This window comes from Paraburkholderia sp. 22099 (assembly GCF_052045835.1).
Taxonomy (GTDB): Bacteria; Pseudomonadota; Gammaproteobacteria; order Burkholderiales; family Burkholderiaceae; genus Paraburkholderia; species Paraburkholderia terricola.
Genome location: NZ_JBQEPU010000002.1, coordinates 112,714 through 170,148, shown reverse-complemented (window position 1 = coordinate 170,148; position 57,435 = coordinate 112,714). Strand labels below are relative to the sequence as shown.

At 65.2% G+C, this 57,435-nt stretch carries 49 protein-coding genes (2 of these 49 cut by a window edge); 35 read left to right on the top strand and 14 right to left on the bottom strand.

Going from position 1 to position 57,435, the window contains the following annotated elements:
• Positions 1–271, bottom strand: partial view of a branched-chain amino acid transaminase gene (locus ACTJLC_RS03010; RefSeq protein ID WP_083083235.1) — the beginning only. The gene continues 653 nt to the left of window position 1, outside the view; 271 of the gene's 924 nt are visible here — the first part of the coding sequence; its start codon is at positions 269–271; its stop codon lies off the left edge, out of view.
• A gap of 290 nt (positions 272–561) precedes the next feature.
• On the opposite strand from ACTJLC_RS03010, the gene ACTJLC_RS03005 reads away from it, so the two are divergent.
• From ACTJLC_RS03005 to ACTJLC_RS02965, 9 genes are all read left to right on the top strand, one after another.
• A complete protein-coding gene (locus ACTJLC_RS03005; RefSeq protein WP_083084193.1) occupies positions 562–1,311 on the top strand; it encodes an AzlC family ABC transporter permease in 750 nt (249 codons plus the stop codon).
• Positions 1,308–1,631 (top strand): AzlD domain-containing protein, encoded by a 324-nt coding sequence (locus ACTJLC_RS03000; protein ID WP_073429034.1) that lies wholly within the window; start codon positions 1,308–1,310, stop codon positions 1,629–1,631. Before ACTJLC_RS03005 ends, ACTJLC_RS03000 begins: the two co-directional genes overlap by 4 nt.
• A 281-nt stretch (positions 1,632–1,912) precedes the next feature.
• Positions 1,913–3,106: a phosphoglycerate kinase gene (locus ACTJLC_RS02995; RefSeq protein WP_154873479.1), complete on the top strand. Its 1,194-nt coding sequence runs from the start codon at positions 1,913–1,915 to the stop codon at positions 3,104–3,106.
• 316 nt (positions 3,107–3,422) lie between these two features.
• Entirely contained in the window at positions 3,423–4,859 is a 1,437-nt protein-coding gene (pyk, locus tag ACTJLC_RS02990; RefSeq protein ID WP_073429032.1) for a pyruvate kinase, read from the top strand.
• Between the two features lie 248 nt (positions 4,860–5,107).
• Positions 5,108–6,172, top strand: a complete 1,065-nt coding sequence (gene fba, locus ACTJLC_RS02985; RefSeq protein ID WP_073429031.1) for a class II fructose-bisphosphate aldolase — start codon at positions 5,108–5,110, stop codon at positions 6,170–6,172.
• Between the two features lie 144 nt (positions 6,173–6,316).
• The gene (locus ACTJLC_RS02980) at positions 6,317–7,207 is read left to right on the top strand and encodes a phosphoribosylaminoimidazolesuccinocarboxamide synthase (RefSeq protein WP_073429030.1); all 891 of its coding nucleotides are present in this window, start codon (positions 6,317–6,319) and stop codon (positions 7,205–7,207) included.
• Positions 7,208–7,346: 139 nt separating this feature from the next.
• On the top strand, positions 7,347–7,865 hold the full coding sequence (purE, locus tag ACTJLC_RS02975; protein WP_073429029.1) for a 5-(carboxyamino)imidazole ribonucleotide mutase: 519 nt from the start codon (positions 7,347–7,349) through the stop codon (positions 7,863–7,865).
• Between the two features lie 92 nt (positions 7,866–7,957).
• Complete coding sequence (locus ACTJLC_RS02970; RefSeq protein ID WP_073429028.1) at positions 7,958–9,154, top strand: 5-(carboxyamino)imidazole ribonucleotide synthase; 1,197 nt, start codon at positions 7,958–7,960, stop codon at positions 9,152–9,154.
• Positions 9,155–9,162: 8 nt separating this feature from the next.
• The gene (locus ACTJLC_RS02965; protein WP_083083239.1) at positions 9,163–10,221 is read left to right on the top strand and encodes an L-threonylcarbamoyladenylate synthase; all 1,059 of its coding nucleotides are present in this window, start codon (positions 9,163–9,165) and stop codon (positions 10,219–10,221) included.
• A 106-nt stretch (positions 10,222–10,327) separates the two neighbouring features.
• Here the strand turns inward: ACTJLC_RS02965 and ACTJLC_RS02960 are convergent, their stop codons facing one another.
• The 3 genes from ACTJLC_RS02960 to dacB form a co-directional block, all read right to left on the bottom strand.
• Complete coding sequence (locus tag ACTJLC_RS02960; protein WP_440843246.1) at positions 10,328–11,488, bottom strand: SGNH/GDSL hydrolase family protein; 1,161 nt, start codon at positions 11,486–11,488, stop codon at positions 10,328–10,330.
• Between the two features lie 93 nt (positions 11,489–11,581).
• Positions 11,582–12,532: a sterol desaturase family protein gene (locus ACTJLC_RS02955; protein ID WP_440843245.1), complete on the bottom strand. Its 951-nt coding sequence runs from the start codon at positions 12,530–12,532 to the stop codon at positions 11,582–11,584.
• 194 nt (positions 12,533–12,726) lie between these two features.
• The gene (gene dacB, locus ACTJLC_RS02950) at positions 12,727–14,403 is read right to left on the bottom strand and encodes a D-alanyl-D-alanine carboxypeptidase/D-alanyl-D-alanine endopeptidase (RefSeq protein ID WP_440843244.1); all 1,677 of its coding nucleotides are present in this window, start codon (positions 14,401–14,403) and stop codon (positions 12,727–12,729) included.
• A gap of 321 nt (positions 14,404–14,724) precedes the next feature.
• On the opposite strand from dacB, the gene ACTJLC_RS02945 reads away from it, so the two are divergent.
• The 6 genes from ACTJLC_RS02945 (at position 14,725) to ACTJLC_RS02920 (ending at position 20,544) form a co-directional block, all read left to right on the top strand.
• Positions 14,725–15,387, top strand: a complete 663-nt coding sequence (locus ACTJLC_RS02945; RefSeq protein ID WP_073429023.1) for a response regulator — start codon at positions 14,725–14,727, stop codon at positions 15,385–15,387.
• Positions 15,388–15,391: 4 nt separating this feature from the next.
• Positions 15,392–16,693 carry an ATP-binding protein gene (locus ACTJLC_RS02940; RefSeq protein ID WP_440843243.1) on the top strand — a complete coding sequence of 434 codons (1,302 nt, stop codon included), beginning with the start codon at positions 15,392–15,394 and terminating at the stop codon, positions 16,691–16,693.
• 156 nt (positions 16,694–16,849) lie between these two features.
• Complete coding sequence (locus ACTJLC_RS02935) at positions 16,850–18,352, top strand: DegQ family serine endoprotease (protein ID WP_073429021.1); 1,503 nt, start codon at positions 16,850–16,852, stop codon at positions 18,350–18,352.
• A gap of 300 nt (positions 18,353–18,652) precedes the next feature.
• Positions 18,653–19,150 (top strand): carboxypeptidase regulatory-like domain-containing protein, encoded by a 498-nt coding sequence (locus tag ACTJLC_RS02930; protein WP_440843242.1) that lies wholly within the window; start codon positions 18,653–18,655, stop codon positions 19,148–19,150.
• Positions 19,151–19,356: 206 nt separating this feature from the next.
• A complete protein-coding gene (locus ACTJLC_RS02925; protein WP_440843241.1) occupies positions 19,357–19,749 on the top strand; it encodes a DUF427 domain-containing protein in 393 nt (130 codons plus the stop codon).
• A 33-nt stretch (positions 19,750–19,782) separates the two neighbouring features.
• On the top strand, positions 19,783–20,544 hold the full coding sequence (locus ACTJLC_RS02920; protein WP_073429018.1) for a CoxG family protein: 762 nt from the start codon (positions 19,783–19,785) through the stop codon (positions 20,542–20,544).
• 277 nt (positions 20,545–20,821) lie between these two features.
• Here ACTJLC_RS02920 and ACTJLC_RS02915 read toward each other — a convergent pair whose 3' ends face one another.
• Positions 20,822–21,817, bottom strand: a complete 996-nt coding sequence (locus ACTJLC_RS02915; protein WP_114163149.1) for a helix-turn-helix domain-containing protein — start codon at positions 21,815–21,817, stop codon at positions 20,822–20,824.
• Between the two features lie 198 nt (positions 21,818–22,015).
• Between ACTJLC_RS02915 and ACTJLC_RS02910 the strand changes: the two genes are divergently transcribed.
• The gene (locus tag ACTJLC_RS02910; protein ID WP_440843240.1) at positions 22,016–22,648 is read left to right on the top strand and encodes a cysteine hydrolase family protein; all 633 of its coding nucleotides are present in this window, start codon (positions 22,016–22,018) and stop codon (positions 22,646–22,648) included.
• A gap of 13 nt (positions 22,649–22,661) precedes the next feature.
• Here ACTJLC_RS02910 and ACTJLC_RS02905 read toward each other — a convergent pair whose 3' ends face one another.
• Positions 22,662–23,330: a TetR family transcriptional regulator gene (locus ACTJLC_RS02905; RefSeq protein ID WP_083083246.1), complete on the bottom strand. Its 669-nt coding sequence runs from the start codon at positions 23,328–23,330 to the stop codon at positions 22,662–22,664.
• A gap of 427 nt (positions 23,331–23,757) precedes the next feature.
• Here ACTJLC_RS02905 and ACTJLC_RS02900 point away from each other — a divergent pair, with 427 nt between their 5' ends.
• Genes ACTJLC_RS02900 through ACTJLC_RS02890 form a run of 3 tightly spaced genes read left to right on the top strand, consistent with a single transcriptional unit; the run spans position 23,758 to position 29,761 of the window.
• Positions 23,758–24,990: an efflux RND transporter periplasmic adaptor subunit gene (locus ACTJLC_RS02900; protein ID WP_440843239.1), complete on the top strand. Its 1,233-nt coding sequence runs from the start codon at positions 23,758–23,760 to the stop codon at positions 24,988–24,990.
• An 18-nt stretch (positions 24,991–25,008) separates the two neighbouring features.
• Positions 25,009–28,209 (top strand): efflux RND transporter permease subunit, encoded by a 3,201-nt coding sequence (locus ACTJLC_RS02895; protein WP_154873470.1) that lies wholly within the window; start codon positions 25,009–25,011, stop codon positions 28,207–28,209.
• A gap of 1 nt (position 28,210) precedes the next feature.
• Positions 28,211–29,761: an efflux transporter outer membrane subunit gene (locus ACTJLC_RS02890; RefSeq protein ID WP_440843238.1), complete on the top strand. Its 1,551-nt coding sequence runs from the start codon at positions 28,211–28,213 to the stop codon at positions 29,759–29,761.
• 204 nt (positions 29,762–29,965) lie between these two features.
• On the opposite strand, the gene ACTJLC_RS02885 is transcribed toward ACTJLC_RS02890, so the two are convergent.
• Positions 29,966–31,375: a nucleobase:cation symporter-2 family protein gene (locus ACTJLC_RS02885; protein ID WP_440843237.1), complete on the bottom strand. Its 1,410-nt coding sequence runs from the start codon at positions 31,373–31,375 to the stop codon at positions 29,966–29,968.
• Between the two features lie 427 nt (positions 31,376–31,802).
• On the opposite strand from ACTJLC_RS02885, the gene ACTJLC_RS02880 reads away from it, so the two are divergent.
• The 3 genes from ACTJLC_RS02880 to fghA all read left to right on the top strand — a co-directional run bounded on the left by ACTJLC_RS02880 (position 31,803) and on the right by fghA (position 35,454).
• Entirely contained in the window at positions 31,803–33,248 is a 1,446-nt protein-coding gene (locus ACTJLC_RS02880; protein WP_440843236.1) for a xylulokinase, read from the top strand.
• A 224-nt stretch (positions 33,249–33,472) separates the two neighbouring features.
• Positions 33,473–34,579, top strand: a complete 1,107-nt coding sequence (locus ACTJLC_RS02875; protein ID WP_114163143.1) for an S-(hydroxymethyl)glutathione dehydrogenase/class III alcohol dehydrogenase — start codon at positions 33,473–33,475, stop codon at positions 34,577–34,579.
• Between the two features lie 23 nt (positions 34,580–34,602).
• On the top strand, positions 34,603–35,454 hold the full coding sequence (gene fghA / locus ACTJLC_RS02870) for an S-formylglutathione hydrolase (protein ID WP_154873465.1): 852 nt from the start codon (positions 34,603–34,605) through the stop codon (positions 35,452–35,454).
• A 54-nt stretch (positions 35,455–35,508) separates the two neighbouring features.
• On the opposite strand, the gene ACTJLC_RS02865 is transcribed toward fghA, so the two are convergent.
• The 4 genes from ACTJLC_RS02865 to ACTJLC_RS02850 all read right to left on the bottom strand — a co-directional run bounded on the left by ACTJLC_RS02865 (position 35,509) and on the right by ACTJLC_RS02850 (position 38,761).
• Positions 35,509–36,291, bottom strand: a complete 783-nt coding sequence (locus ACTJLC_RS02865; protein ID WP_073426954.1) for a metal ABC transporter permease — start codon at positions 36,289–36,291, stop codon at positions 35,509–35,511.
• Entirely contained in the window at positions 36,284–37,207 is a 924-nt protein-coding gene (locus ACTJLC_RS02860; protein WP_073426955.1) for an ABC transporter ATP-binding protein, read from the bottom strand. Before ACTJLC_RS02860 ends, ACTJLC_RS02865 begins: the two co-directional genes overlap by 8 nt.
• Positions 37,204–38,184, bottom strand: a complete 981-nt coding sequence (locus ACTJLC_RS02855) for a metal ABC transporter solute-binding protein (protein WP_440843235.1) — start codon at positions 38,182–38,184, stop codon at positions 37,204–37,206. The genes ACTJLC_RS02860 and ACTJLC_RS02855 overlap by 4 nt, the downstream gene beginning before the upstream one ends.
• A gap of 100 nt (positions 38,185–38,284) precedes the next feature.
• On the bottom strand, positions 38,285–38,761 hold the full coding sequence (locus ACTJLC_RS02850) for a Fur family transcriptional regulator (protein WP_073426957.1): 477 nt from the start codon (positions 38,759–38,761) through the stop codon (positions 38,285–38,287).
• A 331-nt stretch (positions 38,762–39,092) separates the two neighbouring features.
• Here ACTJLC_RS02850 and ACTJLC_RS02845 point away from each other — a divergent pair, with 331 nt between their 5' ends.
• The 6 genes from ACTJLC_RS02845 (at position 39,093) to ACTJLC_RS02820 (ending at position 45,122) form a co-directional block, all read left to right on the top strand.
• Positions 39,093–39,875 (top strand): L-iditol 2-dehydrogenase, encoded by a 783-nt coding sequence (locus ACTJLC_RS02845; protein WP_083083254.1) that lies wholly within the window; start codon positions 39,093–39,095, stop codon positions 39,873–39,875.
• Between the two features lie 83 nt (positions 39,876–39,958).
• Positions 39,959–41,281, top strand: a complete 1,323-nt coding sequence (locus ACTJLC_RS02840) for an ABC transporter substrate-binding protein (RefSeq protein ID WP_073426959.1) — start codon at positions 39,959–39,961, stop codon at positions 41,279–41,281.
• 186 nt (positions 41,282–41,467) lie between these two features.
• The gene (locus ACTJLC_RS02835; protein WP_073426960.1) at positions 41,468–42,403 is read left to right on the top strand and encodes a carbohydrate ABC transporter permease; all 936 of its coding nucleotides are present in this window, start codon (positions 41,468–41,470) and stop codon (positions 42,401–42,403) included.
• Positions 42,404–42,441: 38 nt separating this feature from the next.
• The gene (locus ACTJLC_RS02830; protein ID WP_227470792.1) at positions 42,442–43,275 is read left to right on the top strand and encodes a carbohydrate ABC transporter permease; all 834 of its coding nucleotides are present in this window, start codon (positions 42,442–42,444) and stop codon (positions 43,273–43,275) included.
• Complete coding sequence (locus ACTJLC_RS02825; protein WP_310129954.1) at positions 43,272–43,961, top strand: HAD family hydrolase; 690 nt, start codon at positions 43,272–43,274, stop codon at positions 43,959–43,961. Before ACTJLC_RS02830 ends, ACTJLC_RS02825 begins: the two co-directional genes overlap by 4 nt.
• A 51-nt stretch (positions 43,962–44,012) precedes the next feature.
• Positions 44,013–45,122: an ABC transporter ATP-binding protein gene (locus tag ACTJLC_RS02820; RefSeq protein WP_073426963.1), complete on the top strand. Its 1,110-nt coding sequence runs from the start codon at positions 44,013–44,015 to the stop codon at positions 45,120–45,122.
• 58 nt (positions 45,123–45,180) lie between these two features.
• Here ACTJLC_RS02820 and ACTJLC_RS02815 read toward each other — a convergent pair whose 3' ends face one another.
• The 3 genes from ACTJLC_RS02815 to dalD form a co-directional block, all read right to left on the bottom strand.
• Positions 45,181–46,128 carry a sugar-binding transcriptional regulator gene (locus tag ACTJLC_RS02815; RefSeq protein WP_073426964.1) on the bottom strand — a complete coding sequence of 316 codons (948 nt, stop codon included), beginning with the start codon at positions 46,126–46,128 and terminating at the stop codon, positions 45,181–45,183.
• Between the two features lie 90 nt (positions 46,129–46,218).
• Entirely contained in the window at positions 46,219–47,700 is a 1,482-nt protein-coding gene (gene xylB / locus ACTJLC_RS02810; protein WP_310129956.1) for a xylulokinase, read from the bottom strand.
• Positions 47,701–47,814: 114 nt separating this feature from the next.
• A complete protein-coding gene (dalD, locus tag ACTJLC_RS02805; protein ID WP_310129958.1) occupies positions 47,815–49,224 on the bottom strand; it encodes a D-arabinitol 4-dehydrogenase in 1,410 nt (469 codons plus the stop codon).
• A 382-nt stretch (positions 49,225–49,606) separates the two neighbouring features.
• On the opposite strand from dalD, the gene ACTJLC_RS02800 reads away from it, so the two are divergent.
• The 7 genes from ACTJLC_RS02800 to ACTJLC_RS02770 form a co-directional block, all read left to right on the top strand.
• The gene (locus ACTJLC_RS02800; protein ID WP_310129960.1) at positions 49,607–50,602 is read left to right on the top strand and encodes an AraC family transcriptional regulator; all 996 of its coding nucleotides are present in this window, start codon (positions 49,607–49,609) and stop codon (positions 50,600–50,602) included.
• A gap of 109 nt (positions 50,603–50,711) precedes the next feature.
• Positions 50,712–51,665: a substrate-binding domain-containing protein gene (locus ACTJLC_RS02795; RefSeq protein WP_073426968.1), complete on the top strand. Its 954-nt coding sequence runs from the start codon at positions 50,712–50,714 to the stop codon at positions 51,663–51,665.
• A gap of 64 nt (positions 51,666–51,729) precedes the next feature.
• A complete protein-coding gene (locus tag ACTJLC_RS02790; RefSeq protein WP_310129962.1) occupies positions 51,730–53,250 on the top strand; it encodes a sugar ABC transporter ATP-binding protein in 1,521 nt (506 codons plus the stop codon).
• Complete coding sequence (locus ACTJLC_RS02785) at positions 53,237–54,244, top strand: ABC transporter permease (protein ID WP_073426970.1); 1,008 nt, start codon at positions 53,237–53,239, stop codon at positions 54,242–54,244. Before ACTJLC_RS02790 ends, ACTJLC_RS02785 begins: the two co-directional genes overlap by 14 nt.
• Positions 54,245–54,281: 37 nt before the next feature.
• Positions 54,282–55,376: an alcohol dehydrogenase catalytic domain-containing protein gene (locus tag ACTJLC_RS02780; protein ID WP_310129964.1), complete on the top strand. Its 1,095-nt coding sequence runs from the start codon at positions 54,282–54,284 to the stop codon at positions 55,374–55,376.
• A 48-nt stretch (positions 55,377–55,424) separates the two neighbouring features.
• Positions 55,425–56,969 (top strand): FGGY-family carbohydrate kinase, encoded by a 1,545-nt coding sequence (locus tag ACTJLC_RS02775; protein WP_310129966.1) that lies wholly within the window; start codon positions 55,425–55,427, stop codon positions 56,967–56,969.
• Positions 56,966–57,435 carry the 5' portion of an SDR family oxidoreductase gene (locus ACTJLC_RS02770; protein ID WP_440843234.1) on the top strand. The gene runs 268 nt beyond the window's last position, so 470 of the gene's 738 nt are visible here — the first part of the coding sequence; its start codon is at positions 56,966–56,968; its stop codon lies off the right edge, out of view. The genes ACTJLC_RS02775 and ACTJLC_RS02770 overlap by 4 nt, the downstream gene beginning before the upstream one ends.

The following is a 57,435-nucleotide window of genomic DNA, read 5'->3' as shown; positions in this document are numbered from 1 at the left end:
CGCGGACCACTTCGCGCTGCGCCGCGGCGAGCGTTTCGTGGTCGAAGGGCACGTCCATCTGGAAGATCTTGGCCGAGTTGAGTAGCCGCTTGGTGTGTTCCTGCAGACGGAAAATCGCGGTGCCGCCGTCGGCCGTCTTATAGGCGCGCACGCCCTCGAAAACGCCCATGCCGTAGTGCAGCGTGTGGGTGAGCACGTGGATCTTGGCATCGCGCCACTCGATGAGCTTGCCATCCATCCAGATCTTGCCGTCGCGGTCGGCCATTGACATACGATTCTCCAGCAGGTGCGGTTGTGCGTTTGTGAGTGCCCTCGAACCCGGCGCCTTGCGCGAGGCCGCGGGGGACAAGAAAACCTGGGGCTGCCCGGCGTTTTCTCGTGGGGTCATGCGAGGAGCGTTATTTTAGCGTCTTTTGCACACCAAACGGGCATTTGGCCGCACTTCGGGCGCTATAATTCGGCGCACGCATAATTCACATCCGGATGCGCCAGCGGGTGCTTGACGACCTGGCGCCGACTTCCCCTTCGTTGCGGCGCCGCCTCGCGTCCGCGTTTCGCCTCATGCTCGCTCGTCTGTCCGATACCGATCGTCGCGCCTTTATCGAGGGCGCGCGCGCGTATTCGCCCACGCTCATGGCGATTTTCTCGTGGGGCCTCGTCACCGGTATCGCGATGAGCAAGTCGGTGCTCACGGTGCCGCAGGCGCTCGCCATGTCGCTGCTGTGCTACGCGGGTTCGTCGCAACTGGCGGTGCTGCCGCTGCTCGCCGCCAAGCTGCCGATCTGGACCGTGCTGCTCACGGCCGCGATGGTCAATACGCGTTTTGTGATCTTCAGCGTCGGCCTCGCGCCGCACTTCTCCTATCTGTCGATGTGGCGGCGCATCGTGCTCGGCTACTTCAACGGCGATGTGATCTATCTGCTGTTCCAGAAGAAGAGCTTTCCGACCGGCTACGTGCCGGGCAAGGAGGCGTACTTCTGGGGCATGGCGCTGTGCAGCTGGCTGTCGTGGCAAGTGTCGTCGGTCGCCGGCATCTTGCTGGCGAGCATGATTCCCGACAACTGGGGCCTCGGCCTCGCCGGCACGCTGGCGCTGCTGCCCATCATGGTGGCGGCGATCGCGACGCGCTCCACGCTGGTCGCGGTCAGCGTCGCGGGCGTGGTGTCGCTGCTCGCCTTCGATCTGCCGTACCGGCTCGGGCTGCCGCTCGCGGTGATCGCCGCGATCGTGGCCGGCAGCGCCGCCGATCTGATGGTCGAGCGCGCCGATCTGCGCCGCATCCGTAGCAACAGCGCCGGAGATTCCCGATGACATCCACGCAAATCTGGCTGGCCATTTTCGGCATGACGCTGGTCACCGCCGTGACACGCGCGATGTTTCTAATCGGTGGTGAGCGCACGGTGTTGCCGGAGCGCGTGCAGCGGATGCTGCGTTATGCGCCGGCGGCCGCGTTGGCCGCCGTCGTGCTCCCCGACGTGCTGGCGACACCCGAAGGTCTTTCGTTCGCGCCGTCCAACCACGAGTTTTATGCGACGCTAGCCGGTCTCGGGTGGTTTTTGTGGCGGCGCACCATGCTCGGCACGATCGTCGTGGGGATGCTCGTGTTCACCGTCCTGCGCCTCGTCGTGTGAGTTTGGGGGCGTGGATCGGGCGGTAAATGCTGCGTCGCGACACGGGCCGGGCGGCTGGCAAATACGGGGCATACGCCCCGCCGCGGGTCAGAAGGCCGTAAGGATCAGTTAAAATGGCCGTTTCCGGGATAACCGCGCCGCTGCATCGCGCGAGCCGCGGCCCCGCCGCCGGCACCCGATTCAGTGGAGCCGCCGCCGTGCCGAAGCGCTGAAGCTTGTCGCGCCTCGCCCGCCGCGCGTCGTCCGCCACCGCCTTCTCATCAACTCGCACACAAACGCCCATGAACAAGGTATTGCGTCTCTCCGATCTGATCGCCGAAGGCAAGCTATCCGGCAAGCGCGTGTTCATCCGCGCCGATTTGAACGTGCCGCAGGACGATCAAGGCAACATCACCGAAGACACCCGCATCCGCGCCTCCGTGCCGGCGATCAAGGCCGCGCTCGACGCCGGCGCGGCCGTGATGGTCACGTCGCACCTGGGCCGTCCGACCGAAGGCGACTTCAAGCCGGAAGATTCGCTTGCGCCGGTCGCCAAACGCCTCGCCGATCTGCTCGGCCGGGACGTGCCGCTGGTCTCCAACTGGGTTGAGAACGGCGTGAACGTGGCGCCGGGCTCGGTCGTGCTGCTGGAAAACTGCCGCGTCAACAAGGGCGAAAAGAAGGATTCCGACGAACTCGCGCAGAAAATGGCGAAGCTCTGCGACATCTACGTGAACGACGCATTCGGCACCGCGCACCGCGCCGAGGCCACCACGCACGGCATCGCGAAGTACGCGCCCGTCGCGTGCGCGGGGCCGCTACTGGCCGCCGAGCTCGAAGCGCTCGGCAAGGCGCTGGGCGCGCCGAAGCGCCCGCTGGTGGCGATCGTCGCCGGCTCGAAGGTGTCCACCAAGCTGACCATTCTGAAGTCGCTCGCCGACAAGGTCGACCAGTTGATCGTCGGCGGCGGCATCGCCAATACGTTCATGCTGGCCGCGGGTCTGAAGATCGGCAAGTCGCTCGCCGAAGCCGATCTGGTGAACGAGGCCAAGGCCATCATCGAGGCCGCGAAAGCCCGCGGCGCCTCGGTGCCGATCCCGACCGACGTGGTCACGGCCAAGGAGTTCGCGCCCACCGCCAAGGCCGAAGTCAAGGCCGTCGCCGACGTACAGGACGACGACCTGATCCTCGACATCGGACCGGAAACCGCCAAGGCGCTGGCCGCTCAACTGGAAAAAGCCGGCACGATCGTGTGGAACGGCCCGGTCGGCGTGTTCGAATTCGACCAGTTCGGCAACGGCACGAAGACGCTGGCCGAGGCGATCGCCAAATCGCCGGCGTTCTCGATCGCAGGCGGCGGCGACACGCTCGCGGCGATCGCCAAGTACGGCATTCACGACAAGGTCAGCTACATTTCGACGGGCGGCGGCGCCTTCCTCGAATTCCTCGAGGGCAAGAAGCTGCCGGCGGTCGAAATCCTCGAATCGCGGGCCTGACGTGGCGACGCGCTCCCCCACGGTCAAGTCCGCCAAGGCGCGCGGCGGCAAGTCGCCGCGCAACACCGCGGCAGCATCGGCAGGGGAGCGCCCGGCGCGCTCCGCCGCCGCCCCGATAGCGGCGCGGACTCTCGGCGAAACGGCCGTGCTCGCTCCCCCGCCGGCGCCCCGCGTGCCCGTATCGAACACCGCTTCATCCAATAAAGCGACGCTGGTTTCAACCGGCGCGCAGCCCCTGGCAGCATCCTTCGGTGCGCAGCCTCCGCATCCGACTCGCAGCGCTCTTTCCAGCGATCTCACCCAGACGAGGAGACTCATGCATCGCGCCACCAAGATTGTCGCCACCATCGGACCGGCTTCCAGCACGCCGGAAATCCTCCTGCAAATGATTCAGGCAGGGGCCGACGTGGTGCGGCTCAATTTCTCGCACGGCACCGCCGACGACCACCGCCAGCGCGCCGAATTCGTGCGCGAGGCGGCCCGTCAGGCCGGCCGCGAAGTCGCCATCATGGCGGACCTGCAAGGCCCGAAGATCCGCGTGGGCAAATTCGAAAACGGCAAGGTCGCGCTGGTCGCCGGCGAGCCGTTCATTCTCGACGCCGACTGTGAACTCGGCAACCAGGAACGCGCCGGTCTCGACTACAAGGATCTGCCGCGCGACCTGAAGCCGGGCGACGTGCTGTTGCTCAACGACGGCCTGATCGTGCTGAACGTGGTCCGCGTGCTCGGCAACGAGATTCACACCACCGTCAAGATCGGCGGCGATCTGTCGAACAACAAGGGCATCAACCGCCAGGGCGGCGGTCTGACGGCGCCCGCGCTGACCGCGAAAGACATGGAGGACATCCGCACGGCGATGTCGCTCGGCGTGGATTTTGTCGCGGTATCGTTCCCGAAGAACGCCACGGACATGGAAATGGCCCGCCAATTGGCGAACATCGCCGGCGCGCCGTACGGCATCAAGCCGAAGATGATCGCCAAGATCGAGCGCGCGGAAGCGATTCCGGCGCTGCAAGGCATCCTCGACGCGTCGGACGGCATCATGGTCGCGCGCGGCGATCTGGCCGTGGAAGTGGGCAATGCCGCGGTTCCCGCGCTGCAAAAGCGCATGATCCGGATGGCGCGCGAATCGAACAAGTTCGTGATCACCGCTACGCAGATGATGGAGTCGATGGTCAACGCGCCGGTGCCGACCCGCGCCGAAGTATCGGACGTGGCCAACGCCGTGCTCGACGGCACGGACGCGGTGATGCTGTCGGCGGAATCGGCGGCGGGCAAGTACCCGGTGCAAACCATCGAGACGATGGCGGCGATCTGTATCGAAGCCGAAAAGTCGGAACAGTCGGAGCTGGACAAGGACTTCCTCAATCGAACGTTCACGCGCATCGACCAGTCCATCGCGATGGGCGCGCTGTTCACCGCGTATCACCTGGGCGCGAAGGCGATCGTGGCGTTGACCGAATCCGGTTCGACCGCGCTGTGGATGTCGCGTCACTGGACGCACGTGCCGATTTTCGCGCTCACGCCGCGCGTCGGCAGCGAACGCGCGATGGCGCTGTACCGCAACGTGACCTCGCTGCATCTGGACACCAACACCGACCGCGACACCGCGTTGCAACAGGCGCTGGAAACCGTGGTGAGCAAGGGCTACGCGTCGCGCGGCGACATGGTGGTGCTGACCGTCGGCGAGCCGATGGGCCAGGCCGGCGGCACGAATACGCTGAAGATCGTGCGGGTCGGCGAACCGTATTGATTCGCTGCGACGAGTAGCAGACTGCTCGATCGGCACAGGCTTGATCGAGCGAAGCAGGCTGTCATGCCCCGCGAGAGGCGGCGCACAGACTCGAACAGCGCGCTTGGGCGAAGGTAGATGCGCCGCGCGCTTTCCAGGCTGCGCGAACTGCGCCGACTGAGCGAAAGGGTGCGCAGCTTGCTTCGCGATCGAATCGCCCAGAAGATGCCGACGGCATAAGAATTCGTTTCAATCTAAGGAGTTACAGCATGCCTCTCGTATCAATGCGTCAACTGCTGGACCATGCCGCTGAAAACGGCTACGGCCTTCCGGCATTCAACGTGAACAACCTGGAGCAGGTGCAGGCGATCATGGCGGCGGCCGACAAGGTCAACGCACCGGTCATCATGCAGGCTTCCGCCGGTGCGCGTAAGTACGCGGGCGAGGCGTTCCTGCGCCACCTGATCGAAGCAGCGGTCGAGTCCTATCCGCACATCCCCGTCGTGATGCACCAGGACCACGGGCAGTCGCCGGCGGTCTGCATGGCGGCGATCCGCAGCGGTTTCACCAGCGTGATGATGGACGGTTCGCTCGAAGCCGACGGCAAGACGGTCGCTTCCTACGAATACAACGTCGAGGTGTCGCGCAAGGTGGTGGAAGCGGCGCATTCGATCGGCATCACCGTGGAAGCGGAGCTGGGCGTGCTGGGCTCGCTGGAAACCATGAAGGGCGACAAGGAAGACGGCCACGGCGCGGAAGGCACGATGACCCGCGAGCAACTGCTGACCGATCCCGAACAGGCCGCCGACTTCGTCAAGCTGACACAATGCGACGCGCTCGCGATCGCGATCGGCACCTCGCATGGCGCGTACAAGTTCAGCAAGAAGCCCACGGGCGACATCCTGTCGATCCAGCGCATCAAGGAAATTCACCAGCGCATTCCGAACACCCATCTGGTGATGCACGGTTCGTCGTCGGTGCCGCAGGAACTGCTCGCGGAAATCCGCGAATTCGGCGGCGACATGAAGGAAACCTACGGCGTGCCGGTCGAGGAAATCCAGGAAGGCATCAAGAACGGCGTGCGCAAGGTCAACATCGACACCGACTTGCGCCTCGCGATCACCGGCGCGATCCGCCGCTACATGGCGACCAATCCGGGCAAGTTCGATCCGCGCGATTACCTGAAGCCGGCGCGCGAAGCCGCGATGAAGATCTGTATCGAGCGCTACACGCAATTCGGCTGCGAAGGCCAGGCCGGCAAGATCAAGCCGGTTTCGCTTGATAAAATCGCGGAGAAGTACAAGTCGGGCGAGCTCGCGCAAGTCGTCCGTTAAGCTGCATCGGGGTCAAGCTTTGGCTCTGCGCCTGGCCGTTTGGCCAGGTTGTCGTTAGATCGCCGTTCCCGCATCATCCGGGGAACGGCGTTTCCCTTTTGTTCCGCTCACACTTTTTTGCCTCACTTTTAGCGAACCACGACGATGTCTACCCTTTACGAATCCACGCTCCACTCGCTGCCGCTGCTCGGCCGCGGTAAAGTCCGCGACAACTATGCGGTGGGCAACGACCAGTTGCTGATCGTCACGACCGACCGTCTGTCGGCGTTCGACGTCATCATGGGCGAGCCGATTCCGAACAAGGGCCGCGTGCTCAACGAAATGGCGAACTTCTGGTTCGAGAAGCTGAAGCACGTGGTGCCGAATCATCTGACGGGTGTGGCGCCCGAATCCGTCGTGGCCGCGGACGAAGTCGAGCAGGTCAAGGGCCGGGCGGTCGTGGTGAAGCGCCTCGAGCCGATTCTCGTCGAGGCAGTCGTGCGCGGCTATCTCGCCGGCAGCGGCTGGAAAGACTACCAGGCCACCGGCTCGGTGTGCGGCGTGGAATTGCCGCCCGGCCTGCAGAACGCGCAGAAGCTGCCCGAGCCGATCTTCACGCCGGCGGCCAAGGCCGAAATGGGCCACCACGACGAAAACATCACCTACAACGAGATGGAGCGCCGCATCGGCACGGAACTGTCGGCCACGATCCGCGACATCTCGATCAAGCTGTACAAGGAAGCCGCTGATTACGCGGCCACGCGCGGCATCATCATCGCGGACACGAAGTTCGAATTCGGTCTGGACAATCACGGCAAGCTATACCTGATGGACGAGGCGCTCACCGCCGATTCGTCGCGTTTCTGGCCGGCTGACCAGTATCAGGTCGGCACCAATCCGCCTTCGTTCGACAAGCAGTTCGTACGCGACTGGCTCGAAACGCAGTCGTGGAAAAAAGAACCGCCGGCGCCGAAGCTGCCCGACGACGTGGTGACGAAGACGGGCGAGAAGTATCAGGAAGCGCTCGAACGCCTGACCGGTCACAAGCTGGCCTGATTACGCGCGCCTGGGTGGACTCGCGCCGCGCGGGAAAACGCCGGGCCGCCCCAGGTTTTCGCTCCGGCAGGAAGTCCCCTGAAGGCCAGGCGCGCAGCGACAGGTCCGGGGCGCTCTCAAGAAACAAGGAAGCCGCAACATGAGTGAAGTCCAGACTGCCCACACGCATGCCGCGCCAGTCGTCGGCGTGCTGATGGGGTCCAGTTCCGACTGGGAAGTGATGAGAAACGCCGTGGCGATTCTCCAGCAATTCGGCGTGCCGTACGAAGCGAAGGTCGTCTCCGCGCACCGCATGCCCGACGAGATGTTCGCCTACGCCGAGAGCGCGCGCGAGCGCGGCATCCGCGCGATCATCGCGGGCGCGGGCGGCGCGGCGCATCTACCGGGCATGCTGGCGGCCAAGACCACGGTGCCGGTGCTCGGCGTGCCGGTGGCGAGCAAGTATCTGAAGGGCGTCGATTCGCTGCATTCGATCGTGCAGATGCCCAAGGGGGTGCCGGTCGCCACGTTTGCGATCGGTGAAGCGGGCGCGGCGAATGCGGCGCTGTTCGCGGTGTCGATCCTGAGCGGCACGAGCGCGGAGTATGCGGAGAAACTGGCGGCGTTCCGTGTGCGCCAGAACGAGGCGGCTCACGCCATGGTGCTGCCTGCGCTGTAAGCGCGAAGGCGATTGTTTTAGACGTCCCCCGTTTGACCCCCGGCCGGCGTGCAGTTTGACTGCTGAAGCGCCAGCCGCGACCGACCACTAAGATGAACCCAGACAACACACCGGTTTCACCGATTCTGCCCGGCGCATGGCTTGGCATGGTCGGTGGCGGCCAGCTCGGCCGCATGTTCTGCTTTGCCGCCCAGGCGATGGGCTATCGCGTCGCCGTGCTGGACCCCGACGAAAACAGCCCGGCGGGCGCGGTCGCCGACCGCCATCTGCGCGCGGCTTACGACGACGAAGCGTCGCTGACCGAACTCGCGCGGCTGTGCGCCGCGGTGTCGACCGAATTCGAGAACGTGCCGGCCGCGAGCCTCGATTTCCTCGCGCGAACCACGTTCGTCAGCCCGGCCGGCCGCTGCGTGGCGGTGGCGCAGGACCGCATCGCCGAAAAGCGCTTTATCGCGTCGTCGGGCGTGACGGTGGCGCCGCATGTGGTGATCGAATCGTCGGACGCGCTGGCCGCGCTCGACGACGCCAAGCTTGAAGCCGTGCTGCCGGGCATCCTCAAGACGGCTCGCATGGGCTACGACGGCAAGGGCCAGATTCGCGTGCGCAATGCCGACGAAGTGCGCGAGGCGCATGCGTCGCTCGGCGGCGTGCCGTGCGTGCTGGAAAAGCGCTTGCCGTTGAAGTTCGAGGTGTCCGCGCTGATCGTGCGCGCGTCGAGCGGCGCGTCGGCGGTCTATCCGCTCGCGCAGAACACGCATCGCGACGGCGTGCTGTCGCACACCATCGTGCCCGCGCCGGATGCCAGCGCGACGCTCGTCGCGCAAGCGCAGCAGGCCGCGCTGCAAATCGCCGACAAGCTCGGCTATGTGGGCGTGCTGTGCGTCGAGTTCTTCATTCTCGAAGACGGCTCGCTCGTCGCCAACGAAATGGCGCCGCGTCCGCACAACTCCGGCCATTACACCGTCGACGCCTGCGCGACCAGCCAGTTCGAGCAGCAGGTGCGCGCGATGACCGGCATGCCGCTCGGCGACACGCGTCAGCATTCGCCGGCGGTGATGCTGAACATTCTCGGCGACGTGTGGTTTCCGGACGGCCCGAAGCGCGCGGCGGCCACGCCGCCATGGCACGAAGTCGCCGCGATGCCGGCGGCGCGTCTGCATCTGTACGGCAAGGAAGAGGCGCGTTGCGGCCGCAAGATGGGTCACGTGAACTTCACGGCGGCGACGCTCGAAGAAGCCCGCACGGCGGCGCGCGATTGCGCGCGGCTTCTGCATATCGCAACGAGCTGACGCGCGCCATGCCCGATCAACAGAAACCGGCCGAGGGCGCGGCGAACGCGTTGCCCGTCACCGCCGCGCAGATCGAGCACGCCGCGGCGCTGCTCGACGCGGGCGGTCTCGTCGCCTTCCCCACGGAGACCGTGTACGGACTCGGCGGCGACGCCGAGAATCCGGACGCGGTCGCGCGTATTTACGCGGCGAAGGGCAGGCCGGCGAATCATCCGGTGATCGTGCATCTCGCGCCGCAAGGCGATCCGAATTATTGGGTCGAGTATTTGCCGGCCGAGGCGCAGCGTTTGATCGACGCGTTCTGGCCGGGTCCGCTCACGTTGATTCTGAAGCGTGCCGCGCGTATCAATCCGGCGGTGAGCGGCGGGCAGGATTCGGTGGGGCTGCGCTGCCCGTCGCATCCCGTGGCGCAGGCCTTGCTGGAGGCGTTCAGCGCGTTGCGCGACGGACATGGCGGGGTGGCGGCGCCGTCGGCGAACCGGTTCGGGCATGTGAGCCCGACCACCGCGCAACATGTGCGCGACGAGTTCGGCGGCACGATTCATGTGCTGGATGGCGGCGCGTCGGATGTCGGCATCGAGTCGACGATCGTCGACCTGTCGCGCGGTTTTCCCGCGTTGTTGCGACCGGGGCGGGTGACGCCGCAAGATATCGCCGACGTGCTCGGCGAGGCGCCGCGCTTGCCGGATGGCTCCGACGCGACCGCGCCGCGCGCCTCGGGCACGCTGAAAGCGCACTATGCGCCGCGCACGCCGTTGGCGCTGCTGCCTTTCGAGGCGATCGAGCCGTTGCTTGCCGCGCGTCATGCGGATCGAGCCGACGAACGTGTCGCGTTGGTGGCGCGCGCTTCGCGTGCCGGACGCTGGGCTGACGCCGAAGGCGTGCATTTCGTTGCCGCGCCTGAAGATCCGCACGTTTACGCGCGCGAGTTGTACGGTTTGCTGCGAGCGTTGGATCGGGCGAACGTAGCGCGGATTCTCATCGAGAAGCTGCCGGACACGATCGAGTGGATCGCCGTCAATGACCGGCTTGGCCGCGCCGCGGCTGCGTTTGAAGCGCAAGGGTAGGCCCCGGCGTTTTATTCGCGCAGACCATGAAAAACGCCTGGCTTGAAACCAGCCAGGCGTTCGCGGAATAAAAAACCAACGCCGTCACACGGCGCCCTGAATCACCTCACTTGCCAAGCCCACTAGCCGCGATCTGCTGCTGCACGTACTGTGCGAACAGCGCATGCACGTGCGTCGTCGGATGCACCGTATCGGCAAACATGTAAGTCTGATCCGCGCCCGCGACCGTATAGGTTTGCGGCGAGCAGAACAGCGACGACGCATACGCCGACGGATTGGGTACGCCGTACTGCGCGGCGGCCGCCGCCATCGCGGTCAAATTACACGCCGTGCCCGTGTTCGTCACGGTAAAACCGCTGGCCGATGCGTTGGCCATCAGCGTGTCTTGCCATGTGTAAGCGTCGATAGGAATGACCTTGCTGTAGATGCCGGCCTGCTGTAACGCACCGAAGAACGCGGCGTTATACACCTTCGTGATCCCGGACAACAACGTCGGCGCGAGCGGCCCCGACGTCGGGATCAACGACTGCGCGAGCGGCGTGCTGCCGATGTCCGGAACGTTCGCCACCACCACGTGCGTTGCGCCGTTCTGCAGAATCACGCCGACCTGCTGCGCCAGCGCGACGGCCACCGGCACCAGCGTGTTTTGCGTTTCCTTCAGTACCGCAGTTTGCGCGTCCATGCCGCCGGCGATGTCGGTCTGAATCGCGGCCGTGAGCGCGGAGAGTTGCACGAAAATGTCGTTGGCGCCGCCGTTCACGAGCACCAGTTGATTCGAATTGAAGCTGCCGTGAGCGGACAGATAGTTTTGCACCTGCGTGACGACCGGCACGGTGGTGGCTTGCGCATAGCTCGGTTGTCCGGCCGCCGCGTGCCCCGGACCGTTCGGGTCCACCACGCGCGCGCCGCCTTGCGCATAGCCATAGCCGGAGGTGTTCACGAGCGGTTGACCAAAGCCGCCGAGCGCCGCGGCGGACAACGTGTCGCCATAGTATTCGGCAACCTTCTGCGTCCACACCTCACCGGGATTGGTCGTGAAGCGGCCGCCGCCGAAGCTGCCCTGGATCACCGGCGCATAGGTGCCGACGTCCGACAAGCTGTCGCCGAACGACACGATCTGCAACTTCACGCCGCCCGCAGGCGTGCTGCTTGAATTGTTGTTGTCATCGCCGCCGCCGCACGCCGTAAGCAGCGCGAACGCCGTGCTGGCCAGCGTGACTTTCGTGACGCGCGACCACCGCTGTTTCCTCGATGCTGTTTGATTCATTTTGACTTCATCTCCTCGTATGTCTGGCCCTATGCCATGTGTTGCAGGCAGCGCCCGCCGCGTCGGCGGCGTGACGACAGCTTACAGAATCTTCTACGGTCTGCGCGTCGTTTGAAACGCGGCCGTATTGCGTTCGTTCATCGTCGTATCCAGGGTGATTGGCGCCGGGTCCGCGACGCGGCGCGCGTGATAATCCGCGGCCCACGCGGGCGGCGCGAACAGCGCGCGCAGCTTGTTGCGCCAGCCGCGCACGCTCGCGAAGTCCGCGGCCATCGACGCCCATTCGTGAAACGTCGCCTTGAGCGGGTTATACGTGTGAAGCGGTTCGACGATGCCGTACACCGGCGCCTCGTGCGAATCTTCCTCGACATAGCTGCCGAATAGCCGGTCCCAGATCACCAGCACGCCGGCGTAATTGCGGTCGATATAACGGTCGTTGCGCGCGTGATGCACGCGATGAATCGACGGCGTGTTGAACACGTATTCGAGCCAGCGGAGCTTGCCGCCGAATTTGCCGATCGCCTGCGTATGCACGAAAAACTGGAAGCCGAGATTGATCAACACGATGGCGACGATCTGCGTCGGCGCAAAGCCGAGCACGGCGAGCGGAATCCAGAACAGCCACATGCCGGCGATCGGATACATCAGGCTCTGACGGAACGCGGTGGAAAAATTCATCCGCTCCGACGAGTGATGCACGACGTGCGCGGCCCACAGCCAGCGCACGCGATGACTGCAACGATGGAACACGTAGTAGAGCAGGTCTTGCGCGACGAACAGCACGGCGAACGACACCCAGCTCGCCTGCCAGGTGTAGACGCGGTAATGGTCGTGGACAAACGCGTAGACGGGAATGATGGCGAGCCACGCGAGTTTGTCGGCGGCTTGCTGCATCAGCGCGAGCGCGGCGTTGCAGAGCGTGTCGGGCCAGCTATAGAGCCGTGCGCCGGGGCGCGTGCGCCGCAGATGCCACGCCTCCCAGCCGATGCATGCGAGAAAGACCGGCGCCATGGCGAGCAGCAGCAATTCGGCATCGAATTGCATCGTGTCTTCCTCCGTGGTCCCTGAGCGCCGCGTGTGCCGCGGCGGTTGGTGTCGTTATCGTTTGAGGAGCCCTCGCTACCGTGGCGGCTGCGCGGCTCGCGCGCCGCGCTGGGTGTTTTACGCGCCCCTCGAACACTGCCCGACAGCGTACACGCTTAGGGCATGGGCGCGCGCGGCTTCGCTAGAAGGAATCCTCAATGGGCGCCGCGTTTGCGCGGGTTTTTCCTGGGTTTGCCGTCCGCCGCGCTGGCCGATTTAGCGCGCGGTTCGGTGACGGGCGCCGCGACTTGCCTCGCGCCCTGTTCCGGTCCCTGGTACACCCACTCGAGCAACGCGTCGTGCGCGGCGCGCGCCGCTTCCGAATGCGGATCGTTGATGAGGCTGACCACCACGTAGCTGTTGCCGTCCGCCGAGGCCACATAGCCCGCGATCGCCCGCACGTCGCGCAAGGTGCCGGTCTTGATGTGCGCGTTGCCGCCCGCGCCCCGGTTGGTCAAGCGGTTGCGCATCGTGCCGTCGACGCCCGCGATCGGCAGCGACTCCACGAACACCTGGGCGACCGGGCTCGCGTTGGCCCGCTGCAGCAGATCGGCGAGCGCGAGCGCGGTGATGTGCTCGTCGCGCGAGAGGCCCGAGCCGTTGTCGAGCGTCAGGTATTCCATGTCGACGCTGTCGCGGCGCAGAAACGCCTCGATCGCGCGCGCCGATTTGGCGGGCGTGGCGGGCGGCTTTTCCTCGGCCGCGCCGATCGTCAGGAACAGGTTGCGCGCCATCGTGTTGTTGCTGAACTTGTTGATGTCGCGAACGATGTCGGAGAGCACCGGCCCCTGATGCATGGCGACGAGGCGCGCGCCGAGCGGCACCGCGCCCTCGCGGGTCGCGCCGCTGAAGGTGCCGCCGCTTTGCTGCCAGAGCGCGAGGAAGCCGCCCGCGAAAAACGCGGAGTGATCGAGCACCGCGACGTTGAGGGTGCGCGGGCCGCAGCGCACCGAGTAGTCGCCGGTGAACGACGCGATGACCGTGCCGTTGGCTTGCGGCGCGACGGACGGCGACACCGAAGCCGCGTCGCCGCGGCATGGGCCGTTGATCGCGCGCATCTGATTGTCGATCTGCAACTGCGCGAGCGCCGGCAGCACGTCGATCGCGACGCTGCCGTCGGACGAAGGCGTCAGCGTGAACGACAGCGACTTGAACGCGTAAAGCAGCGGATCGGGGCCGACGTTGTACGGCGCGCTGGCGTCGTCGTCGAAGGGCGGCAGGTCGCGCGTGGACGGATCGAAGTAGCGCTTGTCGAGCACCAGCGCGCCGTCGATGCCGGTGATGCCCGCCTTGCGGATCTTCTGCACGAGGTCGATCAGTTCTTCCGGCACCAGCTTCGGGTCGCCCGTGCCCTGGATGTACAGATTGCCGTGCAGCACGCCGTTGGCGTCGACGCTGCCATCCGCGTAGGCGTTCGTGCGCCAGCGATAGTCCGGACCGAGAATCGACAGGCCGGCGTAAGTGGTGACGAGCTTCATCGTCGAGGCGGGCATCATCGGCTTGCCGGCGTTGAGCGCGACGATCGGCGTGCGGTCGCCGATTTTTTCCACCACCACGCTGATCGACGACAAGGGCACGTGGGCGCGCTGCAAGCCGGCCATGACCTGCGGCGGCAACACCGTGGTGACGTTGACGCGCGGATGCGCGGCCTTGACGCGAGCCTCGGCGGCAAGCGGCAGCGCCGCGCCGCCGCAGCCGAGCGCGGCGCAGACAAGCAGCAGGGCCGCGGTGCGCGGCGCGAACCGGCGAGCCTTGGCGTTCACGAAAGCGGACGAAGCGAATAACCGCGGCAGCACGTCGCGGACAAGAAAAGACAACGAAGCGAGCGTCATGGACGGGCGGGCAGGCAAGATTTCAGGGCGTGTGGCACGTGGGGCAAACAAGCGAGCGTGTGAATGCCGACGCAGCGCGCGAGTCGTTCGTGCAGCGATTGCGTGGCGCGTCCGCGAGCGCCGCATCGACCCGATGATGCAAAGGCGGCGGCTCGACGCATGCCGCATACGCAACGCACGCGTAGGCGAACCGGGCCGCGCGACGCAAAGCGCACATTGTAGAGACATGCCGCCGCGCTGCGGTGGAAAAAGCGCCACGCGGCGCACGCCGCTAGCGAAGGCTAGAATGCGGCATCATCAAACGTTTGGAGCCTTGGGGCCATGCGCATATTGCTAGTCGAAGACGACCGGATGATCGCCGAGGGCGTGCGCAAGGCGCTGCGCGGCGAAGGCTTCGCGGTGGACTGGGTGGAGGACGGCGAAGCGGCGCTCAGCGCGGCGGCCGCCCAGCCTTACGATCTGGTGCTGCTCGACCTCGGCCTGCCCAAGCGCGACGGACTGGACGTGCTGCGCACGCTGCGCGCCCGCGGCCATGCGATTCCGGTGCTGATCGTCACCGCGCGCGACGCGATCGCCGATCGCGTCAAAGGACTCGACGCCGGCGCGGACGATTACCTCGTCAAACCTTTCGACCTCGACGAACTCGGCGCCCGCATGCGCGCGCTGATCCGGCGTCAATCGGGCCGCAGCGATTCGACCATCCGTCACGGCAACGTGACGCTCGATCCCGCGTCGCATCTGGTGACGCTCGACGGCGCGCCGGTCGCGCTGTCGGCGCGCGAGTTCGCGCTGCTGGAGGCGCTGCTCGCGCGGCCGGGCGCGGTGCTCTCCAAGAGCCAGCTCGAGGAGAAGATGTACGGCTGGGGCGAGGAGATCGGCAGCAATACCGTCGAGGTCTATATTCACGCGCTGCGCAAGAAGCTCGGCGCGGAGCTGATCCGCAACGTGCGCGGCCTCGGCTACATGATCGCGAAGGACGCCTGAGCCGATGAGGTCGATTCGCCATCAACTGCTGGTGTGGCTCCTTGCGCTGATGCTGCTCGGCATCGGCATCGCGGGGTGGCTGATCTACCGGCAGGCGCTTGCCGAAGCCAACGAACTGTTCGATTACCAGTTGGAGCAGATCGCCGCGGCGCTGCCGTCGGAACCGTTCTCGCAGGTGCTCGGTTCTCGCGATACCGGCGACGAAGGCATCGTGCTGCAAATCTGGAATCGCAACGGCGTATTGATGTATTACTCGCGTCCGCGTGCGCCACTCGCGCCGCGCGCCGAACTCGGCTTTTCGACCGAACGTACGGAACGCGGCGAGTGGCGGGTGTACGGCGCGATCGTCGGCGATAACGTCGTGCAACTGGCGCAGCCGCTTTCCGTGCGCAACCGGCTGGCGGCCGACGTCGCGCTGCGCACGCTGTGGCCGTTGATCGTGCTGCTGCCGCTGCTGGGCGTGGCGGTGTGGGTGATCGTCGGGCGCGGACTGCGGCCCTTGCGGCGCGTGACGAGCGCGCTCGACACGCGCCGTCCGGAGGCGCTCGAAGCTTTGCCCGACCAGCGCTTGCCGCTCGAAGTGCAGCCGCTCGTGCGCGCGTTGAACGGGCTGCTCGAAAGGCTCGCCACCGCGCTCGACATTCAGAAAGCGTTTGTCGCCGACGCCGCGCATGAACTGCGCACGCCGCTCGCCGCGGTGCAGATTCAGGCGCAACTGGTGGCGCGCGCGAAAGACGATGCCGCCCGCGGTGAAGCGCTTGCCGATCTGCAAACGGGTGTCACGCGCGCCACACGCCTCGCGGAGCAACTGTTGGCGCTCGCGCGTTCCGAGCCGGATGGCCTCGCCGCTACCAGCACGATCGACTTGCGCGCGCTGCTGCGGGACTGCGTGGCGGCTTACGCGCCGCTCGCGCAGAATCGCGGCGTCGATCTCGGCATCGAGGCGAGCGAGTCCGCCACGGTGATCGGCGACGCGGAGGCGCTGGGCGTGATGTTCAACAACCTCGTCGACAACGCGACCAAGTACACGCCGCCGGGCGGGCATGTCGATGTTTCGCTGCATGTCGAAGACGGGCGTCCGGTGGTGCGGATCGCCGACAGCGGACCGGGCATCGAACCGGCCGAGCGCGATCGTGTGTTCGACCGGTTCTACCGTGTCGGCGCCGGCGCGGACCGCGCGCGCACCGACGTGGCGGGCGGCGGTTTGGGGCTCGCGATCGTGCGCCGCATCGCCACCCAGCATCACGCGGCCGTGTCGCTCGACGAATCGCCGGCGGGCGGTTTGCAGGTCACCGTGCGTTTCTGAAGATGGGGCTTTCTGTTCGTAAAGAGGCTTAAACGAGGCTTAACGCGGCCTTATCAGCGGGAATCAAGCGATCTGTCGCTGCTTAAGATTCTTTTAAGCGATAGCACGTACGCTTCGTGACATCCCCAAGCCTCTTCTCCCCTCCAGGAGTACACGATGAACGCGAAAACCTTGTCCCGCGGCGCCGTTGCAGTCGCTGTCGCCGCGGCGCTCTCCGTCGGCTACGTGGCGGGCCATCGCGACGTGCCCGCGCCGCAGGTCATCACGCCCGCGCAAGCCGCGATGATGCCCGCCGAAGCCGCCGCCAAGACGGGCATTCCCGACTTCTCGGGCCTCGTCGAAACCTACGGCCCGGCCGTCGTCAACATCAGCGCCAAGCATGTCGTGAAGCAGGCGGCGTTGCGCGGCAACGGCGGCGGCAACCAGTTGCCGATCGATCCGAGCGATCCCTTCTATCAGTTCTACAAGCACTTCTTCGGCGGCATGCCGGGCATGCAAGGCCCTGACGGCGGCGATGCGCCCGATCAGCCGAGCGCGAGCCTGGGCTCGGGATTCATCGTCAGCAATGACGGCTATATCCTGACCAACGCGCATGTGGTGGACGGCGCCAATGTCGTCACGGTGAAGCTCACCGACAAGCGCGAATTCCGCGCCAAAGTGATCGGCGCCGACAAGCAATCCGACGTCGCCGTGCTGAAGATCGACGCGAGCAATCTGCCCACCGTGAAGATCGGCGATCCACGCCAGAGCAAGGTCGGGCAGTGGGTGGTCGCGATCGGCTCGCCTTACGGTTTCGACAACACGGTGACCTCGGGCATCATCAGCGCGAAATCGCGTTCGCTGCCGAACGAGAATTACACGCCGTTCATCCAGACGGATGTGCCGGTGAATCCCGGCAATTCGGGCGGACCGCTTTTCAACCTGCAAGGCGAAGTGATCGGCATCAACTCGATGATCTACTCGCAGACCGGCGGCTTCCAGGGTCTTTCGTTCGCGATCCCGATCAATGAAGCGATCAAGGTCAAGGACGACATCGTCAAGACCGGTCACGTGAGCCGCGGGCGTCTCGGCGTCGCGGTGCAGGGCGTGAACCAGACGCTCGCCGACTCGTTCGGCATGCAGAAACCGCGAGGCGCGCTCGTCAGTTCGGTCGATCCGGGCGGCCCGGCGGCCAAGGCCGGTTTGCAGCCGGGCGACGTGATCCTGTCCGTGAACGGCCAACCGGTCGACGACTCGGCGGATCTGCCGTCGCAGGTCGCGGGTCTCGCGCCGGGCAGCCCGGCTACCGTGCAGGTGTGGCGCGACAAGAGCACCAAGGATCTGAAGGTGACGATCGGCTCGTTGTCGGATACCAAGGTCGCCTCGGACAAGGCCGATCAGCCGCCCCAGTTGCAAAGCCGGCTCGGCGTGGCCGTGCGGCCGTTGACGCCGCAGGAGAAGAGCGGCGCGTCGGTGTCGCATGGTCTGCTGGTGCAGCAATCGGGCGGCGCGGCCGAAAGTGCCGGCATTCAGCCGGGCGACGTGATTCTGGCGGTCAACGGCCGGCCGGTGGCGAGCGTCGATCAACTCAAGCAGATGATCGCCGGCGCCGGCAACAGCATCGCGTTGCTGATCCAGCGCGACAATGCGCAGATTTTCGTGCCCGTCGATCTCGGCTGATAACCGTGCCGTGGGCGGATCGGCGAGTGGATTGCCGATTCGCGGCACGACCGGCGTTCGAGCCGGTCTGCGCGGGAATCTGAAGAAGTAACGCTTGCCGGTCCTTGCACATCCTGCTCGCGGACCGGCTTTTTTTCGCGTGTTCAGCAGCGGTGCGGAAGACGCCGCGCGCCACCTCGTAAGGCGTGGCAGCGGGTTCCAGCGGGCACGATCCGCAGCGTGGCACGCAGGTTGCGTCTCACTTTATCCGGGGCCGTTCGAGGCACACGGGCCATAAGGACCTTAACGAGGAGCGAACCGATGAAAACCCAACGCAATCAGCGAAGGATCGTAGCCGCCGCGGTGTGCGCGGCGCTCACGCTCGGGCTGGCGGGCGGCGCCCATGCACAGCAGGCGAGCGAGGTCACGGGCGGCACCACCGCCGACGACACCAGCGCGGGCAACGCGAACGGTGGCGGTCTGCCGCAAGTTCAGCAGCAGGGCGACGTCTCGTTCGTGTCGGGCGGCGTCGGTCTCGACGAATCGAAGGCGTTGCAGGCGGCGCAAAGCCAGTGGCCGCTGTCGCTGCGCTTTACCGGCCCCACCGCGGAGTTTCTTGCGGACGTCCACGTGCGGGTGGTCGACGCGCACAACGGCGAGGTGTTGAACGCCACGTCGCGCGGGCCGTACATGCTGATCAAGCTGCGCCCGGGCCGCTACACCGTGCATGCGCAATACAAGGACCGGGACCAGTCCAAGGCGGTGACCGTACTCGCCAAGGGCAGCGCCAAGGCCGCCTTCTACTGGAATACCCAGTAAGCGCCTGGGCTTTGCCTGGCGGCGCCGCGGCAGCGTCGGACGCCATGCGGGAACACTGCCGGAATAGCGGCGCAAACGCGGCGAGGAACACTGCGCAATCGGCCAGAGTTTGGCCGATAATGAAGCCACGGGTCACCCCCGTGGCTTTACTGTTTTGCGCGAGCGCATACGACCGCATAGGACCGCACACCTCACGGAGCCGAGACATGAGCGATGCCTTGACACCTCACGGAAGGCCTGCCGCCAGCCAGGGCGAGCACACCATCGCGATCACCGGTAACCATCACCGCGTGCGGGTGATACACGGCGGCGTGACCATGGCCGACACGCACGCGGGGCTGACACTGGTGGAAACCGGTCTGCCGGACGTGTTCTATTTTCCGCGCGAAGACGTGAACATGGCGCGGCTCGAACGTTCGGCGCACACCACGCACTGCCCGTTCAAGGGCGAGGCGTCGTACTTCCATCTGCGTACCGAAGACGGCCTGATCGAAAACGCGGTGTGGAGCTATGAGACGCCGTTCGAGTCCGTCATGCGGATCAAGGGGTATCTCGCGTTTTACGCATCGCGCGTCGACCGCATCGATCAGACGTCCTGATCCCGCTGTCGCGCGTTCATCGCGGAGGCTGCCATGGAAGTGAACGACGCGTTACGGATTCCGCTTGCGCCGTCCGATGTCTGGGATGCGTTGCAGGACCTCGCCTTGCTGCGCGCCAGCCTCGACAACTGCGAGTCGTTCACGCGCTTCGCCCACGGCGAATACGCGCTCACCCTGACCGTACCGCTCGGCCCGCTGCGCGCGCGTTACGAAGCGCGCGCCCACGTGGCGGGCCAGGATTCCGGGCCGGCGGATGCCGAGCACCGCACCATCAACTTCAAGGCGCGAGCCGAAGGCGTCGGCGCGTTGCGCGGCCAGATCGAAGTGCGCTTGCGCGGTGAAGACAGCGCGCACGGCGCAAGCGGCGAGCGGGGTACGCGGATCGACTACACGATCTGGGCAACCTCCTCGGGACCGCTTGCCGAACTGCCCACGCGTCAGTTGGAAAACGCGCTGCATCAGCTTGCCGATGACTTTTTCGAAGAATTCGCCGCGGTCGTGCGGGCCAAACATGGACAAGGGCCGAACCGCGCGCGCGGTTCGGCGGTGCGCCGTCAGCATGTGTTTCTGCGGCCGATCACGCTCGGCAGCGTGGCGCGGCGCACGCGCGCCGATCATGGCAATGCGTTGCCCGGGCGGGCGGCGGGCGCGGCGCATGGGGCGTCCCACGGTGTGTCGCCTGGGGTCTCGCATCCCGAGCCCAGTCCGCATGCGGTGCCGAACTGGGCCTGGGCCGTGATGATTTTTCTGGTGGCGCTGCTGCTGTATGTCGCGCGCTGGATCAGCGAGCATTGATCGGTTGGCGTGGCCTTGCTTCGTTGACTTACATGTATCGCGCGTGCCGCCGCTGTCGCGCCGGCGCGACTACGAAATCCCGGTGAGCCACTACGAAACGGCGTTGGCGCTCGCATGAGCGTTGCCGTTGAGCGCTTTCGATCGCTTCCGCCGTTGCTCGGGGTGCGCGGCCCCGCGTGCGTCCGCGTGCGCTCGGCATGTCTACTGGCGTGCATCTTTGGTCCGCGTCCTTTTACGAGCGGTCGAACGTTCGCACCTGCGTTCAACATTCACACGCTCAAACCCCACGAAACTCCCGCCGCCATGCGGACGGCGAAGTGCGAAACGCCTGCGCGAAATGCTGCCGCAGCGAAGCCGTCGAGCCGAACCCCGCAATGGCCGCGATCCGTTCCACCGACTCGTCGGTGCTCTCGAGCAACTGCTGCGCGCGCGCAAGCCGCTGCGCCAGCAACCATGCGCCGACGGTCGTGCCGGTGGCGAGCCGGAAGCGTCGCGTGAAAGTGCGGCGGCTCATCAATGCGCGTTCGGCGAGCGTGTCGAGCGTATGCGGCGCATCCAGATTTCCGCTGACCCAATCGAGCAGGCCCGCTAGGCGGTCGCCGCGCAGGTTCGGCGGCATGGGCTGCTGAACGTATTGCGCCTGGCCGCCTTGCCGATGCGGCGGCACCACCAGCCGACGCGCCACGTAGTTCGCCGCCCGCGCGCCGCACATCTTGCGCAGCACGTGCAAACAGCAGTCGAGACCCGCCGCCGTGCCGGCCGAGGTCAGCACGTTGCCGTCGTCGACATAAAGCACGTCCGGGTCGAGCCGCACCCGCGGATAGCGGCGCGCGAAGTCGTCGGCCCACGCCCAGTGAGTGGAGGCCGGCCGTTCGTCGAGGATGCCGGCGGCGGCCAGCACGAATGCGCCCAGACAGAGCCCGACCAGTTGCGCGCCGCGCGCATGGGCCGCGCGCAGCGCGTCGAGCAGCGCGGCGGGCGGCGGCTCGTCCGGATCGCGCCAGCTCGGCACGATGATCGTGTGCGCGTCGGCGAGCGCCGCCAGTCCGTGCGTGACAGCGATCGTGAAGCCGGCCGTGGTGGTCAGCGTGCCGCTTTCGGCGGCGCAGACGCGAAAGTCGAAATCGGGCAGATCGCCGCCGCTGCGCTCCTCGCCGAATACGACGCAGGGCACCGAAAGATGGAAAGGACTGATGCGGTCGAACGCGATCACCGCGATGACATGTCGGGACGCGCCGTCGTCCATTGCGGCAGGCAGAGCCGGTGTAGCCATCCGTCACCTCGTGAATTCAACGATGGCCCGATTCTAGCGACTATTGTCGTGCGGGCCGCTGTCGGGAAAACGGCGGCGGGCGAACAATGCAGTCATCGCCCGCTGCCCGAAGGCTGGATCGGAAATCGAGCAAGGCCGACGACCGGCCGGGGCAGAAGCGAGCCACCCCCCACTTATCGAACAGGAAGGAGTCTTGCCATGACCACACCGCGCCGCGCGCTGATCGTCATCGACGTACAGAACGAATACGTAAGCGGCAATCTGCCGATCGAATATCCGGACGTGCAAAGCTCGCTCGCCAACATCGGACGCGCGATGGATGCGGCACACGCCGCCGACGTGCCGGTGGTGGTGGTGCAGAACCTTGCGCCCGCCAGCTCGCCGCTGTTCGCGCGCGGCACCGAGGGCGCGGACCTGCATCCGGTAGTGAGTTCGCGCGCTCACGATCACTATCTGGAGAAGTCGTTGCCGAGCGCGTTCACCGGAACGGATCTGGCCGACTGGCTTGCCGATCAGCGGATCGACACGCTGACCGTGGCCGGCTACATGACCCATAACTGCGACGCGTCGACCATCAATCATGCGGTTCACGCGGGGCTGGCGGTCGAATTCCTGCACGACGCGACGGGTTCCGTGCCGTATGAGAACAGCGCGGGTTTTGCCAGCGCAGAGGACATTCACCGTGTATTCAGCGTGGTGCTGCACTCGCGCTTCGCGGCGGTGGCCAGCACGGACGAGTGGATCGCCGCGGTGACGAACGGGACACCCCTCGAGCGCGGCAATATCCATGCTTCGAATCAGAAGGCGCGGGCCAGCCGGGCTGCCGCGTAGAACGACGACAGCGCTAGACGGCCGGCCTGCCGGCCGGCCGCTGCGCATAGCCCTTGCGCAACGCGGGGCTCAGCCGCAGCGCGTCGAACATACCCTCGACCATCTGTTGCGCGTGCTTGCCGAAATCGGTGGCGTCCGGCAACAGCAGCATGTCGCGCAGCGAGCCGCCGACGAACGCGTGCACCATCGACGCCGCCGTCGTGACATCGAGGTCGGCCGGCATTTGCCCTTTGGAGATGGCGTTGCGCAGGCCGCCCTCGATGCTGTTGAGCCCCTCGCGCATGGTGGCCTGATAGCGGATCATCACCGGGCCCATTTCCTCCACCAGTTCGCACTTGAGAAACAGGATGTCGAACACGCGCCGGCGCCGCGGATCGTTGGCGGTGTCGCGCAGACACACCGTGCAGATTTCCATCAGGCGCCCTAGCGGATCGGGTTCATTGGGGTTTTGCGAGGCGGCCTTGAGTTCGTCGAGCGGCAGCAGCACGCGGTCGAACATCTCGGTAAACAGATCGCTTTTGTGCGCGAAGTGCCAGTAGATCGCGCCGCGCGTGACACCGGCCGCCTGCGCGATGTCGGCGAGCGAAGTGCGCGACACGCCCTTCTCGAAGAAGACCTGTTCGGCCGCGTCGAGGATGCTGCTGCGCGTCTCCAGCGCCTCTTCCTTGGTTCTTCTGGCCATACGGTATAACCTGCCGTAATCATGGGGTTTTCCCGAGCGTTTTGAAGTGCGCCCGGTGACAATCCGTCTGCTGACAAGCAAATTTTGAACCGATCTTGCAGGTCCCCGCCCTGCGAGAAGGGAAACGTACTTTTACATGCATTCGTGAATGTATATATAATAGCACCCCACGATCGGATAGCCCAAGCCGTGACGAGCAGTTAATATCCGTCACTGTTGCCTTTCAAAACACTTTTGCGCCGCGCTTCTCCGGGCGGCTTCGTGCGGCAATTCCCAGGTATGGCGCATTTCGCCCAAGGTGTCCCGCAGGTTCGGCTTGCATCCCCGGGCTTCCGGTCTAGCGTCGCGAGACGCCTGTGTGCGCTGCCGTCCCCGGGGTAGGGATGCGCGCACTTTTTCATTCTCAGTCTTTGACAGAGGTCGCTCCATGCGCGTCGAACGGATTCCATTCCGCCTAATCAGTGCCGCGACGGCTGCCGTATTGCTGGCAGCGTGCGGACCAAAACAATCTGCCCCGCCGCCACAAACGCCCGAAGTCGGGGTCGTCACCGTCCAGCCGACGGCCGTGCCCGTCGTCACCGAACTGCCCGGCCGCACCAGTGCCTTCCTCGTCGCGCAAGTGCGCGCACGGGTCGACGGCATCGTGCTGCGCCGCGAGTTCACGGAAGGCAGCCAGGTCAAGGCGGGTCAGCGTCTGTACAAGATCGATCCGGCGCCGTACATCGCGACCTTGAACAACGCGAAGGCGGCGCTTGCGAAGGCGCAGGCCAACCTCGCATCCACCACCGCGCAGGCCAACCGCTACAAGGTGCTGGTCGCCGCCAACGCGGTCAGCAAGCAGGACTACGACAACGCGGTGGCCGCGCAAGGCCAGGCCGCGGCGGACGTCGCCGCGGGCAAGGCGGCGGTCGACACGGCGCAGATCAACCTCGGCTATACCGACGTGACCTCGCCCGTGACCGGCCAGATCGGCGTGTCGCAAGTCACGCCGGGCGCCTATGTGCAGGCGAGCGCCGCCACGCTGATGGCAACCGTCCAGCAACTCGATCCGGTCTACGTGGACCTGACGCAGTCGAGCCTCGACGGACTGAAGCTGCGCCGCGAAATGCAGGAAGGGCGCCTGAAGACGAGCGGCCCGGAGGCCGCCAGGGTCTCGCTCATTCTCGAAGACGGCCGCACCTATTCGGAAAAGGGCAAGCTGCAGTTCACCGACGTGACGGTCGACCAGGGCACCGGTTCGGTCACCGTGCGCGCGATCTTCAAGAACGCGGACAAGGTGCTGCTGCCGGGCATGTTCGTGCGCGCGAAGATCGAGGAAGGTGTCAACGAAAACGCGCTCCTCGTGCCGCAGATCGGCGTGACGCATGACCAGAAGGGCCAGCCCACCGCGCTGGTGGTCGGCCAGGACAACAAGGTCAGCCTGCGTCAGCTCGTCACCACCGGTACGTACGGTTCGAACTGGGTGGTCGAAAGCGGCCTGAATCCGGGTGACCGCGTGATCGTCCAGGGTACCGAGAAGGTGCGCCCCGGCGCGCCGGTCAAGGCCATCGCCGCGCAACTTCCCACCACCCCCGCTTCCGGCGCCGCAGCTCAGAGCGCGCCGGCCGCCAGCGGTGCTGCCCAGACGGCTCAACCTGCCTCTGCTGCATCGGGCGCGTAATAACAGGGAGCCCGCCTCATGGCAAAGTTCTTTATCGATCGCCCGATTTTTGCATGGGTGATCGCCATCATTCTGATGCTCGCGGGTATCGCGTCGGTGTTCACACTGCCGATCGCGCAATACCCGACCATCGCGCCGCCGGCCGTGCAGATCAGCGCATCGTACCCGGGCGCATCGGCGAAAACGGTGGAAAACACCGTCACGCAGGTGATCGAGCAGCAGATGAGTGGTCTCGACCACTTGCTGTATCTGTCGTCCACGTCGGACGACTCGGGTACGGCCACCATCACGCTGACGTTCGCGGCCGGCACCAATCCCGACATCGCGCAGGTGCAGGTGCAGAACAAGCTGCAGCTCGCCACGCCGCTGTTGCCGCAGGCCGTGCAGCAGTTGGGCACCAAGGTCACCAAATCGAGCAGCAGCTTCCTGCTGGTGCTCGCGTTCGTGTCCGAAGACGGCAGCATGAACAGGTACGACCTGGCGAACTACGTCGCGTCGAACATTCAGGATCCGATCAGCCGTATCGACGGCGTGGGCACGGTGACGCTGTTCGGCTCGCAGTACGCAATACGGATCTGGCTCGACGCGAACAAGCTGACCAACTTCGGCTTGACGCCGGTGGACGTGCAATCGGCTTTGCAAGCGCAGAACGTGCAGGTCGCGGGCGGCTCGCTCGGCGGCACGCCGTCGGTGCCGGGCCAGGTGCTGCAGGCCACCATCACGGAAGCCACGCTGCTCAATACGCCCGAACAGTTCGGCAACGTGCTGCTGAAGGTCAATCCTGACGGCTCGCAAGTCCGTATCAAGGACGTGGCGCGCATCGAACTCGGCGGCGAGAACTACAACTTCGACACCAAGTACAACGGCCAGCCGACGGCGGGCTTCGGTATTCAGCTCGCCACCGGCGCGAACGCGCTGGCCACTGCCAAGGCGGTGCGCGCGAAGGTCGACGAGCTGTCGAAGTACTTCCCGCACGGCCTCGTCGTGAAGTACCCGTACGACACCACGCCGTTCGTGCGCCTGTCGATCGAGGAAGTGGTCAAGACGCTGCTCGAAGGTATCGTGCTGGTGTTCCTGGTCATGTACCTGTTCCTGCAGAACCTGCGGGCCACGCTGATCCCGACGATCGCCGTGCCGGTGGTGCTGCTCGGCACCTTCGCGGTCATGGGGCTGGTGGGCTTCTCGATCAACACGCTGTCCATGTTCGGGCTCGTGCTGGCGATCGGCTTGCTGGTGGACGACGCGATCGTGGTGGTGGAAAACGTCGAGCGGGTCATGGCCGAGGAGGGCTTGTCGCCTCGCGAGGCCACTCGCAAGGCGATGGACCAGATTACCGGCGCGCTGGTCGGCGTGGCGCTCGTGCTGTCGGCGGTGTTCGTGCCGGTGGCGTTCTCGGGCGGCTCGGTCGGCGCGATTTACCGGCAGTTCTCGCTGACGATCGTGGCGGCGATGGTGCTCTCCGTGCTGGTCGCGTTGATTCTCACGCCGGCTTTGTGCGCGACGATCCTCAAGCCGATTCCGCAAGGGCATCACGAGGAGAAGAAGGGCTTCTTCGGCTGGTTCAACCGCACCTTCGACAAGAGCCGCGACAAGTATCACTCGGGCGTGCACCACGTGATCAAGCGCTCGGGCCGCTGGCTCATCATCTATATGGTGGTGATCTTCGCGGTGGGCCTGCTGTTCGTGAAGTTGCCGAAGTCGTTCCTGCCCGACGAAGACCAGGGCACGATGTTCGTGCTCGTGCAAACGCCGTCGGGCTCGACCCAGGAAACCACGGCGCGCGCGCTGAAGGACGTATCCGACTACCTGCTCGACAGCGAGAAGGCCATCGTCGAATCGACCTTCACGGTGAACGGCTTCAGCTTCGCCGGCCGCGGCCAGAACGCGGGTCTCGTGTTCGTGCGGATGAAGGACTACTCGCAGCGTCAGCATGCGGACGAAAAGGTCCAGGCGCTGGTGGGACGTCTGTTCATGCACTTCGGCGGCTACAAGAACGCGCTGGTGTATCCGGTGAATCCGCCGTCGATTCCCGAACTCGGCACCGCCGCGGGCTTCGACTTCGAATTGCAGGATCGCGCGGGCGTCGGTCACGAGAAGCTGATGGAAGCACGCAACATGCTGCTCGGCATGGCGGCGAAAGATCCGACGCTGGCTCAGGTGCGCCCGAACGGCCTGAACGATACGCCGCAGTTCAAGGTGAGCATCGACCACGAGAAGGCTGCCGCGCTCGGCGTGTCGCTGTCCGCGATCGACCAGACGTTCTCGATCGCGTGGGCCTCGCAGTACGTGAACAACTTCCTCGATATCGACGGCCGGATCAAGAAGGTGTATCTGCAGGGCGACGCACCGTTCCGCATGAAGCCGGAAGACCTGAACGCCTGGTACGTGCGCAATACCGCGGGTGGCATGGTGCCGTTCTCGTCGTTCGCGAGCGGCTCGTGGGGCTACGGTTCGCCGAAGCTCGAACGCTACAACGGTATTTCCGCGGTGGAAATCCAGGGCGCGGCGGCACCGGGCAAGTCGACCGGTCAGGCGATGACGGCGATGGAAGCTCTGGTGGCGAAACTGCCCGCGGGTATCGGCTACGAATGGACGGGCCTGTCGTTGCAGGAGCGCCAGTCCGGTTCGCAGGCGCCGATCCTGTACGGCATCTCGATCCTCGTGGTGTTCCTGTGTCTCGCGGCGCTGTATGAAAGCTGGTCGATCCCGTTCTCGGTGATCATGGTGGTGCCGCTCGGCGTGATCGGCGCACTGCTGGCCGCCACGCTGCGCGGGCTGGAGAACGACGTGTTCTTCCAGGTGGGCTTGTTGACCACGGTGGGCTTGTCGGCGAAGAACGCGATTCTGATCGTGGAGTTCGCCCGCGAGCTGCAGCAGGGGCAAGGCATGGGGCCGATCGAAGCCGCGCTGGAAGCCGCGCGTCTGCGGCTGCGTCCGATCCTGATGACCTCGCTCGCCTTCATTCTCGGCGTGATGCCGCTCGCGATCAGCAACGGCGCGGGTTCGGCGAGCCAGCACGCCATCGGCACCGGCGTGATCGGCGGCATGTTGACGGCGACCTTCCTCGCGATTTTCATGATCCCGATGTTCTTCGTCGTGATCCGCGCGAAGTTCGGCGGCGAGAAGGAAGACCCGGATGAGGCGCTCGCACACTACAACCAGCACCATCCGCAAGGTGGCGGGTCGACGGATCAAGGCTCGGGCAAGGACGGACATTGAGATGCAAAAACACTCTTTGATTGCAGTAGCGGTCGCGTTCCTCGCCGCGGGTTGCACGATGGCGCCGAAGTACGAGCGCCCGGCCGCGCCCGTGTCGGGCGCCTTCCCGACCGGCGGCGTGTACGACACGCAGCCGGGCGCGACCCAGCCGGCCCAGTCCGGCCAGCCCGGCGCGTCCGGCGCGGCGCGCAGCGCGAACGGCCAGGCTGCCGCCGACATCGGCTGGCGCGACTTCTTCGTCGATCCGCGCCTGCAGCGGCTGATCGACATCGCGCTGAAGAACAACCGCGATCTGCGCGTGTCGGTGCTGAATATCCAGGCATCGCAGGCGCAGTACCGGATCACGCGCGCGGCGCTGTTCCCGACGTTGGACGCGGCGGCGTCGCAAAGCAAGCAGCGCACGCCGAGGAATCTGTCAGTGGGCGGCCAGACGATCTCGAACACGTATTCGGTGGGGCTGAACGCGTCGTGGGAGATCGACTTCTTCGGCCGGATTCAGAGCCTGAAAGACCAGGCGTTGGCGCAGTATCTGTCCACCGCGCAAGCGCGCAAGGCGGCGGAAATTTCGCTGGTGTCGCAAGTCGCGAATCAGTACCTCACGGTGCTCGAACTCGACGATCTGCTCAAGGTCACGCAGGACACGCTCAAATCCGCGCAGGAGTCGTATCGGATCACTAAGCTGCAATTCGATAACGGCACCGGTTCGGAACTCGATTTGCGGCAATCGCAGACCGTGGTCGAGCAGGCTCTGGCCAACCTGCAGTCGCAGGCGCGTCTGCGGGCGCAGGCGGAGAACTCGCTCACGTTGCTGCTCGGCGAACCGCTGCCGGCCGACCTTCCGCCGGGCATGCCGCTCGACAACCAGAATCTCCTCACGGATATTCCGGCGGGTCTGCCGTCCGATCTGCTGACACGTCGCCCGGACATCATGGAGGCCGAGCAGAATCTGCTCGCAGCCAACGCGAACATCGGCGCGGCGCGCGCGGCGTTCTTCCCGAAGGTCTCGCTCACCGGCAGTTTCGGTACGCTGAGCCCGACGCTGGGCGGTCTGTTCAAGCCCGGTTCGGCGGCATGGAGCTTCGCGCCGTCGATTACCGTGCCGATCTTCGAGGGCGGCGAGAACAAGGCCAACCTCGATCTCGCCCACGTGCAGAAGAACATCCAGATCGCGACGTATGAAAAGGCGATCCAGACGGCCTTCCGTGAAGTGGCGGACGGGCTGGCGGCACGCGGCACCTACGATCAGCAGATTCAGGCGTTGGAGCGCAATACGTTCGCCGAACAGCGCCGGCTGGATTTGTCGAATCTGCGGTATACGAATGGTGTCGACAGCTATCTGTCAGTGTTGACCGCGCAGACCAGTCTGTATTCGGCGCAGCAGTTGTTGGTTACCGCGCGAATGGAACGTCTGCAAAACCTGGTCACGCTTTACCAGGCGCTCGGCGGTGGCTGGATCGAGCGGAACGGCGAGCAGCCGCGTCCGGCTGACGCACCGGTCGACTACGGTGCGGCGAGCGCACCGGTGGCGGCGTCGGCGGCCACCGCGGGTTAGGTCTTGTAGCAACAACAGGCTTGCGGGCGGCTTTCTGTTTCAAGGGAAGCCGTCCTGTTCAGCCGGTAATCGAAAACGCGCGAAAACACGCGAAAACGCACGAAAACGCCACGGCATGCCGTGGCGTTTTCGTCTGTCCGCAGCGTGTGAGCGACGGGCGATGCCCATCGGTCGCACAGCGCGGCGCAGTGCCGCTCTCCACGCTCAGTGCAGATCCGCGGCTCGCAGCATCTCGTCGCCCGGCGCTTCATTGCCGTCGCGTCCGTCCAGATCACGGCCCGCCTGGCGAATTTCGCACTGCGCGTTCTTCTCGCTCTTCACGCCGTTGAAGATCAGGTTCAGCACGACCGCCGACACCGACGCCAGCAAAATCCCGCTATGCAGAAGCGGCGACAGCGCGGCCGGCAGCTTCGAGAAGAAGTGCGGCGAGACCACCGGCACCAGGCCCAGGCCGATACTCACCGCGACGATGAAGAGGTTGTGGTGGTTCTTCACGAAGTCGACCTTCGACAGCACCTTGATGCCGTTCGCCGCCACCATGCCGAACATCACGATGCCCGCGCCGCCGAGCACGAAGGCCGGCACGGACGCGACCACTTGCGCCATCTTCGGAAAGAGGCCCAGCAGCACCAGGATGACGCCGCCCATCGCGCAGACAAAGCGGCTCTTCACGCCGGTGACGCCGATCAGGCCGACGTTCTGCGAGAACGAGGTGTGCGGAAACGAGTTGAAGATGCCGCCGATCAGCGTGCCGAGACCGTCCACGCGCAAGCCGCGCACGAGCGTCTTCTGATCGACCGGACGATCGACCATGTCGCCGACCGCGAGGAACATGCCGGTCGATTCGATGAAGGTGACGAACATCACGGTGACCATCGTCGCGATCGAAAGCGGATCGAAGTGCGGCAGGCCGAAGTGGAACGGCATCACGAAGCCGACCCACGGCGCGTGCGTGACGCCGTCCATGTCGACGCGGCCGAGCGCGAGTGCGATCACGAAGCCCGCGACGATGCCGAGCAGCACCGAGATATTGGCGACGAAGCCTTTGCCGAACTTGTTGATGAGCAGAATCAGCATCAGCACGACGAGCGAAAGGCCGAGATAAACCGGATTGCCGTACTCGGGATTGCCCACGCCGCCGGCCGCCCAGTTGATGCCGACTTCCATCAGCGACAGCCCGATCACCGAGATCACCACGCCGATCACCACCGGTGGGAAGAAGCGCAGCAGCTTGCCGACCGCCGGCGCGAGCAGAATGCCGACCACGCCGGCCGCGATCGTCGAGCCGAAGATGTCGAGTATGCCGAGCGACGGGTTGGTGCCGATCGCGACCATCGGACCGACGGCCGCGAACGTGCAGCCCATGATGACGGGCAGGCGGATGCCGAAGATCCACAGGCCGAGCGTCTGTATCAGCGTGGCGATGCCGCAGGAAAACAGATCGGCGCTGATCAGGAACGCGATCTGGTCCTTCGGCAGCTTGAGCGCCGCGCCGACGATGAGCGGCACCGCGACCGCGCCGGCGTACATCACCACAACGTGCTGAATGCCGAGGGTGAGCAACTGGCCCGCGGGCAGCCGCTCGTCGCACGGATGAACCGTGTTGGCTTGCATATCGTCTGTCTCCACCGTCTCGTTTTGGGATGGCTCCAAGGTATCGGCGACGAAAAAGCACAACAAGACCGCTGGGGCCTATTCCGGCATTCCCGCTCACGATATGCGCGAGGCGCTTTTCAAAGCCGGATTCGCGGCGCGCAGCGCGTCGAGGCGCGTCCGGACCCCTTTGCGCAGGCGCTGCGAAGCGGCCTGCCGGGTGCGCCCGAGTCGAGCGGATATATGTGAGAATCGATGCGCCGTATCCGGCTCACCGCATAGTGCGGTTTTCGTATGGCGCGTGGCGCGGCGGGGTTAACCCGCGATTCGTCGATCGTCGGCTTGCTTCCTGGCGCGCTCGCCGAACCGCACGGTTCTGAGAAAAACGACGCCTTCCCCGGCAGCGTTTGCACGCTGTTCTCCATTCCAACTTGACGTTCTATCTCCCATGAGCTTTCTCGGCATCGACCTCGGCACCGGTTCCCTCAAGGCAGCGATCGTCGACGAAAACGGCCGCGAGCAGGCGGTGGCGAGCGTCGCTTATGCACTCGAAACACCCCATGCGGGTTGGGCGGAAACTTCCGTGCAGACCTGGTGGCGCGCGCTGTGCGAAGCGATGGCGCGCTTGCCTGCCGACGCGCGGCTCGGCGTGCAGGCCATCGGCTTCTCCGGGCAGATGCACGGCGTCGTGCTGATCGACGCCGAGGGCGAAGCGGTGCGCCCCGCGATGTTGTGGCCCGACACGCGCGCCTTGGCCTTGCTCGATCAGTGGCGCGAGCCGCAGCCGAATCCGGTGGCGCCCGGCATGGCCGGCCCCTTGTTGAGCTGGATCGTGCGGCACGAACCGCAAGCCGCGCGCAAGACGCGCTGGGCGTTGCAACCGAAAGACTGGTTGCGCGTGGCGCTGGGCGGCGCGGTGCTCACCGATCCCTCGGACGCTTGCGCGACCGCGCTCGCCGACCCGGCCGGCGCATGGGACGACGCGCTGCTTCAGCGGCTCGGTATTCCGCGTGAGTGGTTCGCGCCGTTGGCGCCGTCTTATGCCGCGGGCGGCGCGTTGTCGGCGAAGGCGGCGCAGGCGCTGGGGCTGCGCGCCGGCATCGTGCTCGCGACCGGCGCCGCAGATACACCCTGCGCAGCGTTAGGCAGCGGACTCGCGCGCGACGGCGACGCGTTGCTCACCACCGGCACCGGCGGACAAATCGTCGTGCTCGCCGAGCGGGAGCCTGTGGCGGTGAAGGGACTGCATCGCTATCGGGCGGCGAGCGATCACTGGTATCGGATGGCGGCGATGCAAAACGTCGGTATCGCGCTCGAGCGCGTGCGCGGATGGTTGTCGTACGAATGGGCGGACGCTTATCGCGATGCGTTTGGCGATGCAACCGGCGCAGCCGTCAAGGCGCCTACGGGCCTAAGCTTTCTCCCCTACCTCACCGGCGAGCGCACGCCCTGGCTCAACCCCGCGGCGCGCGGCGGCTGGCTCGGCCTCGCGCTCGACCACACGCGCGGCACGATGATGCGCGCCGCTTTCGAAGGCGTCGCTTTCTCGCTGCGCGCCGGTCTCGACGCGATCCGCGCGAGCGGCGCCAGCGTGACGACGCTGAAGCTCGCGGGCGGCGGTTCCGTCGACGCGCGCTGGCGTCAATTGCTCGCCGATGCGTTGAACGTCGAACTGCACGCGGTCGATTGCCCGAACGCGGCGCCGCGCGGCGCGGCGATTCTCGGCGGCCTCGCGAGCGGGCATTGGCATGCCGGCGATCTCGCCGCGCTCGCGCCGGGCGCGACGCGTGTCGCGGGTCCGCAAGGCGATGCGGCGCTCGCCGAACGCTACGCGCGCTTTCTCGATCTGTACGGCCGCGTGGAGACATGGTTCGACGACACCGCGCGCCGGTAACCGCGGCGATGTCAGCTACCGACAATGCTGCGGCGCACTTTGCAATACCATGACGCTTCCCGCACGTTAAGCTATGGCTCGGCAAGCCGTGCAGGGCGACTGCGCCAGCGCGAGTCCGTGAAGCGACACACGCACGGCCGCAGCTTCCGAACCGGACAACAGCGCGTCGCGAGATTTCCCACCGCGACGCGACTCGCATTCACAGACTCACAGGAGCATTCACGATGAAGACCAAAGCAGCAATCGCATGGAAAGCCGGCGCCCCGTTGACCATCGAGGAAGTCGATCTCGAAGGGCCGCGCGCCGGTGAAGTGCTGATCGAAGTGAAGGCGACGGGCATCTGCCACACCGACTACTACACGCTCTCCGGCGCCGATCCCGAAGGCATTTTCCCGGCGATTCTCGGCCATGAAGGCGCGGGCGTGATCGTCGATGTCGGTCCCGGCGTCGGCACGCTGAAGAAGGGCGATCACGTGATTCCGCTCTACACGCCGGAATGCCGCCAGTGCAAGTTCTGTCTGTCGCGCAAGACCAACCTGTGCCAGGCGATCCGCTCGACGCAAGGCAAGGGGTTGATGCCCGACGCGACCTCGCGTTTCTCGCTGGACGGCAAGCCCTTGTTCCACTACATGGGCACGTCCACGTTTTCGAACTACATCGTCGTGCCGGAAATCGCGGTCGCGAAGGTGCGTGAAGACGCGCCGTTCGACAAGATCTGCTACATCGGCTGCGGCGTGACCACCGGCGTCGGCGCGGTTGTGTATTCGGCGAAGGTCGAGGCGGGCGCGAACGTGGTGGTGTTCGGTCTCGGCGGCATCGGCCTGAACGTGATTCAAGGCGCGAAGATGGTCGGCGCGGACAAGATCATCGGCGTCGATCTGAACCCCGGCCGTGTCGAGTTGGCGAAGAAATTCGGCATGACGCACTTCATCAACCCGAACGACGTCGAGAACGTGGTCGATCACATCGTGCAACTCACCGATGGCGGCGCCGATTACTCGTTCGAATGCATCGGCAACACCAAGGTGATGCGCCAGGCGCTGGAGTGCACGCACAAGGGCTGGGGGCAGTCGTTCATCATCGGCGTGGCGGCGGCGGGCGAGGAGATCAGCACGCGTCCGTTCCAACTGGTGACGGGCCGCGAGTGGAAGGGCTCGGCGTTCGGCGGCGCGCGCGGCCGTACCGACGTGCCGAAGATCGTCGACTGGTACATGGAAGGCAAGATCAATATCGACGACCTGATTACGCACCGTCTGCCGCTCGAGCGCATCAACGAAGGCTTCGATCTGATGAAGAAGGGCGAGTCGATCCGCTCCGTCGTGCTTTATTGACCCGCGTAAAAAGGAGCATCGCGATGCTTGAACTCTTGTCGCAGCATGCCTGCCACGGCGGCGAGCAGCGTATCTACCGGCATGACTCGCAGACCATCGGTCTGCCGATGCGCTTCTCCGTGTATTTGCCGCCGCAGGCCTTGCAGGCCAACGCGAACGTGCCCGCGCTGTTCTATCTCGCGGGACTGACCTGCACGGAAGAGACTTTTCCGATCAAGGCCGGCGCGCAACGCTTCGCCGCGCAGCACGGCATCGCGCTGATCTCGCCGGACACCAGTCCGCGCGGCGCGGGCGTGCCGGGCGAAAGCGCGGCGTGGGACTTCGGCGTGGGCGCGGGCTTTTATGTCGACGCGACGCAGCAGCCGTGGGCGCAGCACTATCGGATGTACTCGTACGTGCGTGATGAGCTGCGCGAAACGGCGCTCGCGAATCTGCCGGTGGACGGCGCGCGCCTCGGGATCTTCGGGCATTCGATGGGCGGTCATGGCGCGTTGATGCTGGCGCTGCGCAATCCTGAGATTTATCGCTCGGTGTCGGCGTTCGCGCCGATTGCCGCGCCTTCGCGTTGCCCGTGGGGCGAGAAGGCGTTCAGCGGTTATCTCGGCGAGGACCGTGCAGCCTGGAAGCAATACGATTCGAGCGAACTGGTCGCGCATGCGCAGCGCAAGTTCGCGCAGGGCATTCTGATCGATCAGGGGCTCGCGGATCAATTCCTCGCCGAGCAACTGAATCCCGATGTGTTCGAGGCCGCCTGCAAGGCCGCGGGGCAGCCGCTCACACTACGCCGCCACGCGGGCTACGACCACGGTTACTACTTCATCTCGACCTTCATCGAGGATCACATCGCGCATCACGCGAAGGTGCTGCTCGGCTGAAGTCCTGGGGCGATCGCGGCGGCATTCAGGTGTGTGCCGCCGCGATCCGCCAACTCAGCGCCGCATCAACAGACTCCCGCCATACACCGCCGCCGACAGCACGGTAATCCAGAAACTGGTCGGCCAATCGGTATGGAATGCCAGCGTCAATCCCAGCCACGCCTGCACCAGCGCGAACGCGGCGGCGAGCACGAGGCCGATCGAAAGCCGCGTGGTCACGTTTTGCGCCGCGGCGGCCGGACCGACCATCAGCGTGAACACCAGCAGCACGCCGACGATCTGCGTGCACGCCGCCACGGCCAGCGCGGCGATCGCCAGAAACAGCACCGACACGAGACGCAACGACACGCCCTTGGCCTCGGCCAGTTCCGGCTGCAACGAAGCGAACAGCAGCGGCCGCATGATCGCTGCGAGCGCCAGCAAACTGACGACGCCCAACGCCGCGAGCACGCCGAGCGTCGACGTATTCACGCCGAGCACGTTGCCGAACAGCAGTGCGGTGACCTGGGTCGCGTAGGCGGTGAAGAAGTGCAGAAACAGCAGGCCGAAACCGAGCGACAGCGAGAGAATCACGCCGATCGCCACATCGCGTCCGGCGAGACGCTCACCGAGCGCGCCCATGCCGACGCCCGCCGCGAGCGTGAAGCCGATCATCCCCCAGATCGGCGAAATGCCGATCAGCACGGCGCCGGTCGCGCCGGTGAAGCCGACGTGCGAGAGCGCATGACCCGCGAAGGTTTGTCCGCGCAGCACCAGAAAATAGCCGACCACGCCCGCCAGCACCGCGACGATCCCCGACGCCGCGAACGCGTTCACCATGAAATCGTATTCAAACATCGTGCGTGTGTCCGTTGCGTGAGTCGTGCTGGTGCCCATGCGTATGCGCATGGCCGCCGTTCTCGTCGTGTTCGTGCTCGTGATCGTGCTTTTCGACTTCGACGTCGCCCGACATCACGAAGATGCGGCCGTTCACGCGCATCACGTCGATCGGCGAGCCGTAGAGGCGCGAGAGCACCGGCTTCGTGATCACTTCATCGACGGTGCCGAGCGCGGCCACGCCACTGCCGAGGTACAGCACGCGATCGAGCGCGTTCAGGAGCGGATTCAGTTCGTGCGCCGAAAACAGCACGGCGATGCCGAGTTCCTGCTGCACGCGCCGCACCAGTTCGACTACGCTCTTCTGATGATGCGGGTCGAGGCTGATCAGCGGTTCGTCGAGCAGCAGCAGCCTGGGGTTGCCGAGCAGGCATTGCGCGAGCAGCAGGCGCTGACGCTCGCCGCCCGACAGTTCCGACAACGGCCGTTCGGCCAGCTTGCGTCCGTCGACCAGATCGAGCACGCGTTCGACATCCGCGCGGGTCGCGCTGTCCGCGTGCGGCAAGCCCCAGCGGTGGCCGTCGGCCGCCATCGCGACGAAATCGCGGCCGCGCACGCGGCGCCCGGCGAGCGCGCTGCGTGTCTGCGGCATGTAGCCGATCGACGCGTTGCCGCGCTCGACCGGTTGCCCGAGCACGCGAATCGCGCCGTTGGCCGCCGGCACGAGGCCGAGCACGGCGCGCATCAACGTGGTCTTGCCCGCGCCGTTCGGCCCGAGCACGCCGATGAATTCGCCCTGGTTCACGACCAGACCCGTGTCGCGCAGAATCACGCGGCCGCCGAGTTCGAGCGTGACGTGCTCGAGTTCGAGCACGGGCGCGTGCGGTGCCGCGCTCGTCGATGGATTTGCCGGCGTGGCGCGGCCAGTCGGATTCATTGCGTTGTTCCTTTGACACTCGAAGTGGCTGCCGCCTTCGGGCCGCCTGCCGCCTTGCCCGTATCGCCCGCGGCGAGCGCCGCGCCCAGCGCGTCGAGCTGCTTGAGCATCCACGTCTGATAGGTGTTGCCGGTCGTTTCGGTTTCGGTGACGCTCATCGTCGGCACCTTTGATTGCTGCGCGAGCTTCAACATGCGTTGGGTCAGGGCCTCGGTTGCCTGGCTGTTATAGATCAGAACACGCACGCGCTTTTCGCGCAGATCGCGTTCGAACGCGGCGATATCGGCCGCGCTTGCTTCGGTGTCGTTCATCGTCGCCATCTGGAAGCGCAAGTTGCGCATCGTGAGGCCGATCGCGTCCGACATATAGCCGAACACCGGCTCCGTTGCCGTCACCGGCACGCCGGCGTAGCGGCCATGCAGGTCGGCGACCTTCGCGTCGATCGGCTTCAGCGAATCGAGAAACTTCGCGAGGTTCGCATCGTACGCCGACTTGTGCGCCGGGTCAGCCGCGACGAGCGCTTCGCTCACCGCGCGCGCCACCTTCGGCATGGTTGCCGGGTCGTACCAGAGGTGCGGATTGTCGCCGCTCTTCTTGCCGACCAGCTCGGCGGCGACGATCGTCGTGCGTTTCGTGTTCTTCGACGCGGCCAGCAATTTTGCCATCCACGGATCGTAGTCGGCGCCGTTGTAGACCACAAGGCTCGCATGCTCCAGCGCGCGCGCGGTCTTCGGGCTGGCTTCGAACAGATGCGGGTCCTGGTCCGGATTGCTCAGGATGCTCGTCACGTCGACGCGCTCGCCGCCCAGTTGACGCACCACGTCGCCGTAGAAGTTTTCGGCGGCGACTACGGGGATTTTCGTATCCGCGGCAAACGCGTTGTGGCCGAGCGCGCAGACGGCAGCGGCGGCGGCCACGTACTTCGACAGCTTCAGCGCACGGTGCGCTCCGAATAACATCGAGCCGATTTTCTTCATCGTTGTTTCCTGCTGCGTGAGAGGTGGATGGGTCAAAGGGTTTCAGGAGCGGCGAGCCGCGGCCTGGATGCCAGGGCCGCGTGCCGCGTTCGGGCGACGCTCAAGCCGGCGCGCCCGGCTGCGTCGCGCGAGCGCACACCGCGCACAAGCCGCTCAATTCGACGACCTGCCGATGCACCTCGAAGCCGTGCGCCGGCGCGCTGTGCGACAACTGTTCCGCGAGATCGTCGCCGGGAATCTCGACGGTCGCGCCGCAGCGATCGCACATCAGGAACTGGCTGCGATGCGGCACGCCGACTTCGCAGCAGGCCACGTAGGCGTTCTTCGATTCGATCCGATGGACGAAGCCGTGCGCGAGCAAAAAGTCGAGCGCGCGGTAGACGGTGGTGGGCGGCATCCGGCCGCGTTGCGGTTCGAGCGCGGCCAGCAACTCGTAGGCGCCGACCGGCCGTTCGCTCGCGACGATCGCCGCATACACCTGACGACGCAGCGGCGTGAGCGCGAGCCCGTGCAAGGCGGCGTGCGCGTCGGCGTGCGCGAGCCGCACGGCGTGATGTTCTGCAATCGATGTAGCCATATCAGTACGGACCTCCTGACGAAGCGGCATGTCGGCGGCAACGAACCGGCAAGGTTGCGGAGCGGTGCGAGTCGGCAATGATATAACGTATCTCGAATTTTTGTCAGTCGTCTGAACGTCGAGCGCGGTGTCCGCATTCATTGCTCGAAGCGACATCGCTGCGGGAATCACGTCCCATGCGGTCCTGCCGCGCTGCACCATCGAAATCTCACTGCGCGCCTTGACATGACCCGGTCCGTATCCGATCATTCGATCACAAACAGAGCAATTGTTCGCGCAATGAGCGTTCGCTCACCGCGCCTCAAAAAGCGAAACGAACCGGAGACGAGCAGTGTCGGCACGATTGCAAGACAAGGTGGCCATTCTGACGGGCGCGGCAAGCGGCATCGGTGAGGCCGTGGCCCGGCGATATCTGGACGAAGGCGCGCGCTGCGTGCTGGTCGACGTGAAGCCGGCGGGCAGTTTCGGCGACGCGCTGCGCACCGCCTACGGTGACCGCGTGCTGACGGTCCGGGCCGACGTCACGCGCCGCGAAGACATCGATCGCATCGTGGCGAGCACGCTGGAGCGCTTCGGCCAGATCGACATTCTGTTCAACAACGCGGCGCTCTTCGACATGCGCCCGATCCTCGATGAATCCTGGGACGTGTTCGACCGCCTCTTCGCGGTCAACGTGAAGGGCATGTTCTTCCTGATGCAAGCCGTCGCGCAGAAGATGGTCGAGCAGGGCCACGGCGGCAAGATCATCAATATGTCGTCGCAAGCCGGGCGGCGCGGCGAGGCGCTGGTGTCGCATTACTGCGCGACCAAGGCCGCCGTGTTGAGCTACACGCAATCCGCGGCACTGGCGCTCGCGCCGCACAAGATCAATGTGAACGGCATCGCGCCGGGCGTCGTCGATACGCCGATGTGGAACGAGGTCGACGCGCTCTTCGCCCGTTACGAAAACCGGCCGCTCGGCGAGAAGAAGCGCCTCGTCGGCGAAGCGGTGCCGCTCGGGCGCATGGGTGTGCCCGACGATCTGACCGGCGCCGCGCTGTTTCTCGCCTCGGCGGATGCGGACTACATCACCGCGCAAACGCTGAACGTCGACGGCGGCAACTGGATGAGCTGAAGCGCGGCCCTTCATTGCCGCCTTCACACGAATTTCGTCGAATAAACGCAGCATCACATAACGTACGAGAAAGGAGACAACACATGAAACCAGCCCTCAAATCCGCGCTAAAAGCGGCCAGCGCCGGCGCTATCGCCTGCTTCGCGCTGAGCGCGTCGGCGGCCACGGTGACGATCGCGACGCTGAACAATCCCGACATGATCGAGCTGAAGAAGCTCTCGCCCGCGTTCGAGAAAGCCAACCCCGACATCAAGCTGAACTGGGTGATTCTCGAGGAAAACGTGCTGCGCCAGCGCGCCACCACCGACATCACGACCGGCAGCGGCCAGTTCGACGTGATGACGATCGGCGCGTATGAAACACCGCAATGGGGCAAGCGCGGCTGGCTCACGCCGCTCACGAACCTGCCCGCGGATTACGATCTGAACGACGTCGTGAAGACGGCCCGCGACGGCCTTTCCAGCGGCGGCCAGTTGTATGCGCTGCCGTTCTATGTGGAAAGCTCGATGACGTATTACCGCAAGGACCTGTTCGCGGCGAAGGGCCTGAAGATGCCCGATCAGCCGACCTACGAGCAGATCTCCCAATTCGCCGACAAGCTCACCGACAAGCCCAACGGCATCTACGGCATCTGCCTGCGCGGCAAGGCCGGCTGGGGCGAGAACATGGCCTACGGCACGACGGTGGTGAACACCTTCGGCGGCCGCTGGTTCGACGAAAAGTGGAACGCGCAACTGACCTCGCCGGAATGGAAGAAGGCGATCAGTTTCTACGTCGACCTGCTGAAGAAAAACGGCCCGCCCGGAGCGAGCTCGAACGGCTTCAACGAAAATCTCACGCTGATGTCGTCGGGTAAATGCGCGATGTGGATCGACGCCACGGTCGCCGCCGGCATGCTCTACAACAAGCAGCAATCGCAGATCGCGGACAAGGTCGGCTTTGCCGCCGCGCCGGTCGCCGTCACGCCGAAGGGTTCGCATTGGCTGTGGGCGTGGGCGCTGGCGATTCCGAAATCGTCGAAGCAAACCGACGCGGCGAAGAAGTTCATCACGTGGGCCACCTCGAAGCAGTACATCGAACTGGTCGCGAAAGACGAAGGCTGGGCCTCGGTGCCGCCGGGAACGCGCCAGTCCACGTATGCGCGCCCCGAGTACAAGCAGGCCGCGCCGTTCGGCGACTTCGTGCTGAAGGCGATCGAAACGGCCGACCCGGAACATCCGACGGCGAAGCCGGTGCCGTACACGGGTGTGCAGTTCGTCGGAATTCCCGAGTTCCAGTCGTTCGGCACGGTGGTCGGTCAGAGTATCTCGGGTGCGATCGCCGGTCAGATGACGGTCGATCAGGCGCTCGCCGCCGGCCAGGCCACCGCGGATCGCGCGGTGAAACAGGCCGGTTATCAGAAGTAGGTCACGGAGGTAAGTCACTGACTTCCCGTGGCACGCGCCGGCTGACGCCCGTCAGCCGGCTCACGCAGCACAGCGGGCCGTCCTTGCCGCGCACGCGCCGCGACAGCGCTTTCAAATCGCGGTAGCCGAACGCGGTTCGGGCCGCCAAGGCCGACGTCCCGCGCATTACCGAACAGGTGGTCAATCATGCGTCCTCTGCGCCTGCCTCTCATGTCCGCGCATCCCCAGACGGAAAAAGAACGCGAAGTCCGCAAAGCCAATTCCGCCCGCTGGCTGGTTTCGCCCTCGGTCGCGGTGCTGGTGTTGTGGATGGCGATTCCGCTCGCGATGACGATCTGGTTTTCGTTCTCGCGCTACAACCTGCTGAACCCGGACCTGAAGGGTTTTGCCGGTTTCGACAACTACAAATATCTGGCCAGCGATCCGTCGTTCGGCCCCTCGATCGGACACACGCTCGAGTTGATCGTCGCGGTGCTGGTGATCACGGTGGTCGGCGGGGTGCTGATGGCGATCCTGTTCGACCGCAAGTTCTACGGCCAGGGCGTGGCGCGGCTGCTCGCGATCGCGCCGTTCTTCGTGATGCCGACGGTCAGCGCGCTGATCTGGAAGAACATGATCCTGCATCCGGTGTACGGTCTGATCGCGGACGGCATGCGCGCACTCGGCATGCAGCCGATCGACTGGTTCGCCGAGTATCCGTTGACGGCCGTGATCATGATCGTCGCGTGGCAGTGGCTGCCGTTCGCGTTCCTGATTCTGTTCACCGCGATCCAGTCGCTCGATCAGGAGCAGAAGGAAGCGGCGCGCATCGACGGCGCGGGTCCGTTCTCGATGTTCTTCTACATCACGCTGCCCCACCTGAAACGGGCGATAGCGGTGGTGGTGATGATGGAGACGATTTTCCTGCTGTCGATCTTCGCTGAAATCTATACGACCACGGGCGGCGGTCCGGGCACCGCGACCACCAATCTGTCGTACCTGATCTATTCGCTCGGCCTGCAACAGTTCGACGTCGGTCTCGCCTCGGCGGGCGGCATTCTCGCCGTCGTGCTGGCCAACATCGTGTCGTTCTTCCTCGTGCGGATGCTCGCGAAGAACCTGAAAGGGGAGTACGAAAAATGAGTCAAGTTGCCTCCACTCCGGCGTCGAGCGCGGCGCCCATGACCGTGCCGGCCAGGTCGCCGTTCGCCGCGATTCGCCGCGGCATTCCCGGCGTGATCGCCTGGCTGGTCGCGCTGCTGCTGTTCTTTCCGATCTTCTGGATGACGATCACCGCATTCAAGACCGAACAGCAGGCGTATTCGTCGTCGCTATTCTTCATCCCGACGCTCGACAGCTTCCGCGAGGTGTTCGCGCGCAGCAATTACTTTTCGTTCGCGTGGAATTCGATCCTGATCTCGGCGGGCGTCACGGTGCTGTGCCTGATTCTCGCCGTGCCGGCCGCCTATGCGATGGCCTTCTTTCCGACGCGCCGCACGCAGAAAGTGCTGCTGTGGATGCTGTCGACCAAGATGATGCCGTCGGTCGGCGTACTCGTGCCTATCTATCTGCTGTGGAAGAACAGCGGCTTGCTCGATACGGTGTCGGGTCTCGTGATCGTCTACACGCTGATCAATCTGCCGATCGCGGTGTGGATGTCGTTCACGTACTTCGCCGAGATTCCGCGCGACATTCTCGAAGCCGGACGCATCGACGGCGCCGCGACGTGGCAGGAGATCGTCTATCTGCTGATGCCGATGGCGTTGCCCGGACTCGCCTCCACCGCGCTGCTGCTCGTGATCCTGTCGTGGAACGAAGCGTTCTGGAGCATCAATCTATCGAGTTCGAGCGCGGCGCCGCTGACCGTGTTCATCGCCTCGTACTCGAGTCCTGAAGGCCTGTTCTGGGCCAAGCTGTCCGCCGCCTCGCTGCTCGCGGTCGCGCCGATCCTGATCGTCGGCTGGTTGTCGCAAAAGCAACTGGTGCGCGGTCTCACCTTCGGGGCGGTCAAATGACGGCAGGCAATCTCGCCCTGATCTGCGATTGCGACGGCGTGTTGATCGACAGCGAAGCCGTGGCGGCGCGCATGCTGGTGCACGAACTCGAAGCCCGCTGGCCGGGCAGCGACGTCGAGCCGGTCGTGCTGCCGCTGCTCGGCTTGCGCATCGAGAGAGTGTTGCAAGGCACGGCGACGCAGCTCGGTAAGAGTCTCACCGTCGAGGACATCGACGCGATTCGCCGCGCGGTGGAAGCGGCGGCGATGCAGGCGAGCGCGGTCGAAGGCATCGTGGCCGCGCTCGGCCAGGTGCCGCTCATCAAGGGGTGCGCGAGCAATAGTTACCGCCCCTACGTGGAAGCCGTGCTGGCGCGCACCGGCCTCGTGACGTTTTTCGGCGACCGTCTTTTTTGCGCCGATGCCGTGCCCAATCCGAAGCCCGCGCCCGATGTCTATCTCGCGGCGGCGCAAGGCCTGGGCCTCGCGCCATCCGCGTGCCTCGTGGTGGAGGACAGCGTCACCGGCGTGACGGCGGCGAGCGCGGCGGGCATGACGGTGCTCGGTTTCATCGGCGGCGGCCATGCGAGCGAGGCGCAGATCGGCAAGCTGCACGCAGCGGGCGCGCGTCAGGTATTCGACGACATGCGGCAGTTGCCCGAACTGGTCGCGCAATGGACGCTGAGCGCGACGGCGGCGGCGCCGTAAGCGCGCTTCATCAACGCATAAGCAACACACAGCATGACACGGAGACACATCATGGCAAGCGTAACTCTGCGCAACATCAGAAAGGCTTACGACGACAACGAGGTGATGCGCGACATCAACCTCGACATCGCGGACGGCGAGTTCGTCGTGTTCGTGGGCCCGAGCGGTTGCGGTAAATCGACGCTGATGCGAATGATCGCCGGCCTCGAGGACATCAGCGGCGGCGATCTCACCATCGACGGCACGCGCATGAACGACGTGCCGCCCGCCAAGCGCGGCATCGCGATGGTGTTCCAGTCGTACGCGCTGTATCCGCACATGACGCTGTACGACAACATGGCGTTCGGCCTGAAGCTCGCCGGCACCAAAAAGCCGGAAATCGACGCGGCCGTGCGCAACGCGGCGAAGATCCTGCACATCGACCATCTGCTCGATCGCAAGCCCAAGCAGCTTTCCGGCGGCCAACGCCAGCGCGTGGCGATCGGCCGCGCGATCACGCGCAAGCCGAAAGTGTTCCTGTTCGACGAACCGCTGTCGAACCTCGACGCCGCATTGCGCGTGAAGATGCGCCTCGAATTCGCGCGCCTGCACGACGAACTCAAGACCACGATGATTTACGTGACGCACGATCAGGTCGAAGCGATGACGCTGGCCGACAAGATCGTCGTGCTGTCGGCGGGCAATCTGGAACAGGTCGGCAGCCCGACGATGCTGTATCACGCGCCCGCTAATCGCTTCGTCGCGGGTTTCATCGGCTCGCCGAAGATGAATTTCATGGAAGGCATCGTGCAGTCGGTCGCGCATGACGGCGTGACGGTGCTGTACGAAACCGGCGAGACGCAGCGCGTCGCGGTGGAACCGGCGTCGGTCAAGCAGGGCGACAAGGTGACGGTCGGCATTCGCCCCGAGCATCTGCATGTCGGCACGACCGAAGACGGCGTGTCGGCGCGCACGATGGCGGTCGAATCGCTCGGCGACGCGGCCTATCTGTACGCGGAGTCGAGCGTCGCGCCGGACGGCCTGATCGCGCGGATTCCGCCGCTCGAACGGCAGTCGAAAGGCGCGGTGCAGAAACTCGGCGCGACGCCGGAACACTGTCATCTGTTCGACAGCGAAGGCAAGGCGTTCCAGCGCAAGATCGTGGAAGTGCTGGCCGCGTGACGACGGGGACGGCGGCGTTCGCGCCGCTGCCTTGGCCACGTTTGGCCGACAACGGCGCTCAGGCTTCGAGCGCCGCCCGCGCGCACAACTCGTCGGTGACGAGTCCCGAGAGCCAGCCGCCCTTGAGCACCGCGATCACCGCTTCGCGCTTGCGCGCGCCGCCGGCAAAGCCGATGGTCGGACGGCGCGGCGGCGAGTCGAGCGGGATGCTCGTCACGCGCCGGCCGGTCGGCGATTCGACATGCGCGCCGCTCGCGTCGATCGTGAGGCCGAGCATTTCGGCCACCGCGCCGTTGCGCATCAACTCCTTCACTTCCGCCGACGTGATGAAGCCGTCCACGTGCAGCGGACATTTCGGCCCGATATCGCCGATGCCGACGAACGCGACATCCGCTTTGGCCGACAGCGATTCGACGATGCGATAAAGCCGGTGATTGCACCATTGCGCGCGCTCGGCCTCGCTATCGGCGAGCAACGGCGCGGGCAGCAGAAAGTGCTTGCCGCCGGTCTTCTCCGAAATGTGCAGCGCGACGTCATAGCGGTTCGAGGAGCCGTCCGAAGCGATCGCCCCGACCATCGACACCAGCCTGTGCTGCGGACGGTCGAGCTGCGCGATCTGATCGACCGCGGCCTTCAGCGTCCGGCCGCTGCTCACCGCGACCACCATCGGTTTTTCCGCGCTGAGATAGCGCTCCATGACCTGCGCGCCGGCCACCGCGAGCTTGCGGTCCACTTCCTCGGACGTATCGCTGTCGACCGGCACCACTTCGCACATGGAGAGGCCGTAACGTTTCGACAGTTGATCGGCGAGCGCGAGGCAATCGGCCAGTTGGTGATCGACGCGCACGCGAATCAGATTCTTTTCCACCGCGAAGGCGACCAGCCGTTGCGCGACCGGGCGCGATACCTGCAACTTTTCGGCGATCTCGTTCTGGGTATTGCCGGCGACGTAGTAGAGCCACGCGGCGCGGGTAGCAAGATCTAATTTTTCTGTGGACTTGGGCACGGTGACGTTCTGCTTGAAGTGCGCCGATGATAGCAGCCGGTCCTCGCGTGTTAACGGGAACAGGCGGAGAACCGGCTGCGCCGGCGTCGCTTACGCGAGCCGCTGACGCGCGGGGTCGAACAGCGGCCGCACGTGGCGGTACAGCGCGCGATACGCGTCGAGCCGTGCGCGCAGTTCCGCGTGACGGCGCGGGTTCGGCGTGAACTCCTTTTCGATCGGCGGTTTGGCGAGCACCTTGTCCGGGTCGCCGCCCGCGGCCAGCCAGCCCAGGCGTGCCGCGCCGAGCGCCGCGCCGGTTTCGCCGCCGCCGTGCTTGCGGGTAGCGGTGTCGAGCGCATCGGCGAGCAGTTGCGCCCAGTAATCGCTGCGCGCGCCGCCGCCGAGCAGCGAGAGCGCCTTCGCTTCGGTGCCGGCCGCGCGCAGCGCGTCGAGGCCGTCGGTGAGCGCGAGGGTCACGCCTTCGAGCACCGCGTAGCCGAGCAAGGCGCGGTCGGTCGCGTGGGTCATGCCGAAGAACACGCCTTGCGCGTACGGGTCGTTGTGCGGCGTGCGTTCACCGGAGAGGTAGGGCAGAAAGAGCGGCGCGGTGTTCAACGCGTCGGCGGGCAGCGCCTCGATTTCGGCGAGCAGGGTGGGTTCGTCGGTGGAAGTGAGCTTGCAAACCCAGCGCAGGCAACTCGCCGCCGACAGCACCACGCTCATCTGATGCCAGCGATCGGGAATCGCGTGACAGAACGCATGCACCGCCGAGGACGGATTCGGCCTGAAGCTGTCGCCGACCACGCATAGCACGCCTGACGTGCCGAGCGACACGAAGCCGTCGCCCGGTTGCGTCGCGCCGATGCCGATCGCGCTCGTGGCGTTGTCGCCGCCGCCCGCCGCGACGACCACGCCGTCGCTCAAGCCGAACTCGCGCGCCACCTCGGGCAGCAGCGTGCCGGACGGCTCGCTGCCTTCGGCGAGCTTCGGCATCTGTGCGCGCGTCATGTCGCAGGCGGCGAGCAGCGAGTCGGACCAGTCGCGTTTGGCGACGTCGAGCCACAGGGTGCCGGCCGCATCCGATGGATCGGATACCTTGCCGCCGGTCAGTTGCAGACGCAGATAATCTTTCGGCAGCAGCACGCAGGCGGTTTGCGCGAAGATCTCGGGCTCGTGGCGCGCGACCCACAGCAGCTTCGGCGCGGTGAAGCCCGGCATCGCGAGATTGCCCGCCACGCTGTGCAGTTCCGGCGCGCGCCCGGTCAGTTCCGCGCATTCCTTGTCGCTGCGCATGTCGTTCCACAAGATCGCGGGACGCAGCACGCGGTCTTGCGCATCCAGCAGCACCGCGCCGTGCATCTGGCCCGACAGGCCGATGCCGCGAATCGCCGCGAACTCGTCGGGATGTTTGGCGCGCAACGCGGCGAGCGCGGTGCGCGTGCCGGCCCACCAGTCCTCGGGATTCTGCTCGGACCAGCGCTGATGCGGGCGCGAAACGGTAAACGGGGAGCCTGCCGTGCCGATCACGCGTCCATTGGAGGCGAGCAGCAGGACTTTCACTTCGGACGTGCCGAGGTCGATGCCGAGATACATGGGCGCGGAACCTTCGTCGTTAGGGATGCGCTACTTTAGCCGCACATCGCGCACGGTGCCATGCGCGTTATGCCTGAGTGCGGGATATTCAAGCGGATTGTTCGAGCGCGATGTTCAGGCCGCGCCGCGTTTGGCCAGCCACACGTCGACGCGCGCGAGCGCGCCCGCCAGCGCCGATTCCAGTTCGGGCGTCTGCGCCATGCTGCCCCACAGCAGCCGGTCGGCGGCGAACGTCTGCAACGGATCGGGCGCCGCGAAGAAGCCGCGCGCGACGCGCTCGTCCATCACGCCGTCCTGATACGCGTAGGGCAGCTTGCCGGCTTGCCAGCGATCGAGAAAGCGGAAGAACAGCGCCGGCAGCATTGCCGTTGCCGCGGGCGTGACGCCGCGCTCGAAGCATTCGGCCAGCGTCGGCGCGATAAAGCCGGGCAGCTTCGAAAAGCCGTCGGCCGCGACACGCTGATTGGTGTCCTGGATATACGGATTGCCGAAGCGCTCGAGCACCACGTCGCGATAACGTTCGAGATCGAGCGGACTCGGCGTGAGACACGGAATCACGTCTTCGGTGACGTAATCGAACGCGAACTTCTGGATGTCCGCGTCGAGCGTGCCTTCGTGAATGTAGTTCAGTCCGACCAGCGTGCCCGCCCACGCAATGCAGCTATGCGTCGCGTTGAGAATGCGGATCTTCGCTTCCTCGTAGGGCAGTACCGAGTCCACGAGTTCCGCGCCGACCTTTTCCCAGGCCGGCCGTCCCGCGATGAAGCGGTCTTCGATCACCCACTGAATGAACGCTTCGCCCATCACCGGGCAGGCGTCGTCGACGCCGGTCGCGGCCTTGACGCGTTCGCGCACGTCCGGCGTGGGACGCGGCGTGATGCGATCGACCATCGAACTCGGCGAGGCGGTGTTGTCGTCGAACCATCGCGCCAGTTCGTTCGCGCCGCGCCGTTCGAGAAACTCGCTCATGCCGGCGTGAAAGCGCTCGCCGTTGCTGCGCAGGTTGTCGCAAGTCTGCAATGTGACGGGACCGGCGCCGCGCTTCATGCGCGCGTCGAGAATCGCCGCGAGCGCGCCGTAGATGGTGGTGTGGCCGCCCTTGAGATCGGTGGCGAGATCGGGATTGGCGGTATCGAGCTTGTGGTGCTCGTCGAGGTAATAGCCGCCCTCGGTGACCGTGAACGAAATGATCTTGCAGGCCGGGTCGGCGCCCGCTTCGATCAGCGCGTCGAGGCTTTCGGTCCACGGCACCACACGCTCGATCGAACGAATCGTTTCATACGCGCGCTCGCCCTGCGGCGTGACGGTTTCGAGCGTGTAGACGCCGTCTTGCGCCGCGAGCGCTTCGAGCACCGCATTCATGTCGCCGCGAATATTGCCCACCGCCAGCGACCAGTGCGGCTCGCCCGCCACGTTCGCTTCATTCAAACGATGCAGATACCACGCCTGGTGCGCGCGATGAAACGATCCCGCGCCGATGTGGAGGATCACGTGTGCGGCCGCGCCGCCTTGCCCGCTGTTCATGTGCGTCTCCTGAATGCCTTGACTCGCACGGCTTGCGCGTGCGTTTTTTCTCTGGATGGAGCATTTGCTCTTACTGTGAACGAATGATCGTATCCGCCGAAACGAAAGTCAAGGCGAGCTCGCAGGGTTTTCGTGGCGCAGCGCGGCGCGGCAGTGCATTCCGGCATGCGTGACGATGCGTCGTCGCATGATGGGGACGCGTTGCCCCGTGTATTGCGTTGCATCAAATTTGACGCGAACCGGGTCGGGACTAACCCGAATGCAAAAAAGTATCGGTCCGCGGTTTCATTTTTAGTGGTGGATAACGCCATTGAAGGCTACTTTTCGCTATACAACACGAAGACCCGCGGCGCGATCACAAGCCGCTTCATGGAGGCAGACAGTGCAACCCGATCTCGAGATCGTGGCCGTACGCCGCGACGAATCCTTCAAGGTGTGGTCGCATGGCTATCCGTATCGCACGGTGCGCTGGCACTTTCACCCGGAGTACGAGATTCATCTGATCGTCGCGACCACCGGCAAGATGTTCGTCGGCGACCATATCAGCAGCTTCGCGCCCGGCAACTTGGTGTTGATGGGGCCGAATCTGCCGCACAACTGGGTGAGCGACGTGCCGCAAGGCGAGACGATCGCGCAACGCAATCTGGTCGTGCAATTCGGGCAGGAGTTCGTGTCGAGCTGCGTCGGCAGTTTTCCGGAGTGGCGTCAGGTCGAAGCGCTGCTGGCCGACTCGCGCCGCGGCGTGTCGTTCGGCGCGACGACGAGCGCGGTGATCCAGCCGCTCTTTCTGGAATTGCTGGCGGCGCGCGGGCTGCGCCGTCTGGTGCTGTTCATGTCGATGCTCGAGATCCTTGTGAGCGCCGAGGATCGCGAGACGCTCGCCAGCCCCGCGTATCAGGCGGACCCCACGGGTTTCGCATCGACCCGCATCAATCACGTGCTCTCTTATATCGGCAAGAACCTCGCAGGCGAATTGCGCGAATCCGACCTCGCGCAACTGGCGGGGCAGAGCGTGAGCGCATTCTCGCGTTACTTCCGCCGTCATACGGGCTTGCCTTTCGTGCAGTACGTGAATCGCATGCGCATCAACCTCGCATGCCAACTGCTGACGGACGAAGACCTGAGCGTCACCGAGATCTGCTTCAAGGCGGGCTTCAACAACCTGTCGAATTTCAACCGGCAGTTCCTTGCCGTGAAGGGCATGGCGCCCTCGAAGTTTCGCCGCTATCAGCAACTGAACGGCGCGAGCCGCGACGCTTCCGAGGAAGCCGCCGCGCGCGGCGTGGGCATCGACGACGCCGTGCCCGCGATCGTGCTCGCGCCGGGTTTGCCGCGCGGCGCCGCCGCCGCTTATCCCCCCAACCTGGCACCCACGTAGCATTCCCGGCCTCGAGCCGAAGCGTTTCACCGACCCGCGTTGCAAACATGTATCGCGCTGTCTTTCGACAGCGTGAGGGACGTGCTCATTTTTAAAAACGGAGACAACCATGACGCAATCCAATTCGAAGCAGGCATCGTTGAAGACCCTCGCGCGCCGCACGGCCGCGGTGACGGCGCTTGCGGTCGGTCTGTCGTTCATCGCCGCGCCGGCGGCGCAGGCCGCGCCGCTGAAAATCGGCATGACGTTCCAGGAGATGAACAACCCGTACTTCGTAACGATGCAAAAAGCGCTGAACGACGCGGCCGCGTCGATGGGCGCGACGGTGGTCGTCACCGACGCGCATCACGACGTCAGCAAGCAGGTCAGTGACGTGGAGGACATGCTGCAAAAGAAGATCGACATCCTGCTCGTGAATCCGACCGATTCGACCGGCATTCAATCGGCGGTGACGTCGGCGAAAAAGGCGGGCGTGGTGGTGGTCGCCGTGGATGCGAACGCGAACGGTCCGGTCGATTCGTTCGTCGGTTCGAAGAACTTCGACGCCGGGGTGATGGCTTGCGAGTATCTGGCGAAGTCGATCGGCGGCAGCGGCGAAGTGGCGATTCTCGACGGCATTCCGGTGGTGCCGATTCTCGAACGGGTGCGCGGCTGCAAGGCGGCGCTCGCCAGGAGTCCCGGCGTCAAGCTCGTGGATACGCAGAACGGCAAGCAGGAACGCGCGACGGCCTTGTCCGTCACCGAGAACATGATTCAGGCGCATCCGAACCTGAAGGGCGTGTTCAGCGTGAACGACGGCGGCTCGATGGGCGCGCTCTCGGCGATCGAAGCATCGGGTAAGGACATCAAGCTGACGAGCGTCGACGGTGCGCCCGAAGCGATTGCCGCGATCCAGAAGCCGAATTCGAAGTTCGTCGAAACGTCCGCGCAATTCCCCGCCGACCAGGTGCGCATCGCGCTCGGCGTCGCGCTCGCGAAGAAGTGGGGCGCCAATGTGCCGAAAGCGATTCCGGTCGACGTGAAGATGGTCGACAAGAGCAACGCCAAGGGTTTTAGCTGGTAAGGCGAAGGCTCGCCGCCGTGCCGCGTTCGAATGGGCGCGGCGGCGAGCCGTGAAGGAGGACCCGATGGACACGATACTCAAGCTCGAACACATCAGCAAAAGTTTTCCCGGCGTGAAGGCGCTGCAAGACATTCATCTGGAGATCGCGCGCGGCGAGATTCACGCGTTGCTCGGCGAGAACGGCGCGGGCAAGTCGACGTTGATGAAAATCCTGTGCGGCATCTATCAGCCGGACGAAGGCACGATCACGATCGACGGCGCCGCGCGCCACTTCGCGAATTATCACGACGCGGTGGCCGCGGGCGTCGGCATCGTGTTTCAGGAGTTCAGCCTGATCCCGTATCTGAACGCGGTGGAGAACATGTTTCTCGGCCGCGAGTTGAGAAACGGCCTGGGCCTGCTGGAGCGCGGCAAGATGCGGCGCGCGGCGGCGGCGATTTTTCAGCGGCTCGGCGTGGCGATCGATCTGTCGGTGCCGATTCGCGAGCTGTCGGTGGCGCAGCAGCAGTTCGTCGAAATCGGCAAGGCGTTGTCGCTGGAAGCGCGCATTCTGATTCTCGACGAACCCACCGCGACGCTCACGCCCGCGGAAGCCGAGCATCTGTTCGCGATCATGCGCGACCTGAAGAAGCAGGGCGTGGCGATGATCTTCATCTCGCATCATCTGGAAGAGATCTTTGAAGTGTGCGACCGCATTACCGTGCTGCGCGACGGCCAGTACGTCGGCATGACCGAGGTCGCGCAATCCGATGTGAGCCGGCTCGTCGAGATGATGGTGGGCCGCCGCATCGAAAACAGCTTTCCGCCGAAGCCGCCGCTCGCCGCCGATGCGAAAACCGTGCTCCAGGTCGACAAGCTGCAACTGCACAAAGACAGTCCGGTGCTGAGTTTCGATTTGCGTGAAGGCGAGATTCTTGGCTTCGCGGGACTGGTCGGCTCGGGGCGCACCGAAACCGCGCTCGCCGTGATCGGCGCGGACGCGGCCTACGTGAAGGAGATTCGCATCAACGGCACGGCCGCGAAGCTGTCCGATCCGGCCGACGCATTGCGCGCCGGCGTCGGCATTCTGCCGGAGAGCCGCAAGACCGAAGGGCTGATCACCGATTTCTCGATCAAGCAGAACATCTCGATCAACAACCTCGGCAAGTATCGCTCGCTGCGTTTTTTCATCGACCAGCGCAGCGAAGCGCGCGCGACCGCCGACATCATGAAACGCGTGGGCGTCAAGGCGCCGACCATGCACACCGAAGTCGCGACGCTCTCGGGCGGCAATCAGCAGAAGGTGGTGATCGCGCGCTGGCTGAACCACCACACCAACATCCTGATCTTCGACGAACCGACGCGCGGCATCGACGTCGGCGCGAAAGCCGAAATCTACCTGCTGATGCGCGAACTCACCGCGCGCGGCTACTCGATCATCATGATCTCGTCCGAATTGCCGGAGATCGTCGGCATGTGCGACCGCGTCGCCGTGTTCCGCCAGGGCCGCATCGAAGCCATGCTCGAAGGCGACCAGATCGACTCGAACGCCGTGATGACCTATGCAACAGTCGGCACCCGTGGAGCAAGCCATGAACTCGCCTAATCCTTCTTCCTCGCCGAAAACGTCCACCGTCAGCGGGGGCGTCCCCGGTGCGCCGCTGCGTTTCAGTTGGGCCGCGTTGAAGCGCTCGACGCTGTTCTATCCGTTCGTCGGTCTGGTGGCGGTGTGCATCGTGATGGTGTTCGCGAGCGACAGTTTCCTCTCCGGCGCGAATCTGGAGAACGTGCTGCGCCAGGTGTCGATCAACGCGATCATCGCCGTGGGCATGACCTGCGTGATTCTGACCGGCGGCATCGACCTTTCCGTGGGTTCGGTGATGGCTTTATCGGGCACGCTCGCCGCCGGCCTGATGGTGGCCGGCATGAATGCGGTGGCCGCGCTTGCGATCGGCGTCGCGGTCGGTCTCGGCTTTGGCGCGGCCAACGGTTTCTTCGTCGCGTTCGCGGGCATGCCGCCCATCATCGTCACGCTGGCGACGATGGGCATCGCCCGCGGCCTCGCGCTGATCTACACGGGCGGCTATCCGATCGACGGCTTGCCCGACTGGGTCAGCTTCTTCGGCAGCGGCAAGATTGTCGGCATTCAGGCGCCGGTCGTGATCATGGCGGTGATCTACGCGATCGCCTGGGTGCTGCTCGAACGCATGCCGTTCGGCCGCTACGTGTATGCGATCGGCGGCAACGAACAGGCGACGCGTCTGTCCGGCGTGCGCGTGGCGCGCGTGAAGCTGATCGTCTACACGATCGCCGGCTTGACCTCGGCGTTCGCCGCGATCGTGCTGACCGCGCGTTTGATGAGCGGCCAGCCGAACGCGGGCGTGGGCTTCGAGCTCGACGCCATCGCGGCGGTGGTGATGGGCGGCACCTCGATTTCCGGCGGACGCGGCTCGATCATCGGCACGTTGATCGGCGCGCTGCTGCTCGGCGTATTGAACAACGGCCTGAACATGGTCGGCGTGAATCCGTACGTGCAGAACGTGATCAAGGGCGGAATCATTCTGCTCGCGATCTACATCAGCCGCGACCGCAGAAAATAACTCTCCACTGACTTTCTCTTTCAAGCAGGACCACGCAATGACTCAATCCACTCAAGCTGACAAGCAGAGCATGACGGCCATCGTCTGTCATGCGCCGAAAGACTATCGGGTCGAACAGGTGGCGAAGCCCAGGGCGCGCGCGCATGAACTGGTGATCCGCATCGCCGCGTGCGGCATCTGCGCGAGCGACTGCAAATGCCATTCGGGCGCGAAGATGTTCTGGGGCGGCCCGAGCCCGTGGGTGAAAGCGCCGGTGATTCCTGGGCACGAATTCTTCGGCTTCGTCGAGGAGATCGGCGAAGGCGCGGCCGCGCACTTCGGCGTGAAGCCCGGCGACCGCGTGATCGCCGAGCAGATCGTGCCCTGCGGCAAGTGCCGTTACTGCAAATCCGGCCAATACTGGATGTGCGAGGTGCACAACATCTTCGGCTTTCAGCGCGAAGTCGCGGACGGCGGCATGGCCGAATACATGCGCATTCCGCCGACCGCGATCGTCCACAAGATTCCCGACGGCATCTCGCTCGAAGACGCGGCGATCATCGAACCGCTCGCCTGCGCGATTCACACGGTCAATCGCGGCGATGTGCAACTCGACGACGTGGTGGTGATCGCGGGCGCCGGACCGCTCGGCCTGATGATGACGCAAGTCGCGCATCTGAAAACGCCGAAGAAGCTCGTCGTGATCGATCTGGTGGAAGAGCGCCTCGCGCTCGCGCGCGAGTACGGCGCCGACGTGACGATCAATCCGAAGCAGGACGACGCGCTCGCGATCATCCATTCGCTCACTGACGGCTATGGTTGCGATGTGTACATCGAGACCACCGGCGCGCCGGTCGGCGTGAACCAGGGCATGGACCTGATTCGCAAGCTCGGGCGCTTCGTCGAGTTTTCGGTGTTCGGCGCGGATACCACGCTAGACTGGTCGGTGATCGGCGATCGCAAGGAACTGGACGTGCGCGGCGCGCATCTGGGACCCTACTGTTATCCGATCGCAATCGATCTGCTGGCGCGCGGACTCGTCACCTCGAAGGGCATCGTCACGCACGGCTTTTCGTTGGAGGAATGGGAGGAGGCGATCAAGGTCGCCGACTCGCTCGATTCGATCAAGGTATTGATGAAGCCGCGCGCCTGAACGTTCACAGCATCGAGCGAACGCGAGCGGCATATAAACGGAGACAGTATGAACTACGTCATCGGCGTCGATATCGGCACGCAGAGCACCAAGGCGCTGCTCGTCGATCAGCACGGCGCGATCGTCGCGCAGCATGCGTCGAGCTATCAGCCGGATACGCCCAAGCCGCTGTGGGCCGAGCAATGGCCCGCGGTGTGGTTCAAGGCGGTGGTGGAATGCGTCGCCGCTTGCGTGACGAAGGCGAAAGAGACGGGCGTCGCGGCGGCGTCGATCAAGGCGGTGTGCGTGAGCAGCCTGTATGGCGGCTCGGGCATCGCCGTCGATAGCGATATGCGGCCGCTCTATCCGTGCCTGATCTGGATGGACCGGCGCGCGACCGATCAGGTCGAGTGGGTGCGCGGCAACGTCGATCTCGAACGCCTGTACGCGATCACCGGCAACGGCGTGGACAGCTATTACGGCTACACGAAGATGCTGTGGCTGCGCGATCACGAGCCGGACGTCTGGTCGCACACGCGCTATTTCCTGCCGCCGAACGCGTACATCATTTATATGCTGACCGGCGAGGTCGCGGTCGATCACAGTTCGGCGGGCAATATCGGCGGCATCTACGACATCGCCAGGCGCGACTGGTCCGACGAAGCGCTCGACATGCTCGGCATTCCGGCGACCATGATGCCGGAGCGGCTGGTGGAATCGTCCGAAGTGGTGGGCGGCCTGCTATCGCAATGGACCGAACAACTCGGACTCGAAGCGGGCACGGCGATCGTCGCGGGCGGCGTGGACGCGGCGGTGGCGACGTTCGCCGCGGGCGTCACGCGTGCCGGCCAGCATGTCGCGATGATCGGCACCAGCATGTGCTGGGGCTATATCAACCAGACCGTCGATGCGCGGCACGGCTTGATCAGCATGCCGCACGTCTTCAACGGTCAGCGCGACATCTACGTGTTCGGCGGTGCGATCACGGCGGGCGCGTCGGTGACGTGGTATCGCGAGCAGTTCTGTCATGCGGAGATCGAGGCCGCGCGGGCGACGCCGCATGGCGACCCGCATCGCCTGCTCGAAGAGTCCGCCGCGAAGGTGGCCGCCGGTTCGGATGGCGTGATGTTCCTGCCGTATCTGATGGGCGAGCGCAGCCCGGTGTGGGACGCGAAGGCGAGCGGCGCTTTTGTCGGCCTGAGTTTGTTCCATACGCGCGCGCATCTGTACCGCGCGGTGTTGGAAGGCGTGTCGTTCGCGCTCAAGCACAACATCGAGGCGGGACGCAAAGGCGCGCAGTCGCTGGACGACAAATTGATCGTCGTGGGCGGCGCCGCGCATTCGGATCTGTGGATGCAGATCATCGCGGACGTCACCGGCTATCCGGTCTACACGATCGAGCAGGAAGTGGAAGCGGCAATGGGCGCGGCGCTGCTGGCCGGGGTGGGCGCCGGTTTGGTGTCGCCCGAGGCAGCGCAGGGCGGCTGGGTGACGCTGATCGAGCGCGCGCAGCCCGACGCCGCGCGCCTCGCGCTGTACGAAAAGCGCTTCGGCGTTTATACGGACCTTTATCCGGCGCTGAAGCCGGTCATGCATCGGTTGCAATCATCATGAATGCTACTTTCGATTTTTCCGGCAAGTCGATTCTGGTCACGGGCGCGTCGAGCGGAATCGGGCGCGCCACGGTCGAGGCGTTGTGCGCATCCGGCGCGAACGTGGTCGCCGCGGCGCGCAACGTCAATGAACTCGCGCGCCTCGCTGAAGAGACCGGCTGCGAGCCGCTGACGCTCGACGTCAGCGACGAAGCCGCGATCGACGATGCATTGGGCCCGCTCGATCCATTCGACGGCCTCGTGAATTGCGCGGGGATTGCGTTGCTCGAACGCGCGGTGGATACGACGGCCGCCAGTTTCGATCGCGTGATGGCGGTGAATACGCGTGGCGCCGTGCTGGTGGCGAAGCACGTGGCGCGCGGGATGATCGACGCCAGGCGCGCAGGCAGTATCGTGAACGTGTCGAGTCAGGCCGCGCTCGTCGCGCTGGACGATCATCTGAGCTATTCGGCTTCCAAGGCGGCGAT

Bases quoted from the DNA above. Each gene is read 5' to 3' on its own strand.
- ACTJLC_RS02850 (WP_073426957.1), bottom strand. From the start codon at position 38,761: ATGGCTACATCGATTGCAGAACATCACGCCGTGCGGCTCGCGCACGCC.
- ACTJLC_RS02920 (WP_073429018.1), top strand. From the start codon at position 19,783: ATGGAAGTGAACGACGCGTTACGGATTCCGCTTGCGCCGTCCGATGTC.
- purE (WP_073429029.1), top strand. From the start codon at position 7,347: ATGAGTGAAGTCCAGACTGCCCACACGCATGCCGCGCCAGTCGTCGGC.
- pyk (WP_073429032.1), top strand. From the start codon at position 3,423: ATGCATCGCGCCACCAAGATTGTCGCCACCATCGGACCGGCTTCCAGC.
- ACTJLC_RS02955 (WP_440843245.1), bottom strand. From the start codon at position 12,532: ATGCAATTCGATGCCGAATTGCTGCTGCTCGCCATGGCGCCGGTCTTT.
- ACTJLC_RS02835 (WP_073426960.1), top strand. From the start codon at position 41,468: ATGCGTCCTCTGCGCCTGCCTCTCATGTCCGCGCATCCCCAGACGGAA.
- fba (WP_073429031.1), top strand. From the start codon at position 5,108: ATGCCTCTCGTATCAATGCGTCAACTGCTGGACCATGCCGCTGAAAAC.
- ACTJLC_RS02995 (WP_154873479.1), top strand. From the start codon at position 1,913: ATGAACAAGGTATTGCGTCTCTCCGATCTGATCGCCGAAGGCAAGCTA.
- ACTJLC_RS02960 (WP_440843246.1), bottom strand. From the start codon at position 11,488: ATGAATCAAACAGCATCGAGGAAACAGCGGTGGTCGCGCGTCACGAAA.
- xylB (WP_310129956.1), bottom strand. From the start codon at position 47,700: ATGTATCTCGGCATCGACCTCGGCACGTCCGAAGTGAAAGTCCTGCTG.
- ACTJLC_RS02980 (WP_073429030.1), top strand. From the start codon at position 6,317: ATGTCTACCCTTTACGAATCCACGCTCCACTCGCTGCCGCTGCTCGGC.
- ACTJLC_RS02855 (WP_440843235.1), bottom strand. From the start codon at position 38,184: ATGAAGAAAATCGGCTCGATGTTATTCGGAGCGCACCGTGCGCTGAAG.
- ACTJLC_RS02885 (WP_440843237.1), bottom strand. From the start codon at position 31,375: ATGCAAGCCAACACGGTTCATCCGTGCGACGAGCGGCTGCCCGCGGGC.
- ACTJLC_RS02860 (WP_073426955.1), bottom strand. From the start codon at position 37,207: ATGAATCCGACTGGCCGCGCCACGCCGGCAAATCCATCGACGAGCGCG.
- ACTJLC_RS02935 (WP_073429021.1), top strand. From the start codon at position 16,850: ATGAACGCGAAAACCTTGTCCCGCGGCGCCGTTGCAGTCGCTGTCGCC.
- ACTJLC_RS02890 (WP_440843238.1), top strand. From the start codon at position 28,211: ATGCAAAAACACTCTTTGATTGCAGTAGCGGTCGCGTTCCTCGCCGCG.
- ACTJLC_RS02945 (WP_073429023.1), top strand. From the start codon at position 14,725: ATGCGCATATTGCTAGTCGAAGACGACCGGATGATCGCCGAGGGCGTG.
- ACTJLC_RS02970 (WP_073429028.1), top strand. From the start codon at position 7,958: ATGAACCCAGACAACACACCGGTTTCACCGATTCTGCCCGGCGCATGG.
- ACTJLC_RS02795 (WP_073426968.1), top strand. From the start codon at position 50,712: ATGACGCAATCCAATTCGAAGCAGGCATCGTTGAAGACCCTCGCGCGC.
- ACTJLC_RS02790 (WP_310129962.1), top strand. From the start codon at position 51,730: ATGGACACGATACTCAAGCTCGAACACATCAGCAAAAGTTTTCCCGGC.
- ACTJLC_RS02825 (WP_310129954.1), top strand. From the start codon at position 43,272: ATGACGGCAGGCAATCTCGCCCTGATCTGCGATTGCGACGGCGTGTTG.
- ACTJLC_RS02830 (WP_227470792.1), top strand. From the start codon at position 42,442: ATGACCGTGCCGGCCAGGTCGCCGTTCGCCGCGATTCGCCGCGGCATT.
- ACTJLC_RS03000 (WP_073429034.1), top strand. From the start codon at position 1,308: ATGACATCCACGCAAATCTGGCTGGCCATTTTCGGCATGACGCTGGTC.
- ACTJLC_RS02915 (WP_114163149.1), bottom strand. From the start codon at position 21,817: ATGGCTACACCGGCTCTGCCTGCCGCAATGGACGACGGCGCGTCCCGA.
- ACTJLC_RS02780 (WP_310129964.1), top strand. From the start codon at position 54,282: ATGACTCAATCCACTCAAGCTGACAAGCAGAGCATGACGGCCATCGTC.
- ACTJLC_RS02910 (WP_440843240.1), top strand. From the start codon at position 22,016: ATGACCACACCGCGCCGCGCGCTGATCGTCATCGACGTACAGAACGAA.
- ACTJLC_RS02905 (WP_083083246.1), bottom strand. From the start codon at position 23,330: ATGGCCAGAAGAACCAAGGAAGAGGCGCTGGAGACGCGCAGCAGCATC.
- ACTJLC_RS02865 (WP_073426954.1), bottom strand. From the start codon at position 36,291: ATGTTTGAATACGATTTCATGGTGAACGCGTTCGCGGCGTCGGGGATC.
- ACTJLC_RS02785 (WP_073426970.1), top strand. From the start codon at position 53,237: ATGAACTCGCCTAATCCTTCTTCCTCGCCGAAAACGTCCACCGTCAGC.
- ACTJLC_RS02875 (WP_114163143.1), top strand. From the start codon at position 33,473: ATGAAGACCAAAGCAGCAATCGCATGGAAAGCCGGCGCCCCGTTGACC.
- dalD (WP_310129958.1), bottom strand. From the start codon at position 49,224: ATGAACAGCGGGCAAGGCGGCGCGGCCGCACACGTGATCCTCCACATC.
- ACTJLC_RS02930 (WP_440843242.1), top strand. From the start codon at position 18,653: ATGAAAACCCAACGCAATCAGCGAAGGATCGTAGCCGCCGCGGTGTGC.
- ACTJLC_RS02880 (WP_440843236.1), top strand. From the start codon at position 31,803: ATGAGCTTTCTCGGCATCGACCTCGGCACCGGTTCCCTCAAGGCAGCG.
- ACTJLC_RS02820 (WP_073426963.1), top strand. From the start codon at position 44,013: ATGGCAAGCGTAACTCTGCGCAACATCAGAAAGGCTTACGACGACAAC.
- ACTJLC_RS02940 (WP_440843243.1), top strand. From the start codon at position 15,392: ATGAGGTCGATTCGCCATCAACTGCTGGTGTGGCTCCTTGCGCTGATG.
- fghA (WP_154873465.1), top strand. From the start codon at position 34,603: ATGCTTGAACTCTTGTCGCAGCATGCCTGCCACGGCGGCGAGCAGCGT.
- ACTJLC_RS02775 (WP_310129966.1), top strand. From the start codon at position 55,425: ATGAACTACGTCATCGGCGTCGATATCGGCACGCAGAGCACCAAGGCG.
- dacB (WP_440843244.1), bottom strand. From the start codon at position 14,403: ATGACGCTCGCTTCGTTGTCTTTTCTTGTCCGCGACGTGCTGCCGCGG.
- ACTJLC_RS03005 (WP_083084193.1), top strand. From the start codon at position 562: ATGCTCGCTCGTCTGTCCGATACCGATCGTCGCGCCTTTATCGAGGGC.
- ACTJLC_RS02900 (WP_440843239.1), top strand. From the start codon at position 23,758: ATGCGCGTCGAACGGATTCCATTCCGCCTAATCAGTGCCGCGACGGCT.
- ACTJLC_RS02895 (WP_154873470.1), top strand. From the start codon at position 25,009: ATGGCAAAGTTCTTTATCGATCGCCCGATTTTTGCATGGGTGATCGCC.
- ACTJLC_RS02840 (WP_073426959.1), top strand. From the start codon at position 39,959: ATGAAACCAGCCCTCAAATCCGCGCTAAAAGCGGCCAGCGCCGGCGCT.
- ACTJLC_RS02925 (WP_440843241.1), top strand. From the start codon at position 19,357: ATGAGCGATGCCTTGACACCTCACGGAAGGCCTGCCGCCAGCCAGGGC.
- ACTJLC_RS02965 (WP_083083239.1), top strand. From the start codon at position 9,163: ATGCCCGATCAACAGAAACCGGCCGAGGGCGCGGCGAACGCGTTGCCC.